We start from the raw sequence: 55,778 nt of genomic DNA on the forward strand, positions 1-55,778 counted from the left end.
CGCTACCTACGAATTACCAAAGCACTCTTGACTGACCCGGCTACTTTACCGGGCTGCTCAGGCATCGCGAAAACGGCCCGACTCGCGCTCGGCCTCAGCCGGCGTCGAAGTACGAGCTCTCCAGCATGTCGTGGACCGCCTTGGCGTGCACCCGGAAGGACCGGCCGACGCGCACGGCGGGCAGTTCGCCGTTGTGCACCAGCCGGTACACCGTCATCTTGGAAACCCTCATCAGGCTCGCCACCTCGGCGACGGTGAGAAATTGAGCTCGTGGCTGTTGACCATCAGATCCGGCGTCCCGTGCCGACTTGCCTGCCGAATCCCGCGAGGATGGCCCGTTCATAGACGTCATCGCAACCCAATCATTCAGGCACGGGCAGTCCCAGCGGCTTCCCCACCGCTGGCACCGACCCGTGCTTACACGAGGAGAATAGCGTGGCTGATGGTGTTACTGCGACGGGTGTGGGCAATTAATCGAATTACTCAGATGTAATTCCTAGCTGCTCAGAGCGCCTTTTTGCGGCGTCGACCGCCTCGGCGACCGCAGCCCGCAAACCGCCCCTCTCGAGTTCCCGCAGACCAGCCGCGGTGGTGCCGCCGGGCGAGGTAACTGCCGCGCGGAGCGCAGCGGCCGTGGTGTCCATCGTGACCTCCCCGGACGCACCGACCGCGTCCGCCACCGAAGCCGCCTTGTCGAGGCGGTCCAGCAACATCGCGGCCGAGCCCGCCATCGTTTGCGCGACGAGGTCGGTGGCCACCGACCGTGACAGCCCGGCCGCGACCGCCGCGTCGACGAGCGCCTCGGCCATCAGAAAGAAGTAGGCCGGACCGGACCCCGAGACCGCGGTGACGGCGTCGAGTTGCGCCTCGGGCACGGTGAGCACGCCGCCGACCGCGTCGAAGATCGACGACACCTCCTTCATCTGCTCCGCGGTCGCGAACCGGCCCGCGGCCAGCGCGCTGACCCCGCCGCCGACGACGATCGGCGTGTTCGGCATCACCCGGATCACCGGCGAGCCGGCGGGCAGCTTGTTCTCGTAGAACGATGTGGGCACCCCGGCCGCGACCGTGACGAAAACCTGTTCGGCGGTGTCACTTTCGGCCCGCGTGGCCGCGTCGACGATCTCACCGACCAGGCCCGACACGTCGCCGGGCTTGACCGCCACGATCACGTACGTCGCGTGCCCCACCGCCTCGGCGACCGACGTCACCAGCACCGAATACTTCTCGGCCAGGTACTTCGCCCGGTCCGGATGCTTCTCGGCGACCACCAGGTCCTTGACCTGCCGCCCGGCGCGCAACAGCCCCGAAAGGAGCGCCTCACCGATACTTCCGCCGCCGACGATCGCGATTCTGGCCATGCCGGAAAGCATTGCAGAACGCCGGGGCGGTTACGCGCTCGGCACCATCGCGAGTTGCCGGCTCTGCACCACGATGTGACCCGCGCTGTCGACGACGATGTGATCCTCGTCGAACCAGTCCTGGCCGATCTGCACCGTCGTGCACAGCACCCGCAGCCAGCCGTCGGCGGGCAGCGCGCGCAGGTAGGCGGTCAGCTGCACCGTCGGCGCCCAGCCGAACCGGTTCACCCCGAACGTCACCGGCGCCGACACGTCGCCGCACAGCAGCGCGAACAGCACATCGGGCGCAACGCCTTTCGGCCGCACCCAGTACTCGATGACCGGCGGTCCGCCGTCGGACCGCGGTTCCATCGTGGTCAGCGAGGGCCGGATGTCGCAGCCGTGCGCGAGGTGCACGATGTCGGCCATCGGGTGGCCCTCGCCGATCGGCTCCAACCCCGGCGGCGGATCGGGCTGCATCAGCGGGATGACCGGGTTGACCGACAGCAGCGGGGTCACGTGGTGCTCGGGCTCACCCAGCGTGATCGCCGCTCGCACCGCCGTGCGCTCCCCCTGACGCAACTCGACGTCGATCAGGCTGACGCGGCGGCCCCGCTTGCGCACCGCGGTGACGACCTGCATCGGCCCCGGATCCGGCGCCCACAGGAAATTGCCCGACACCGCGATCGGCTCGGCACCCGGTTGGCCGTGTTCGGTGCGGGCCGCGTTCGCGCACAGCGCCAGCATCGCGCCGCCGTGCACCTTCGGCCCGATCGTCCAATGTTCGTTCAGCTCACCGTGATACACGCCGTCCCCGGCGGCGGTGAGCGCCATCGCGTCAGTGAACAGGGTCGAGCCAGACATGTGTCGTCCTTCGAGAAAGTCAGCGCAGCAGGTGCTGCCGGGCGAATTGCAGCGACTCGACCAGCAACGCTTCGCGTTCTGCGGCCGTGCGCGCGCCCGAGGTGGTCACCTCAAGGATCACATGCCCGGTGAAGTTGCTCGCCGCCAGCATCTCGCACACCTCGACCGTCGGCTGCGTACCGCGCCCGGGCACCAGATGCTCGTCGGCCGACGCGCCGCTGCCGTCGCACAGATGCAGGTGCACCAGGCCCTCCCCCATGCGCCGGGCCATGTCGATCGCGTCGGTGCCTGCCGTCGCGGTGTGCGACAGGTCCAGCGTGTAGTGCGCATGGCCACCGTCGAGCGGATCGTAGGACGGTGCGAACGCCGAGATGCCCGGGCCCGGCCTGCCGCCGCGCTTGCGCATCCGTTCGATCGACGTCTGGCCCGCGCCGAAGAACCGGTCGGCTCGGAACGGGAACATGTTCTCCACCGCGACCAGCACGTCGCTGCCGGTCTCGAGTTCGGCGACCTGTTCGGAGAACCCCTCCGCGTAGCGGCGCTGCCACCGGAACGGCGGGTGCACGACGACGGTCTGGGCGCCCAGTTGTTCGGCGGCGCGCACGCTGCGCTCGAGTTTGGGGATCGGGTTGGCGCCCCACACCCGCTGCGAGATCAGCAGGCACGGCGCGTGCACCGACAGCACCGGCACGCCGTAACGCTCGGAGAGCTGGGCGATGGCGTCGACATCTTGGCTGACCGTCTCCGCCCACACCATGAGCTCGACGCCGTCGTAGCCGAGGCGTGCGGCGTACTCGAAAGCGGCCTCGGTTCTCAGCGGGTAGACGGAGGCCGTCGACAGACCGACCTTGATGGCGGGGCGCACGTCAGATTCGGCGCCTCAACCCGCCTGGATCAGCGCCAGTGGCCCGAAGGTGACCATCGCGCCGACCGCGACGGCGATCAGGGTGCTGCCGATGTCCTCGGTTCTGCGCACCACCCGGACGCCCACGACCAGGCCGAGGATCACCAGCACACCGAGCACCAGCGCGACGATGCTGTTCCACTTCCACAGCTGGTCGAAGGCGATGAACAGGCCGGCGCCGAACGCGACCGCGACCACGCACTGGCCGACCACCCACGCGCCGCGCAGGAACGCCGACATCGCGCCGGCGGGTTCGTCGTCCTCGCGGTCCTCGAGGTCGAGGTCGAAGTCCTCGAGGTCGCCGTCGTTGAGGCCGGAGCGGTCCTTGAGGCTGGAGCGATCCTTCTGGCCGGTGGGGCCGCCGAACAGCGAGCTGTCCGAGGGCCGCAGGTACGACGGCAGGTCGTCGCGGTCCTCGTCGGCCGTGTCGTCGGCGGTGTCTTCCTCGGACTCGATCAGGTCGACGGCCGCGTCGTCGTCGAGGTCGTCGAGCGGGTCGGGGCTCATCTGTTCCGCGCCGACGGCGGCGTCCTCGACGGAGTTCTTGGCCGCGCGGCGGGCCGCGAACGACGAGCGGCGCGGCGGCGCGAAGAAGTCGAGGTCCTCGTCCTCGTCGCGGGACTCGACGTGCGCCTGGTAGTCGGCGACGGCGTCCGCGTGCTCATCGTCTTCGGCGACGTCGGTTTCGTCGGTGTCGAAGTCGGTCTCGACGTCCTTGTCGGGCTCCTGGTCCTCGACCTCCTCGACGACGGCTTCGTCGGTCTGCTCAGCTGCGTCGGTCTGGTCGGCTGCCTCGGCGACCTCAGCGACCTCGGTATCGCCGTGGTCGGCGGATCCGTTGGTCGCGGGCTCGGTCCGGGGGGCCGGCTCCTCGTCGCGGATGACCGGGATCTCGCCGGTCAGTTCGGCGACGGTGATGGAGTCGGTGTCACCGCGGCGGCGGCGGCGCCGACCGCCGATCGGCGGGGCGCCGATGGTGCCGTTGCGCGCCAGCAACTCCGCCACCGAGATCGGTCGCGTGTTGCTGTGGTCGTCTTCTGGTCCTGTCATCGCCTTTGCTTTCGGGCCTCGTCACTCATCGTCCAGCATTGCGCACAAACGTCTGCACCGAGGTGGGATTGTCGGGACCGACCTTTGCTGGGTCGTCTCCACCAGCCCCGGTCGGACCGGCGACGCTCTCGACGAAGCCGCTGCCGTCGGCTTCGCTGTCGAGTCTCCGCAGAATCAGCCCTTCCCGCAACGCCCACGGGCAGATGTCCACGCTCTCGATCGCGAGGGCCTTCATGCTCGCCTCGGCGACCAACGCACCGGCCACGATCTGTGGCGCCCGATCAGCACTCACTCCTTCCAGTTCCGCACGGTCGGCCGCGGTCATCCTAGAGATGAAAGCTATGAGTTGCCTTAACCCGGTCGCGGTCAGCGTCCGTTTCACCCGCGGGCCCGCGCCGGACGGGGCGGCGCCGGTCAGCCGGGCCAGCGAGCGGAACGTCTTCGAGGTGGCGACCGTCAGGTCCGGAGCACCTGCCTTGAGCATCTCGGTGCCGGCGTCGGCCAGCTCGGTGGCCAGCCAGTCGCGCAGCATCGCGACGCGACGCCTGCCGGGCGGGTCGTCGGGCAGCCACTCGCGGGTGAGCCGGCCCGCGCCCAGCGGCAGCGACAGCGCCACCTCGGGTTCCTCGTCGACGCCGCTGGACAACTCCAGCGATCCGCCGCCGATGTCGATGTTGATGATGCGCCCGGCGCTCCAGCCGTACCAGCGGCGCACCGCCAGAAAGGTCAGCCGCGACTCGTCGACCCCGCTGAGGACCTTGAGCGCGACGCCGGTCTCGGCGAGCACCCGGGCGAGCAGCTCCTCGGAGTTCTTGGCGTCGCGCACGGCCGAGGTGGCGAACGCCATCAGTTCGGCGCAACCGGAACTGGTGGCGATCTTGGCGAACTCGTCGATGGTGCCGATCAGTTTGTCGGCACCCTTGCGGGTGATCTTGCCGTCGTTGTCGATCGCCTCGGCGAGCCGCAGCGAGGCCTTGGTCGAACTCATCGGCGTCGGGTGCCCACCGCGTCGCGCGTCCACCACCAGAAGGTGAACGGTATTGCTGCCCACGTCGAGCACGCCTAATCGCACCCATCCAACTTAAACGGTCTACCGTTGGGATTTGTGAGCGCGCCACACCCTGGAGAGGTTGATCTCGATTTCGCTCGTGAGTGGGTGGAGTTCTACGACCCGGACAATCCCGAGCACCTGATCGCCGCGGACATGACGTGGCTGCTGTCGCGGTGGACGTGCGTGTTCGGGACCCCGGCGTGCCAGGGCACGGTGGAAGGCCGCCCGGACGACGGCTGCTGCTCGCACGGGGCGTTCATGTCCGACGACGACGACATCGCCCACCTCGACGACGCGGTGAAGATGCTGACCGACGAGGACTGGCAGTTCCGCGAGAAGGGGCTCGGCAAGAAGGGCTACCTCGAGATGGACGAGTACGACGACAAGCCCAACCTGCGCACCCGAAAGTACAAGGGCGCGTGCATCTTCCTGAACCGCCCCGGTTTCCCCGGCGGGATCGGCTGCGCGCTGCACAGCAAGGCGCTCAAGCTCGGTGTCGAACCGCTGACCATGAAGCCGGAGGTGTGCTGGCAGCTGCCGATCCGGCGCACTCAGGAGTGGGTGGAGCGGCCCGACGGCACCGAGATCCTCAAGACGTGGATCACCGAGTACGACCGGCGCGGGTGGGGCGAGGGCGGCGCGGACCTGCACTGGTACTGCACCGGCGACCCGAACGCACACGTCGGCACCCGGCCGGTGTGGGAGTCCTACGGCCCCGAACTGACCGAACTGCTCGGCGAGAAGGCCTACGCGGAGCTGGCCGCAATGTGCAAGCGGCGCAGCGGCTTAGGGCTGATCGCGGTGCACCCGGCGACCCGACTGGCCGAATGAACCTGTACTTCTTCCGGCTCAACCCGCCGCGCGCGGACTTCGCCCAGACCATGACCCCGGACGAGCAGCAGGCGATGGCCGAGCACCAGGAGTACTGGCGGGCGCTGCTGGCCGAGGGCCGGGTGGTGGTCCACGGTCCCGTCGCCGACCCCGAGGGCATCTGGGGGTTCGGGGTGCTGCGGGCCAACGACCGCGCCGAGGTGCTCGCGATCGGCGAGCGCGACCCGTCGGTCACCGCCGGCGTCAACACCTTTGACGTCTTCGAGATGCCGGACGCGACCACCGGCTAGCCCTCGAGCTTGTATCCCAGGCCGCGCACCGTCACCAGGTGCACCGGATTGGCGGGGTCGGCCTCGATCTTGCTGCGCAGCCGTTTGACATGCACGTCAAGCGTTTTCGTGTCGCCGACGTAGTCCGCGCCCCAGACCCGGTCGATCAGCTGGCCGCGGGTCAGCACCCGTCCGCTGTTGCGCATCAGGTACTCGAGCAGGTCGAACTCCTTGAGCGGCAACGTGATCGGCTGACCGTTGACCGACACGACGTGCCGTTCGACGTCCATCCGCACGGGCCCGGCCTCCAGCACACCGTCGGCGATGCCGGGGTCGTCGGTGTCGGCGCCGCGACGCAGCACCGCACGGATGCGGGCGATCAGCTCGCGCGCCGAATACGGTTTGGTGACATAGTCGTCCGCGCCGAGTTCCAGCCCGACGACCTTGTCGATCTCGCTGTCGCGCGCGGTCACCATGATCACCGGAACGCTGGAGCGCAACCGCAACTGCTTGCACACATCGGTTCCGCTCATCCCCGGGAGCATCAGGTCCAGCAGCACGATGTCGGCCCCGGCCCGCTCGAATTCAGCCAGCGCCGAAGGCCCGTCGGTCACGACCGTGGCTTCGAAGCCCTCCTTGCGGAGGAGAAAGGCCAGGGGATCAGCCAAGGACTCCTCGTCCTCCACGATCAACACGCTGGTCATTGGTCTCGCTGTTCCTCTCGTTCAACGGGTCGTTCCATGTCGTCGTCGTCGATGTGCGGATAAGCCGGAATCGACAGTGTGAACGTCGATCCCGTTCCCGGCTGACTCCACAGCCGGATGGCTCCGTTGTGGTTGGCGGCGACGTGCTTGACGATGGCCAGCCCCAGGCCGGTGCCGCCGGTGGCCCGCGACCGGGCCTTGTCCACGCGGAAGAAGCGTTCGAAGACCCGCTCCTGATCCTCGCGCGCGATGCCGATGCCGCGGTCGGTGACCGCGATCTCGATGTTGTCGCCGCGGCGCCGCCTGCTGATGGACACCGACGAGCCATGCGGCGAGTAGGCGATCGCATTCGACACCAGGTTCGCGATCGCGGTCACCAGCAGCGTCTGGTCCCCGAGTACGCGGAAACCGGTCGGCGCGTCGGTGTGGATCGCGATGTCGGCGTTGTCGGCGGACACCTTGTGCCGCGACAGCGCTTCGGAGACGACGGTGTCGACGTCGACGGCGGTCAGGTCGGGCAGCCGCTCGGCGCCCTGCAGGCGGGACAGTTCGATCAGCTCGCCGACCATGTCGGCCAGCCGCTTGGATTCGGCGAGCATCTTCTCGGCGAACCGGCGCACGGTCTCGGGGTCGTCGGCGGAGGCCAGCAGCGCCTCGGCCAGCACCCCCATCGCGCCGACCGGCGTCTTGAGCTCGTGGCTGACGTTGGCCACGAAATCGCGGCGGGTCGCTTCCATGCGGGCGTGTTCGGACTGGTCGTGCACGTAGACCACGGCGAACCGGCGGTCCTGCTCGGTCAGCAGCTGCGCGTGGCCGCGCACCGAGAGCCCCGACCGGCCGGGGTGGGCCCGCTTGCCTGCTTCGAGGTCGACGTCGGTGGGCTCGCCGGTGTCCAGCGTGCGCTTGGCGGCCAGCCAGGCCCGCTCGTCGAGGAGCCGGTCGCGGACCAGTCCCAGCGAGCGGGCCTGGTCGTTGGCGTAGACGACGTCACGAAAGTGGTCGACCACCACGATCCCCGTTGGCGAACGCGACGCGATGTGCGACAGCATCTGCGAGATCGTGATGCCGGTCTGCGCGGTCACCCGACGCTGCTTGCGCTGCGTCAGCCGCGGCGCCAGACCCGCCCCGAGTGCCACACCGGCCCCCAGAGCGACCAGCGCGACCACCGCTGCGAGCAGCAGTGCCGAAACGACACTCACGCGAAAAGCGTACGCATTCGGTGAACGTCATCCCAGCAGCGTGCAGCCAAACCGGCACAAGTCACACGATCAAACGCAGGTATTCGACCGCTGTTCACCGAAAGTTTGCCCCGCGGCGGTGCCCGTCAGCCGCTTTGCGCCCTACTTTGCGCCCTGCGAGGCGACCGCCGCCGCGCCCGCGGCCGCGGCCTCCGGGTCGAGGTAGGTGCCGCCGATGACGGTCGGCTTGAGGTCGGAGTCCAGGTCGTAGCGCAGCGGGATGCCGGTCGGGATGTTGAGCCCGACGACGTCCTCGTCGGACATCCCGTCGAGGTGCTTGACCAGCGCGCGCAGCGAGTTGCCGTGCGCGGCGATCAGCACGGTCTTGCCGGCGCGCAGGTCCGGTTCGATCGTCGAGGTGTAGTACGGCACGAACCGCTCGACGACGTCCTTGAGGCATTCGGTGAGCGGCGGGCCGCCGGGCACGTCGGCGTAGCGGGGGTCGCCGTCCTGGCTGTAGGTGCTGCCCGACTCGATCGGCGGCGGCGGGGTGTCGTAGCTGCGGCGCCACGCCATGAACTGCTCCTCGCCGTACTTCTCCTTGGTCTCGGCCTTGTTCAGCCCCTGCAGCGCGCCGTAGTGCCGTTCGTTGAGGCGCCAGTCGCGGTGCACCGGGATCCAGTGCCGGTCCGCCTTGTCGAGCGCGAGGTTCGCGGTGGTGATCGCGCGGCGCAGCAGCGAGGTGTAGAGCACGTCGGGCTGGCGGTCCAGCTCCTTGATCAGCTCACCGGCGCGCATCGCTTCGGCGCGGCCCCTCTCGGTGAGGTCGACGTCGACCCACCCGGTGAACAGATTCTTCTCGTTCCATTCGCTCTCGCCGTGGCGGAGCAGGATCAGCGTGCAGTCACCCATGAGGGAATCCTCTCACGGCTGATGGATCGACCACGCTCCGTCCCGAGACCGACGAAATGGCGGAATTCCTACGGCAAAACCCGCCAAAGCGTCGGTCTCGGCGAAGCGGTCAGTCCTCGTCGTCGATCAGGTGGGCGAACGCCTGCAGGTTCTTCAGCGACTCCCCGCGCGACACCCGCCACTCCCACTCTTTCTGGATCGACGTCCGAAAACCCAACTCCAGCAACGTGTTGAAGTCGTTGTCGACGGCCTCGAGCACCTGGCCGAGCACGCGGTCGATCTCGTCGGGGGTGACCGAGCTCAGCGCCATCCGGCCGACGAGGTAGATGTCGCCGACGTTGTCGAGCGTGTAGGCGACACCGTAGAGCCTGCGGTTGCGCTTGAGCAGGAACCGGTACACGCCCTCATGGTTCTCGTCGGGCTTGCGGCACACGAACGCCTCGACGCGCACCGAGTGCTCGCCGACCGACAGGATCGTGTTGGTCTTGAGCCGCCGCTCGCCGGGCAGTTCGACGATGATGCCGGGCAGCCCGCCGTGAGCGCCCTCGTGTCGGGTGCAGGTCAGCCCGTTCTCCCGGCAGGCGTCCTCGATGACCTTGGTGACGTCGGAGGCCTGGGTCATGCGCGCACTCCCCTACGCCGGGAGAACCGCCGGCCGGTACGACGCGCGACAGGTTGATGGCGGGTCCGGTAGTCGGCGATCGCCCGCCCGTAGCTCGCCAGCAGCGCGTCGACCGTGTGCTCCCACGAGAACGTCGCGGCGTGGGCGGCGGCCGCGGTGCGCATGCCGTCGGCGCGCTGCAGCAGGTCGCCGATCGCGTGCGCCCAGTCGCCGTCGTCGTGGCCGTCGACCAGCAGCCCGGTCTCACCGTCGCGTACCGCGACCGGCAGCCCGCCGACCGCCGCGGCGGCCACCGGCGTCCCGCAGGCCTGGGCCTCGACGGCCACCAGCCCGAACGACTCCGAATAACTCGGCACCGCGACCAGGTCGGCGGCGCGGTACACATTCACCAACTGGTCGCGCGACTGCGGCGGCAGGAACGTCACCCGGTCCGAGATACCCAGGTCGGCGGCCAGCCGAACCAGCCCGTCGGGCGCCGCGAGCCCACTTCCCGACGGCCCGCCGGCGATCAGCACCCGCACGCCGGGCAGCTTGGCCGCCGCGCGCAGCGCCACGTCCGGCGCCTTGAGCGGCTGGATCCGCCCGACGAACGCGACGATCTGCTCGGTGGGATCGAGGCCCAGCGCGGCCCGCGCGGCGCCGCGGTCCCCCGGTGTGAACGTGTCCAGGTCGACACCGGGATGGACCACGTCGATGCGCGAGCGGTCGGCGTGGTGCAGCGAAACCAGTTGCTGCGCTTCGTGTTCGGTGTTGACGATGAGCCGGTCGGCTTCGTCGACGACCTGCTGCTCGCCGACGGAGCGCAGCGCCGGCTCCGGCGCGTCCCCTTCGGCGAGCGCGGCGTTCTTGACCGCGGCCAGCGTGTGCGCGGTATGCACCAGCGGCACCGCCCAGCGGTCCCGGGCCAGCCAGCCGACCTGACCGGACAGCCAGTAGTGCGAATGCACGATGTCGTAGTAGCCGGGCTCGTGCGTCGCCTCGGCCCGCAGCACCCCGGCGGTGAACGCGCACAGCTGGGTGGGCAGGTCGTATTTGTCGAGCCCCTCGAACGGCCCCGCCACGACGTTGCGCACCAGCACGCCGGGCGCGACCCGCACCAGCGGCTGGTCGGCCGAGGACGTCGCGCGGGTGAAGATCTCCACCTCGACGCCGCGCCGCGCCATCTTCAAAGCGCTCTGCAGCACGTAGACGTTCATTCCGCCGGCGTCGCCGGTGCCGGGCTGCGCCAGCGGCGACGTGTGCACCGACAGCACGGCCACGCGGCGGGGAACCGGCAGGCCGGCGGCATCCGAACGGGACAGATCCGTTGCTAGGCGCACACAGACATGTCTACACCCCGCGCGAACGCGACCGGTCAGGCCGTGGCTTCGGGGACGCGGGGCTGCGACCGCCGCATCGCGCCGATCGGGTCGGCGTAGAGCCCGCCCAGCGACACCACACCGGCACCGGCCTCCTGCACGCGGTTGCCGAACGCGGTCAGCCGGATCTCGCGCGCCGGCATCACCGAACGCCGCGCGAACGCCTCTTCGACGGCGGCCATGCCCTCCGGGTACTCGGTGAACGCCTGGCCGCCGACGACCAGGTCGTCGGGGTTGAGCATGTCGCGCAGCAGGGCCACGGCCTCGCCGAGCACGCGGGCGCGTTCGGCGAGCAGTTCGGCCGCCGGTGCGCTGCCCTGGCGGGCGACCTTCAGCAGCGCCTGCATCGTCGAACCCGGGCCCTCGGCGGGGATGATCCGCGACTTGCGGGCCGCGGTCAGCACGGCCTCGTCGCTGACGGTGGACTCCAATTGTCCTGTGCCACCGAGCAGTTCGGAGTAGGCGGGCAGCGCGGCGATGGTGCCGGGACCGCTGGTCGGCGAGTGCACGCGTCCGCCGATCGACAGCGCGTAGCCGACGGTCTCGCGGGCGTAGAAGTACAGGATCGTCGCGGCGGCTCCGGCCCGCTGTTGACGGCGACCGCCGAGCAGCAGTTCGGCGCCGGCCATCGCGTCGACGTGCGAGGCGATCGAGACGGGCAGGCCCAGCGCCTCGGCCAGCACCGGGCCGACGGGCGCGTCGGACCAGCCCAGGCGCGGGTGGTCGAGGTGGCCGGTGGCGCTGTCGACGACGCCGCCCGCCGCGATGCCCACCCACAGCGGGCGCCTGCGGTGCCAGCGGCTCAGGTATCGGCGGGCGCTGACGGCCAGCGATTCCAGTGCGGCCGCCTGGTTGCCGCGCGGCGTCGGCGTCTCGACCACATCGAGGGTGCGGCCGAACAGATCGGTGGCCACGATGCTGGTGGTGCGCGCACCGATGTGGATGCCCAGCGTCAGGAACGGCTCGTGGTTCACCTCGACCGGGACGCGGGGCCTGCCGATGGCGCCGGAGACCGCGAGGTCGGCGCGTTCGCGCAGCATCCCGGCCTCCAGCAGCGCGGTGACCTGCCGGTTGACGGTCGCGATGCTCAACCCGCTGACCTGCGCGATCACGTCGCGGGCGATGGGTCCGCGCAGCCGGGCGGCGCTGAACACCGAGGCCGCGGCCGCGTCGGGAACCTTCAGCGACGGCGCGACGATACGGGCGCGGGTGTGCGGGTGGCGGCCGGCGGGAACGGGCGCGGCGGACAGCACCCGCTTGGAGCGCGGACCGCTCGCACGGACGGCGGGCTTGGCGGGAAGGGTGGTGGCGGAAGTGCGCATCTGCTTGTCCTAGAGGTGAAGTCGGCCGGTGGGTTTTCGGGCCACACCTGGCGACTCAGCAGGACAGCGGGTTGTCCAGGATCAGTCAGGCGCGGCGATGTGCGCGACAACAACACGCACGCCGCGGACAGACCTGACTGGACAACATGAAGCGAACTTAGCACGGCATCTACAGTTGGGCAGATGATGACCTCTCAGAGCGACCGCCGCGTCGCAGTCGTCACCGGGGCCAGCGCGGGCATCGGCGAAGCAACCGCGAGAACCCTTGCCGGACAAGGCTTTCATGTGGTGTGCGTGGCCCGCCGGGAGGGGCCCATCACGGCGCTGGCCGACGAGATCGGCGGGACCGCGATTGTGGCGGACGTCACGTCCACCGAGGCCGTGTCGGCGCTGGCCGACCAGCTGGACCGCGTCGACGTGCTGGTCAACAACGCCGGCGGCGCGCGCGGACTGGACCCCGTCGCCGAGGCGGACATCGAGCACTGGCGCTGGATGTGGGAGGCCAACGTGCTGGGCACGCTGCTGGTGACGCGCGCGCTGCTGCCGAAGCTGATCGCCTCCGGCGACGGGTTGATCGTCACCGTCACCTCGATCGCCGCGGTGGAGATCTACGACAACGGCGGCGGCTACACGTCGGCCAAGCACGCCCAGGGGGTGCTGCATCGCACGCTGCGCAGCGAGCTGCTCGGAAAACCGGTGCGGCTCACCGAGGTTGCGCCCGGCATGGTGAAGACCGACTTCTCGCTCAACCGCTTCGAAGGCGACGAGGAACGCGCGGCGAAGGTGTACGAGGGCGTCACTCCGTTGGTGGCCGAGGACATCGCCGAGGTGATCGGTTTCGTGGCCAGCCGCCCGTCACACGTCGATCTGGATCTGATCGTGGTGCGCCCGCGCGATCAGGTCAGCGGCGCCGCCGGTTCACGGTTCCACCGCAAGTAGCCCGCTCGAGTGGCCACTTGACGCGCGGTTTTGGCCGTGGAGCGTCGGATAAGTGGCCATTCGGCGCAGCAGTCAAGAAGCAGCTAGCCGCCGGGGCGGCCGTTGACGGGTTGCGGGGCGCCCGACGGCGTCGCCGGCGCGGTGCTCGGCAGGTCCGGCGCGTTCTCGTCGGTCAGCGCCGACATCGCCTTCCACTCCTCCCACGGCACGGCCCAGTCCCAGATGTCGCCGTCGGCGTAGGACAGCTGGATGCGGGTGCCGGTGACCTCGACGGGGTCGCCGTACATCGCGGTGTTGAAGTACTGCTGGGCGTCGGACTCCGACAGGTTGATACAGCCGTTGGTGACGTTGCTGTTGCCCTGCGCGCCGGAGCTGGCCGGGTTGGCGTGGATGAACTCGCCGTTGTTGGAGATCCGCACCGCGAACCGCTCGCGGATGTTGGCGTAGCCGGCCGCGGGGTTCGTCATGTAGAAGTCCTCGTACTTCTCGGTGACGACGTGGATGCCGCTGCGGGTGACGTTGCGATCCAGGTCGCCTTCGCCGTAGCTGCACGGGAAGTCCATGATCACCGCACCCGCCCCGTCGAGGACCTGGATGCGGTGCGACGACGCCTCGGCCTTGACGACCTGGCGCCGCCCGATCTCGAAGGTCAGCGTCGCGTCCTGCGCGCCGTAGGCGCCGTCGCCGAACGGCACCCCGTAGAGCTTCGCCTCGACGTGCACCTTGGTGCCCGCCGGGTAGTAGTCGCGGGTCCGGTAGTGCACGCGCGAGCCGCCTGCCTCGTCGGGCAGCCAGGCCCAGCTGCCCTCGACGGGCGGCTCGGTGGTGACCTTGAGCGCCTTCTCGACCGCGGCCTTGTCGCTGATCGAGGCGTCGAACTGGATGATGACCGGCGCCGCGACGCCGACGACCTGCCCGTCGGCGAGCTGGAACCGGCCGCTGACCTGGCTGCTCGGGTCGATCGTGGTGAACGACCCCTCGACGGGCACCGCCTTGCCGTCCTGGCCGACGGCGGACCCGGTCCAGCTGTACTCGACGCCGTAGCCGAGCGGTTCGGTGACCGTGAACTCGGTGCGCTCGCGGTTGAGCGCGCCGGCGACGACCTTGCCGTCGGGGTTGGTCAGCGCGATCTTCTGGAACCAGCCGTCGGAGACCGCGACGCGCACCGGCGCCGTCGGCGAGATGTCAGTGGCCGCATCCGCGGGGGTGAACTTCAGCTCGGCGGCGGCGTCCTGCGCCTCCTCCGGTGCTGCCGCCGGCGAATCCGACTTCGTCATGCACGCGGCCAGCGCCCCGGGCGCGACGACTCCGACCGCCAGTGCGGTCAGGGCGCGCCGCCGGTTCATCGACGGCAAAGGGTCCGGGGTCCTCACGTGAACCCAGCGTACCTACAGCGAACACCCCACCAGGGCCGGCTCGGGTGTGAGTTCGATCCCGAATCTCGTTCGCACGCCATCGCGTACGGCCCTGGCCAGCGCGATCACGTCGGCGGTGGTGGCGCCGCCGCGGTTGGTCAACGCCAACGCGTGCTTGGTGGACAGCCGCGCCGCGACACCGTCACCGGGATATCCCCTGCCGAACCCGGCGTTCTCGACCAGCCAGCCCGCGGCGAGTTTGACGCCGTCGGGCGCGGGATAGTTCGGCACCGGCCCGTCCACCTCGGCCCGCAGCCGCTCGAAGGTCTCGGGTGTGACGACGGGATTGGTGAAGAACGAGCCGACGCTCCAGGTGTCGTGGTCGTCGGCGTCGAGTACCATGCCCTTGCCCGCACGCAGGTCGAGCACCGCCGCGCGAACCGCCAGCGGATCGACCCGGGTGCCCTGCTCGGCGCCCAGCCTGGTGGCCAGTTCCCGGTAGCGCAGCGGCGCACTGCGGCCGTCGGGGTCCAGCGCGAACTCCACCTCCAGCACGATCGCGTCCCGGGAGTGCTTGAGGACGCTGGTGCGGTAGCCGAACCGCAGCTCCTGCGGGTCCACCCAGCGGTCCTCGCCGGTGCGGCGGTCCAGCAGACGCACCCGCGCGATCGTGTCGGCGACCTCGGCGCCGTAAGCCCCGACGTTCTGCACCGGCGTCGCACCGGCCGATCCGGGGATGCCCGACAGGCACTCCAGCCCGCCGAGCCCGTGCGCCAGCGAGGCGACCACGACGTCGTCCCACACCGCGCCGGCCTCCGCGCGCACGACGGTGTCATCGACGGTGATCTCGGTGTTGGCGATGTGCACGACGGTCAGGTCGGTCAGCTGGTCGGACAGCACGACGTTCGACCCGCCGGCCAGGATCAGCGACTCGTCGTCGGGGCCGAGGGCGCGGATCACGTCGATCAGCTTCTGCGTGGTGTCACAGGTGATCAGGCGGGCCGCGACGGGCCCGACGCGCAGCGTGGTCAGCGGCGCCAGCGGCACCGCCTCCTCGACGGAGGCACCCCCTAGCTGCGAAGTGACCACGGCCGGTAACGGTAGCGTGACCAGCTATGCCGCGTTCATTCGACATGGCCGCCGACTATGGCGGAAGCGTCGAACAGGTGCACCGGGCTTTCGCCGACGAACGCTACTGGTTGGCGCGGCTGACCGATTCGGGCGCCGACGACTACTCGCTGGACTCGATGACCGTCGAAGCCGACGGCACCATCGACGTCGTCACCCGCCAGACGCTGCGCGCCGACCGGCTGCCCGGCGTTGTGACGCAGTTCCATCGCGGCGATCTGAGCTTCGTGCGCGAGGAGGCCTGGAGCGCGGTGCACGACGGCCAGGCGACGGCCATCGTCAAGGGCACGATCCCCGGCGCGCCGGCGAGCCTGACCGGAACCGCCCGGCTGACACCGGCGGGCGACGGGTCACGCCTGGAGCTCACCGTCGAGGTCGAGGTGCGGGTCCCGCTCGTCGGCGGCAAGATCGAGAACTTCATCGGCAGCCAGCTCGTCGACCTGCTGATCGCCGAGCAGCGCTTCACGACGGAGTGGATCACCGAGAACGGTTGATCCGCAAGTAAACTGGCGACGTGTCACGACGCATGGACTACACCCTCGCGTTCGACGCGCCGCCGGAGACGATCTACGGCCACTTCACCAGCGCGCAGTACTGGGACGCCCTGATGGGCGTGTACCGGCGGTTCACCCCCTCCGACGTCACCCGGTTCCATTCCGACGAGCACGGCACCGACATCGAGTTCGTCCAGGTGATCCCCCGGTCGGAGCTGCCGACGATCGCGCGCAAGGTGATCCCCGCCGACATGGTGATCACCCGGACCCAGCACTTCGACCCGTTCGACCGAACGCACCGCCGCGCCGAGGGCACGTATGCGGCGTCGATCCCGCGCGGGCCCGGCCGGTTCAGCGGCACCTACACGCTCACCGAGGCGGACACTGGCAGCCAGTTGCTGCTGGCCAGCGTGTGCAAGGTGTGGATCCCCCTGCTGGGCGGCCCGCTCGAGGACCTGATGCTGCACCACGTCAAGGGCCTGTTCGACGCCGAAGAGGAGTTCACCGCGCACTGGCTGGCCCGGGACCACTGAGCGGCGTGGGGCCCCGGCGGTAGGCGCACCGGAACTTAGACTCGGGCCATGAGCGGGCCCATCGGTCAGCTGACCCGGGGCACCACCGGATACAACCGGTTGCGCCGCAGCGATCGCTGGCTCGTGCATGCACCACGGGTCCGCTCCGCACTCGTCTCGGCCGCCGACCCGCTCGTCGTCGACCTCGGTTACGGCGCCCTACCGGTCACCACGCTGGAACTGGCCGCCCGGCTTCGCGTGGTGCGCAACGACATCCGGGTCGTCGGCCTGGAGATCGACCCGCACCGCGTGCAGTCCGCGCGCGCCGCCGCCCCCGCCGGCGTCGAATTCGGTTTGGGCGGTTTCGAATTGGCCGGCATGCGTCCGGTCCTGGTGCGGGCGTTCAACGTGCTGCGCCAGTATCCCGTCGAAGAGGTGGCCGGCGCGTGGTCGACGATGCAGCGGCAGCTGGCTCCCGGCGGGCTGATCGTCGACGGCACCTGCGACGAGGTCGGCAGGCGCTGCTGCTGGCTGCTGCTCGACGGCGACGGGCCCGTCAGCCTGACGCTGGCCTGCGACCCGTTCGCGATCGAGCGCCCCTCCGACCTCGCCGAGCGGTTACCGAAGGTGCTGATCCACCACAACGTCGACGGCCAACCGGTGCACGCACTGCTGGCCGCGGCCGACCGGGCGTGGGCCAGCGTCGCCGGTCACGGTGTGTTCGGCCCGCGGATCCGCTGGCGTGCGATGCTGGAGTTGTTGCGCGACAACGGTTTCCCTGTCGCTCCGGCGCGTCGCAGGATGCGCGACGGCGTTCTCACCGTGCCGTGGTCGGCTGTGGCTCCGGTGTGAGTGCGCGCTCTTCCACGGCGGTCTCGTCGAGCGCGTCGTCGAGATCCCGCGCCACCTGGATGTCGAGCCCGCGAAGCTGGGCGGGCCGCGTCAACAGCGACACCGTGACGTAGGTCGTGATGGCGGCGGCGAACGCGATGAACGTCGGCCACCCGTCGAAGCTCGCAGGCACGAAATCGTTGGCGATGTAGAGGATCGTGTTGTCGACGCCGTAGATCGTCGGGGTCAGCACGAACAACACCAGCCGCACCACCAGGCCCACCGAGATCGCCGCGAGCGCCGCCGCCGTGGTGCCGCGCCGCCACACCAGGCCGAGGATGAACGGCACCACCAGACACGCCAGCAGCAGGTCGAAGGCCAGGGTCAGCAGGATCCCGGTCTGCTTGACGTAGATCGCGAACGCGATCGAGAACACCGTCATCGGCACCATCGCGATGCGGGTGGCGCGCAGCAGCGGATCGCGCTGACCGGGCACGTGCACCCGGCGGATGCCGCCGAGGTTGCGCACGCAGACGTTGGAGATCGCCAGGATCGCGCCGTTGGCGGTGCTCATCGACGCGCCGACCAGACCGCACAGCACGATCACGGTCAGCACCGTCGGGGCGTACTCACCGAGCAGCACAAAAAGCACTGGGCCGTCCAGTTCTTCGGGCAGGAACGACTTGGCCGCCAGCACCACCAGGCCGAACGGCACACAGATCGCGACCGTGCCCGCGGCGGCCATGAAGCAGGCGCGCCGGGCGGTGGCAGGCGATTTCGCGGCGAACACGCGCTGCATGAAGTCGATGGCGACGATGTCGCCGATGCCCAACGCGATCAGCGTCGCCCAGTTGATCACCGCGCCCTGCGCCGGATCCGACAACTGGCCCATCGCGAACGGACCTGTCCCGTCGGCGATCTCGAACGTATGGGTGGAGGCCAGCCAGACGATCAGGCCGATCGCGCCGACCAGGATCAGCGACATCTGGATGATTGCGGTGTAGGCGTCGGCGATCAGCCCGCCGGTGCCGGTGTAGGCGACCGCGATCGCCGCGATCAGCACGACGCCCAGCCAGTACGGCATGCCGAGGAAGTAGTTGAACAGGAACCCGCCCGCCACCAGGTTGCCGGCCACCAGCATGCAGAACGCGACGGCCAGCAGCGCCGAGGCGCCGACCTCCACCGACCGGCCGAACCGCAGCCGGTAGTAGTCGGGGAACGAGGTCAGCCCCATCCGGTTCATCGGCCTGGCGAAGAACAGTCCGGTCAGCGTCAGGCACAGCGCCAGCCCCAGCGGCAGGCTCGCGCCCGCCCAGAAGCCGAATTCGTATGCCAGGTCGGTGTTTCCTAGGGTGGCGTTGGTGTCGACCGCCGACCCCATCAGGGCGCCGCCGACCAACCAGTACGGCAGCATGCGGCCACCGACGAGGAAGTTGGCGCTGTCGCCCTCGATCCGTTTGGACACGTAGAAGCCGACGAGCACGACAACCGCGATGCTGACGGCAACACCGAGAAGGATCATGTGGAGCTCCCTATGCGCGATGGAGTCTCCCGGGCTTTTCTCCCGCCGTGGAACGGACGCCGCAGTCCGCCTGCGCCTCTCGGACCAGACCCGCGTCGCAACGCGGCGGAACCCTAGGCGCGCCTCACAGCCTGAGCGTGAGTCGTCGACCAGACAAACCCCGCGGCGTTACGGCCGACCGCGCGCAGTGTTAACGAATTGTTTCGATTCGAGTAGCGCAGCGACCGATTCGGACAAACAATGACCGCAGGAGCCGGTAACGGCTTCCCGGACGAGGTGCGTCGTACCCGGTCAGCGACAAGACGGCGCGTAAGGAGCACCCGTGACCGACGAGAAACCCGACTATCAACTGCCCAACGCCGAGGGCGCCTGGGCCCAGCAGGCCGAGGCGCGGCTGTCCGACCGTCGCGAACGCGAGGAGATCGAACGCAGCCTGACCTACGGGCTCGAGGCCGCACCGACCATCAACGACCGCCGCATCTCGACGTTCGTGCGTGGCGAGCTCCCCCATTTCGCCGGGGAGCGCGGCACTTTCCTCAAGTGTCCGTTCGTCGAGGACGTCAACCAGGTCGACGACGCCGAGGTGGCGATCTTCGGCGTGCCGCTCGATGCCGGCGCGACCTACCGGCCGGGAACCCGGTTCGGGCCGCAGGGAATTCGGCGCTCCACCAACCTGTTCGGCACCTACAACTACGAGTCGGGCGTGGATCTGCGCGAGCAGCTCAACATGGTCGACATCGGTGACGTGTTCACCATCCCCGGCAACCTGGAGAAGTCGTTCGATCAGATCAGCCAGGCGATGGCGCACGTCGCGAGCAAGGGCGTCATGCCGATCGTGCTCGGCGGTGACCATTCGATCGGCTTCCCCACCATCCGCGGGCTGGCCCCGTACATGGACGGCAACGTCGGGATCATCCACTTCGACCGGCACGTCGACACCCAGGAGACCGACCTCGACGAGCGGATGCACACCACCCCGTGGTTCCACGCGACCAACATCAAGAACGCTCCCGCCACCAACCTCGTGCAGATCGGCATCGGCGGCTGGCAGGCGCCGCGCGCCGGGGTGAAGGTCGGTCGGGAGCGCAAGTCGACGGTGATCACGGTCGGCGACGTGGAGCGCGTCGGGGTGGAGAAGATCGCCGAGATGGCGCTGGAGATCGCGTGGAAGGACGCCAAGGCGGTGTACCTGTCCTTCGACATCGACGTGATCGACGCCGGCTTCGTGCCCGGCACCGGCTGGCCCGAGCCGGGCGGTCTGCTGCCCCGCGAGGCGCTCAACCTGGTCAAGATGATCTCCGAGCCGGGCCTGGCGGGTATCGAGGTCGTCGAGTGCTCGCCGCCCTACGACTGGGCCGAGCAGACCGCGCTGATGAGTTCGCGGGTGATCCTCGACAGCCTCGCCGCCCAGGTGCGCTCGGGCAAGCTCGGCAAGAAGGCGGCGGCGCTGCCCCGGCCCGCGTGGGGGCCGTAAACCGTCACCGGGTCGTAGGCTGGGCGGCATGCGGATTGCCATGGCGCAGATCCTGAGCGGAACCGATCCGAGGGCCAACCTCGGGCTGGTCGAGAACTACACCCGCCGCGCCGCCGACGCCGGCGCCCGGATGGTGCTGTTCCCGGAGGCCACGATGTGCCGGTTCGGGGTGCCGCTCGCCCCGGTGGCCGAGCCGGTCGACGGGCCGTGGGCCGACGGGGTGCGCGCGATCGCCGAGCGCGCGGGCGTGGTCGTCGTCGCGGGGATGTTCACGCCGTCGGACGACGGCCGCGTCCTCAACACCCTGATCGCGACCGGCGACGGCGTCGACGCGCACTACGACAAGATCCACCTCTACGACGCGTTCGGGTTCCAGGAGTCCAAGACCGTCGCGCCGGGCCGCGAACCGGTGCTGATCGACGTCGACGGGGTCCGCGTCGGGTTGACGTTGTGCTACGACGTGCGCTTTCCCGAGCTGTACGTCGAGCTGGCCGAGCGCGGGGCCGAGCTGATCACCGTGCACGCCTCGTGGGGCAGCGGGCCCGGCAAGCTCGACCAGTGGACGTTGCTGGCCCGGGCGCGCGCGATCGATACGACGGGCTACGTCGCGGCGGTCGACCAGGGCTGTCCGGCACCCGACATCGCGGCGCTGGGCCCGACCGGTGTGGGTGGCAGCCTCGTCGCGTCCCCGCTGGGTGAGGTGGTGTCCGCGGCGGGCGCCGACCCGCAGTTGGTGGTGGCCGATCTCGATCTGGAGGCCGGGCGCACCGCCCGCGAGACCGTCGCGGTGATGAACAACCGCGCGGACTTCACTCGTCGCCGTAAGGCAGAATCGCGGGCGTGACCGACCCCTGGGCCCGCCCGAACCAGCCACCGCCTCCGCCGGAGGGCCAGCTCCCGCCGCCTCAGGGACCGCCTCCGCAGGGTCCCCCGCCGCAAGGTCCGCCGCCGCAGGGACCGCCCGCCTCGACCGGGTCGCGGCTCAAGAAGGTCTTCAGCGACCCGCTGTCGATCGTGCTGGTGTTCGTGATCGTGGTGGCGCTGGTGCTGGCCGGCCTGCTCGGCGGTGAGCTGTACGCCCGCAGCCGCGCCGACACGGTCGTCGGGCAGGCCGTGTCGTGTGTGGTGCAGGACGAGGCCAGCGCCTCGTTCGGCGTGATGCCGCCGTTCCTGATCCAGCACATGAGCGGCCACTACACCAACATCCGCGTCGAGACCGCGGGCAACCAGATCCGCGACGCCAAGGGCATGAAGGTCAACCTCGAGATCAACGACGTCCGACTCGAGGACACCGCCAACTCGAGCGGATCGGTCGGCTCGCTCGTCGCGAACATCACCTGGTCCTCGGCGGGCATCCAGCAGACCATCGCCGATTCGATCCCGCTCATCGGCGCGTTCGTCAACGGCGTGAGCACCAACCCGTCCGACGGCACGATCGAACTCAAGGGTGCGCTCGGCTCTATCAGGGCCAAGCCCGCCGTCGTCGACAACGGGATCTCGCTGCAGGTGGTCGAGTTGACCGGGCTGGGGTTCACGCTGCCGCGCGAAACCGTCCAGCCGGCGCTGGACGCGTTCCTCGGCCAGCTGACCAAGAATTACCCGATGGGAATCAAGGCGGATTCGGTGAAGGTCACCGATTCCGGTGTGGAGAGCCAGTTCTCGACGACCAACGCCGACATCCCGAAGGGTCAGCAGGACCCGTGCTTCGCGGGGCTGTGACCGTCACACGCTGACGCCGCCCCAGCGAAAACTGTTGACGTACTTGCCCATGTCCATGGCGAGCTGCAGGTTGGCGCCCGACGGGTGGCCGGTGCCGAAGTCCTGGGTGAACTCGCGGTACGGCCCGGCCGCGGCGGCCACCAACGCGTAATCGTCGCGGACCGCGACCATCACGATCAGCCGCAGCCGGGTGAAGCTGCCGTTGGCGTCCTGCGGGTAGTCGTCGGCGACGACGCCGTAGCCGGGCTGATAGCCGACCATCGCGTTGGGGATCTCGTATTCGGTTGTCGCGTCGGGGTAATACGCGTCGATCAGCTCGTCGGCGATCTGCTTCGGGCTGCGGTTCTCGGCCGGCATCCCGAACAACTCCAGCGTGCCGGTGTCGCCGCCGGTGAACTCCACCTCGACACCGTCGGGATGCAGCGTGGCCTCGTAAGCGCTGCCGGGGCCGGGGTACTGCACCGAGAACGCCCCGTCCTCGGCGTAGAAGCGGGGGTTCGATTCGATCGGCTCGCCGATCGGCGGGCGGCCGCAGTCCGGCGGGCACACGATCCTGCCGAGGTCCGGCGTCGTCACCAGCGAGACCGCCGAACCCGCGGCGGCCACCACCGCGACCGCGACGGTGAACGTCGCCAACACCCGCACCGAACTGACCTCTGTCGACACGGGCTCGGGCACCACTGCGCGTTGCGCCACACCGAGCGCCCACAGCGCGACCACCGCGAGCAGCACGTGCACGACCAGGTGCAGGCCGTGCAGCATCGGCAGGAACTCGGTCACTCCCATGACCGCGAACAGCGCCAGTGCGACAAGGACACTCGCGACCGCGGGTCCTCGCTTCCGCGAGGCTACCGTGATACCGACCAGCCCGCCGAGCGCCGCCGCGGTCAGTGGCAGCGCGACACCCTGGATCGCCGCCTGCACCAGGAGCGCTGCAGCGGGGCGCTCGTCGGCGACGACCCCGGTCGTGAACTGGGGCGCCAGCCGCACCAAGGTCGCGGCGGCGGTGAACACCACCGCACCCCAGGCGCCGATCGCGTATCCCTGCACCGGCCGTAACGCACGAAAGACCAGCGCGGGCATCAGCATGAGAAGCGCGCTGCCGAGCGGTATCCCGATGCTGACGAGCAACCGCTCGTCGTCGGTTTCGGTGACACTGAGCCCGACGTCGTGCGACTGCGCGACCAGCGCGCCGCTGAGCAGTCCCCAGCCGGCGCCGAGACCGGCGGCCAGCACCGCACACCAGACCAGGACCCGCGCCGGTGCCGCCGCGACCGCCCGCAGGTACAGCACGAACAACAGCGTCAACCCGAGTGACCCCGCGGAGATCATCGCCGCCTGCCACCGCAGCAGCCCCGAAACCGCCAACAGCGCTACCAGGACCCCGAGGGCGACGACGAACGGCACCCGGGCGCGCCGGGGTAGGTCAGGAAACAGGCTGCCCAGCAACGAGTTCCGCAGTCTCAACGCACGCCCGCCCGTTGCAGGTCGAGCAGGTTCTGCGCCAGGTTGTAGGTGTTCGGGGTGCCCAGGCCGGTCGCGAGGTCGTAACCGGAGTCGGCGAGGTCGACGGCGTTGCCGCCGCGGCGCACGTCACGGAACCCCGGCAGCCTGGACCCGGCCGCGACACGGTACAGCAGCGGGTTGAGGTTGCCCAACTGCCGGCCGCCGTTGGCCACCAGGTACTGGTTCATCAGCACAGTCAGCGCCGCCCAGATCGGCGCCGATTGTGATGTCCCGCCGCCCATCACGTCGCGCTGCCCGAAGACGAACCGCACACCGGTGAACGGATCGGCCACCGCGGACACGTCGGGCGCCAACCGCCTGCCTGCCGTGTCGCGCTCTACCGTCAAGCGCTTCTGCCACGCCGGTCGCTCGAACAGTGTGGACACCCCGCCGCTGGTCCCCTGCGACAGCGGCGAATCCACCCAGGCGTGCTCGGCCAGCCACTGCCCGTTCTTGCCGGTCGACAAGGTGGTGCCGCCCACCGAGGTGATCGCGGGCAGCGAGGCCACCGCGTCGAGCCCAATGTCGTCAGGCCCGGGCGGCGCCGACCACTGGTCTCCGCCTTTGCATTCCAGCCCCGCGGTGTCTCCGCTGGCGTCGAAGGCCGACGTGCCGCGGCGCTGCGCGGCGGCCAGCGCGGCCTCCACCGGCGCCAGATCGGCGGCGGTGACGAACGCCTCGCAACCCCAGCCGATCGACAGACTCCACACCGCGCCGGGATAGTCGCGGTTCACCGACTCGAACAGCCGGCCGAGTTTCTCGTAGGCGCCGTCGCCGTCGACCGTGGGCCGGGCGTTGACGACCACCAGCCGCGCGTCGGGCGCAATGGCATGGGCCACTTGCAGATCCATCGCCGTCTCACCGTGCCGCTCCTCCGGCATGTCGCCGACCACGTCCGGCGTGAAGCGGGGCAGACCCGACGTGTCGGCGAACAGGTCGAGGTCGTCCTGATCGACGCCGTCGAACGCGAAGAACACGATCGTCGCACCCTTGCCGGTGAACCCGGCGTCGGCGAGCGGCGTCGCGTTGTACGCGTCGAGCAGTCCCTGCGGGGTCAGTCCGCCCTTCGGCACGTCGAGCGGAAGAAAGCCCGGCGATTTCGTGCGGTGCGGGGTGTAGCTCATGATCCGGCCCAGCCCGGTGACCGCGCCGCGCAGCTCTGGCGGCGTGACCGGTTGCTCCGGTGAGGCGTAGAAGACGCGGCCCTTGGGCGCGCGGTAGTCGTGCACCGGGACGCCGAACGCGCGGGCGACGTCGGCGGCCGCGCCCTCCACGACCGCCCAGCCGTCACCGGGCCGGGCGCGCACCCACAGCCCGCGCGCGCCGGCCCATGCCGTCAGAGCATCGGCGGCGGACGCGTCGGCCAGGGTCACCGTCAGCTGCACGTCTCCCGCCGCGGACGGACCGAGGTCGGCCGAGTCCGCGAGCAGCGCGGCCACCGGTCCGGTGATCGCGGCCCGGTGCTGTGGGGCGCAGGCGGCGCTGACGACGGAACAGACGAGCAGCGCTACGGCGCCCAGCGCCGTGAGACGACGATCAGTGATGGCCGGGGGTGGCCGTCGCCGGAGGCGGAGCAAGATGCGTCGGCGTGAACGGGTTCGGCTCGTTCGGGTTGATCCGCGGGGCTTTCTCGGTCGGGGTGGCGGCCGGGCCGGTCGTCGTGGTGGTCGTCGTGGTGGTCGACGTCTCGGGGGCCTGCTCCTCTTCGCTGGAGCAGGCGGCGGCGCCCAGCGCCAGAACCGCGGCCACACCGGCCACGACCGGAACACGTCGAAGCAAACCCGTCTTGGTCATCATGATCGGATCCTATCTGTGGTTTCAACGGCGGCGGAAGCCCCGGCCGCGACCTCTCGAAAAGTCGCTCACTACCCTACAGCAAATTTTCACGCTGTAGTCAATTACCGGCGCTGTGCGGTCAGGGCAGAGCGTCGAGGACCGCACGAGTCCCGGACAGGCCGAGCCGGCCGGCGCCCGCGGCCAGCATCGCGGTCGCGTCGGCGGCGGTCCGGATGCCGCCGCTGGCCTTGACCTGCGGCCCGACGGTCGCCATCAGTTCGACGGCCCGCACCGACGCGCCGCCCGCGGGATGGAAGCCGGTCGAGGTCTTGACGAAGTCGGCCCCGGCGTCGGCGGCCGCCCGGCACACGTCCAGCAACGTCTGCTCGGTGCCGAGCAGCAACAGCGCCGCGGATTCGACGATGACCTTCAAGACGGTGTGCTCCCCGACCGCCGAGCGGACCGCGGCCACGTCGGCGCCGACCGCGGCGATGTCGCCCTGCAGCGCGGCCCCGACGTCGATCACCATGTCGATCTCGTCGGCGCCGTCGGCGACCGCGATCCGCGCCTCCTCGGCCTTGATCGCCGACAGGTGCTTGCCCGACGGGAATCCCGCTACGGCGCAGAGCTTTTGGGCTGGCGAACCCGCGTGCTTGGCGGCCGCGACCATCGACGGCGACACGCAGATCGCGTACACCCCGAGCGCGGCGGCCTCCTGCGCGAGCGCCGCCACGTCGGCGGCGGTGGCTTCGGGTTTGAGCAGCGTGTGGTCGACCAGCGCGGCGACCTGGTCGCGGCGATACCCGTCGGGCACTAGAACGGCTCTTCGGTGCCGCCGGGATTACAGCCGGCCTCCAGCATCTCCTGATAGGAGACCTCGGGCCGCCACGGCTCGAGATTCCAGCTGGTCTTGCCGGGATAGCCGAGCTCGGCGTACTCCCAGTGGCACAGGAACTGCGGCTTCATTCCCGGGATGTCGGCGTCCGGCGACTGGGCCAGCACTTCGGCCCACGCCTGCTCGGCCGGCCCGTAGACCGCGGGCCCGGAGGCCGACCGGCCCGCGGCGGTGGGATAGACGCGCAGGCTGGACAGGTCGCCCCACTTGGCCCACTCGACGTGGTCGACGTAGGGCGGGGCGGGGGTCGCGTTGGCGACCGGGGCGGCGCAGAGCGCGGACGTCAGCGCGCCCGCCGCCGCCAACGCGGCGGCCACGGATCGGCGCACTAGCGCGACTTCCCTTGGATCTCAAGCAGTTTCGGACGCACGTCGACCAGATAGACACCGGTGGCGACGGCGGCGATCGCGGTACCGGTGACGCCGAGCACCAACGCGAGCAGCCCGCCGACCCCGATGATCACCAGCCATACCGGCTTGGTCAGCTTGTCGGCGGCCGGGTAGGCGTCCGGCCGCTGCATCGCCGCGTGCACGAACGCGTACACCGTCGCCGCGAGCACGATGATCTGCAAAATGAAGAGGACGTAACCCACGAGGCCTTGGAGCTGCACGCATCAAGACTAGGCGGGTTACGTCCCCTCGGTCGACTTTGGGCCTGCGACCCGCTGCCGGGAACTACTTCTGGGTGACCTTCTTGGCGGCCGCCTTCTTGGCCGGCGCCTTCTTCGCGGGGGCCTTCTTGGCCGGCGCCTTGGCCGGGGCCTTCTTGGCGGCGGTCTTCACCGGCTCGGCGCCCTTGTCGGCCTTCTTGGGCAGCTCGACGCCGACCAGCTTGGCGGCGCGCTCACCGACCGCACGGGTCTGGGCGGCGACGTTGCCCAGCGCCTCCTGGGTCAGCTCGACGGCCTGGTCGGTGTAGCCCTCGACCCGGCCGGCGGCCTCGGTGAAGCCCGGCTGGGTGCGCAGGCGCTCCAGCGCGACCTCGCCGCGCTCGATGAGCTTGTTGTAGGTGGTCTGCGCGGCGTCGGCGTAGGTCTCGGCGAACTTGCGCAGTTCCTCGGCGCTCAGCCGCTCGCGCAGCTCGCCGAACTGCGACGGCAGGTCCTCCTGCAGCCGGTCGATGCGGGCGCGGGTGTCCTCGACGCGGGTACGGGAGTCGGTACGTGCCTCGCCGGCGCGCTCACGCAGGGTGGCGACGATCTCGTTGACCCGCTCGAGGGCCAGGTCGGCGGCGCCCACGGCGGCGAGCAGCGGAGCCTTCAGGTCGTCAACGGTGGGCTGGTTCTTGGCGGGGGTGTTCTTGGCCATGGTTTTCCTTTCTCAGGAGTTCGTTTGCATCGGGTGAAAGAAGTCGAGGTCTCTACTCAGTCGCCGGCTCCTCACCTGTCGGAGCCGCTTCGGCCTCGTTCTGCTGGCAGAACGAGGTGTAGATCTCGAGCAACACCTGCTTCTGCCGCTCGGTGATCGCGGTGTCGTTGACGATCGCGTCGCGGACCTCGCTCGGCTCGCTGGGCTCGAGAATCCCGGCCCGGACGTAGAGCACTTCTGCCGACACCCGCAGCGCCTTGGCGATCTGGTTGAGGACATCGGCAGACGGTTTGCGCAGTCCCCGCTCGATCTGGCTGAGGTAGGGATTGCTTACGCCGGCCTTTTCGGCCAGCTGTCGCACGGACACCTGAGCGGCCTCCCGCTGGGTGCGGATGAACGTCCCGATGTCCTGCGCCGCGGTCTGGGCGGCGTTGGATACGACGACGGCAAGCTTCTCGTCCTGCGACATTCGTAGCCCCCTCGCGCAACGGGTATCCAACAAGCGACACCACTACCGTACGACGGGGTGCTAACTTTTGCAAGCACTAGTTAGCGCAGGTCAGAAGAGTAGCTGGGCTATCGAATAGATGACCAGCCCGGCCAGCGACCCCACCACGGTGCCATTGATCCGGATGAACTGCAGGTCGCGGCCGACGTGGAGTTCGATGCGGCGACTGGCCTCGTCGGCGTCCCAGCGCTCGATGGTCTCGGTGATGATCGCGGTGATCTCCACGCCGTACTCGGCGACCAGATGCTGCGCGGCGCGCACGATCCAGTTGTCCACCTTGTCGCGCAGGTCGACGTCGTCGCGCAGCGACTCCCCGATCCGCATCACCGAGTCGGCGATGCGGGTGCGCAGCGCCGAGGACGGGTCGTCGACGGACTCGAGGATGATCCGCTTGGCCGCCGTCCACGCGGTCTCGGCGGCGCGGGCCACCTCGTCGCGGCCCATGATCTGTTCCTTGACGTTCTCGGCGCGCTGGATCGTGGCCTCGTCGTGCTGCAGATCGTCGGCGAACTCGAACAAAAAGCGGGTCGCCGACCGGCGCAGTTCGTGGTCGGGGTTGCGGCGCACCTTGTCGGTGAAGTCCATCAGTTCGCGGTGGATGCGGTCGCCGACGAGATGGTCCACCCAGCGCGGCGACCAGGTCGGCGAATCGCGCTCGATCACCCGCTCGATGACCGGCCCGGCGTTGAGCGACCACTGGAACGCGCGGTCGGCGAGCAGTTGCAGCAGCGCCTCCTGGCGGCGTTCCTCCAGCAGCGTCGCGAGCACCCGGCCGACGGGCGGGCCCCACTGCGGTTCGGCGATGCGTTTGACGATCATCCGGTCGAACACCTGCTGGACGTCCTCGTCACGCAGCATCTCCACCAATACCCGCAGCACCGTAGCGGTTTCGGCCGCGACGCGTTCGGCGTGCGCCCGCTCGGACAGCCACTTGCCCATCCGGCCGGCCACCTCGGCGTCGCGCAGTTTTGTCGACACCACTTCCGGTGACAGGAAGTTCTCCCGCACGAAGGTGCCCAGCCCCTCGCCCAGCTGATCCTTCTTGCGCTTGATGATCGCGGTGTGCGGGATCGGGATGCCCAGCGGATGCTTGAACAGCGCGGTGACGGCAAACCAGTCGGCCAGCGCGCCGACCATGCCGGCCTCGGCGGCGGCGCGCACGTAGCCGACCCAGCCGGGCGCTCCGGCCGACTGCGCCCAGGTGCACACCAGGAAGATCACGGTGGCGCCGACGAGGAAGCTCAGCGCGACGACCTTCATGCGCCGCAGGCTGCGCCGACGCTCGGCATCGGCGGCCGAGTCGGCGCCGGCTAGGGACTCGGCGAAGCTCGGACGCGGGCCGGGCAGAGCCGTCTGCGCGGGTCCGCCGGGGCTCGGTCTGTGTGCCACTCCTCCATCATCCGCTACGGCGCGAGCGGCCCCCGGTCCGACAACCCGCGCGGTCAAGATCAGCCGTACTATCGAGGGGAACTAGGGAACGGATCACGGGGATAGTGGCACAGCAGACCCAGGCAGTTGCAGTCAAGACCGATGGCCGCAAACGGCGATGGCACCAGCACAAAGTCGAACGCCGCAACGAGCTGGTAGACGGCACGCTGGAAGCCATCCGGCGGCGCGGCAGCAACGTCAGCATGGATGAGATCGCCGCCGAGATCGGCGTCTCGAAGACAGTGCTGTACCGCTACTTCGTCGACAAGAACGACCTGACGACCGCGGTGATGATGCGGTTCGCGCAGACCACGCTGATCCCCAACATGGCCGCGGCGCTGTCGTCGAACCTCGACGGGTTCGAGCTGACCCGCGAGATCATCCGCGTCTACGTCGAGACGGTGGCCGCCGAGCCCGAGCCCTACCAGTTCGTGATGGCCAACAACTCGGCGAGCAAGAGCCGCGCGATCGCGACGTCGGAGCAGATCATCGCGCGCATGCTGGCGGTGATGCTGCGGCGACGGATGGTGGCTGCGGGCATGGACACCGGCGGCGTGGAGCCGTGGGCCTACCACACCGTCGGCGGGGTGCAGCTGGCCACGCACTCGTGGATGTCGAACCCGCGGATGACCGCCGAGGAGCTGATCGACTACCTGACGATGCTGTCGTGGAACGCGCTGTGCGGCATCGTCGAGGTCGGCGGCTCGCTGGAGAAGTTCCGCAGGCAGCCGCATCCGTCGCCGATGTTGCCGCCACGGCCGGACACCGCGTGACGTCGACGATCGCCGAGGCGCTGCGGTTCCGACCCGGCGCGACGGTGGCCGGGCTCGACACTTCGGCGACACCGGGATTCGACGGGGCAAAGGCCGACGCGGCGCCGGTGCAGGCGGCGCGCAGTGAGCGGCTCGCGGAGCTGCAGGAGATGCTGTACGCCAGCTCGAAGGGCGCCGACGACCACCGCTCGGTGCTGCTCGTGCTGCAGGGCATGGACGCCGCGGGCAAGGGCGGCATCGTCAAACATGTTGTCGGCGCCGTTAATCCGATGGGCGTGCGGTACACCGCGTTCGGCAAGCCGACTCCCGAGGAGCTCGAACACGACTTCTTGTGGCGGATCCGGCGGGCGCTGCCGCCGCCGGGGCACATCGGCGTCTTCGACCGGTCGCACTACGAGGACGTGCTGATCGTGCGGGTGCGCAACCTGGTGCCGCCGGAGGTGTGGGGTGCGCGCTACGACGAGATCAACGCGTTCGAACGCGAACTCGTCGACAGCGGAACGACTTTGGTGAAGGTCGCGATGTTCATCTCGCTCGAGGAGCAGAAGGAGCAGCTGCTCGAGCGGCTCGACGACCCGACGAAATACTGGAAGTACAACCCCGGCGACGTCGACGAACGCCTGCTGTGGCCGCAGTACCAGGAGGCCTATCAGGCGGTGCTCGATCGCACGTCGACCGATTACGCGCCGTGGCACGTCGTACCCGCGGACCGCCGCTGGTACAGCCGGCTGGCGATCACCGAACTGCTGATCGACGCGCTCGAGGGCCTCGATTTGTCGTACCCGGCAGCCGATTTCGACGTCGCCACGGAGCGCCGGCGCCTGCTGGACTCCTAACTTCTTGGGCGCCGAGCGCACGCTTGTTAGCGCTCCCACTCGCAGCTTGTGTACATAAGCGTGCTCTCGGCGAAGGGTTATCCACAGGAAAAGCAATTGCCGCTGCTGCCTCACCATCAGGCACCCGACGATTGATGCATGCGAACTCGCCTGATCGTCGCTTCTGAAGAACTTGCGACCGGCCACCTGACCCGCCGCGACCTGATGCGGAGCTACGCCCGGATCCATCGCAACGTCTACTGCCGAGCCGGCGAGGTACTCACTGCCGCCGATCGCGCGCACGCGGCGTGGCTCTGGTCAGGACGCACCGCAACGCTGTCCGGTCATTCCGCGGCCGCCATGCTGGGCGCCAGATATGTCCCGGCCGACGCCCCGGTCGAGCTCGCCCGGACCCGTCGGCCCGGAGCGCCCGGAATCCAGATTCACAGCGGAAAGATCGCAGACGACGAGTTGTGCGAGGTCGACAGCATCAGTTGTACGACCGTTGCCCGCACCGCATACGACCTGGGCAGAAGACTGCGCCTCGAATCCGGGGTGATCCGTATCGACGATCTGTTGCACTCGACGAAAGGCGATCTCGCCGAGGTCTATTCGATCGCGGCGCGATATCCGGGCGCTCGCGGGATCCGACAGCTCCGCGAGACCCTGAGCTACGTCGACGCGGGCGCCGAATCCCCGCAGGAGACCCGCCTCCGACTCCTGCTCGTCCAGTCAGGTCTCGATCGTCCCGGCACGCAGATTCCCGTCACCGACGATTGGGGACGGGTGGTACGGCGCATCGACATGGGGTGGCTCGAATGGAAGGTCGGCGTCGAGTACGACGGCGAACAACACTGGACCGATCCGGACATCCATGCCGGCGACATCGAACGGCTCGAGTTCCTCGCCGCGAGAGGATGGTTGATCGTCCGCGTCAGCGCCCGCCAGTTGCGCTATCAACGACCCGAGATAGTACGACGCGTCCGCCAGGCGCTGGCCAGTCGCGGTTACCCTGCCTGATCGACTCGCGAGCGCACGGTTGTTCGCGCCCGTACTCGGCGTTCACGTTCACAACCGTGCGCTCGGCGCAAGAAAGGGGTCAGTACGTGTAGAAGCCCTGGCCGGACTTCTTGCCCAGCTGGCCGGCCTCGACCATGCGCAGCAGCAGCGGCGGCGGCGCGTAGTGCGCGTCCTTGAGCTCCTCGAACATCGAGTCGGCGATCAGCTTCATGGTGTCCAGCCCGATCAGGTCCGAAAGCCGCAGCGGCCCCATCGGATGCGACAGCCCGGCCACGATCGCGGTGTCGACGTCCTCGACCGTCGCGACACCGGCCTCGACCATCCTGATCGCCGACAGCAGGTACGGCACCAGCAGCGCGTTGACCACGAAACCCGAACGGTCAGAACACCGCACCACCTGCTTGCCCAGCACCTCGCTCGCGAACTGCTCGGTCCGCGCGAGCGCACCCTCCGACGTCACCAACGTGTTGACCAGCTCGACGAGCGGCAGCACCGGCACCGGGTTGAAGAAGTGCAACCCCAGCACACGGCTCGGATTCTTCGTCGCCGCAGCGATTTTCATGATCGGGATGCTCGACGTGTTCGACGCCAGCACCGCATCGGGATCGGTGATGATCTCGTCGAGCTGGGCGAAGATCTTGCCCTTGACGGTCTCGTCCTCGACGACGGCCTCGATCACCAGCTGCCGGTCGGCGAGGTCGGCGAGCGACGTGGTGTACGACAGCCGCGCCAGGGTCGCGTCGCGGTCGGCCTCGGACAGCTTGCCCTTGCTCGCCGCCCGCTCCAGCGATCCGGTGATCCGCTTGCGTCCGGCGTCGAGAAGTTCCTCGGAAGGCTCGTAGACGACGACGTTCGCGCCGGCCTTCGCGGAGACCTCGATGATCCCCGAGCCCATCTGCCCGGCGCCCACGACGCCCACTCGTTGAATGCTCACGGGTTCTTCCTAGCAGACGCCGAGCGCACGGTTGTTGACGCGTCTACTCGACGTTTGCGTACAACAACCGTGCGCTCGGCGGACTTGCTTAGTGGAACTGACCCTCTTCGGTCGAACCCTTCAGCGCGGTGGTCGAGCTGGTCGGGTCGACGGTGGTGGCGATCCGGTCGAAGTAGCCGGCGCCGACCTCGCGCTGGTGCTTCGTGGCGGTGTAGCCACGCTCCTCGGCAGCGAACTCGCGCTCCTGCAGCTCGACGTAGGCGCTCATCTGGTTGCGGGCGTAGCCGTAGGCCAGATCGAACATCGAGTAGTTCAGGGCGTGGAAGCCGGCCAGCGTGATGAACTGGAACTTGAAGCCCATCGCGCCGAGCTCCTTCTGGAACTTCGCGATCGTCGCGTCGTCGAGGTGCTTCTTCCAGTTGAACGACGGCGAGCAGTTGTAGGCCAGCATCTGGTCCGGGAACTCGGCCTGCACGCCCTCGGCGAACTTCTTGGCCAGTTCCAGGTCCGGGGTGCCGGTCTCCATCCAGATCAGGTCGGCGTACGGCGCATAGGCCTTGGCGCGGGCGATGCACGGCTCGATGCCGTTCTTGACCCGGTAGAAGCCTTCCTTGGTCCGCTCACCGGAGATGAACGGCTGGTCGCGCTCGTCCACATCGGAGGTGATCAGGGTGGCCGCCTCGGCGTCGGTGCGCGCGATGACGACGGTCGGCACGTCGGCGACGTCGGCCGCCAGGCGCGCCGAGGTCAGGGTGCGGATGTGCTGCTGGGTCGGGATCAGCACCTTGCCACCGAGGTGGCCGCACTTCTTCTCCGAGGCCAGCTGGTCCTCCCAGTGCGAGCCCGCCACACCGGCAGCGATCATCGCCTTCTGCAGCTCGTAGACGTTGAGCGCACCACCGAAGCCGGCCTCGCCGTCGGCGACGATCGGCACCAGCCAGTTCTCGACCGAGGTGTCGCCCTCGACCTTGGCGATCTCGTCGGCACGCAGCAGCGCGTTGTTGATGCGGCGGACCACCTGCGGCACCGAGTTGGCCGGGTACAGGCTCTGGTCGGGGTAGGTGTGGCCGGACAGGTTGGCGTCGCCGGCGACCTGCCACCCGGACAGGTAGATGGCCTTCAGGCCGGCGCGGACCTGCTGGACCGCCATGTTGCCGGTCAGCGCACCGAGCGCGTTGACGAACTCCATGTCGTGCAGCTGGTTCCACAGGATCTCGGCGCCGCGGCGGGCCAGGGTCGACTCTTCGACGACGGTGCCCTGCAGTGCGACGACGTCCTCGGCGGAGTAGTCACGCGTGACGTTCTTCCAGCGGGGGTTGGTGTCCCAGTCGCGCTGGATTTCTTCTGCGCTCTTCGGCTGGCCGACGGTTGACATGGTGTTCCTCCGGATCTGTTCACTTCGCTGCGGCGTTGCCGGGATACCCGGCTTGTTAACACCTAAACGGCTTTGCCGTTCTGCTAATCCGAGCATGCCTCATGACATCACCGCAGGTCCAGCCGTTTCCATTGCCAACTTAAGCCAAGCACTCCGCCGATTTTGCAAATGTTGCGAAGAACACTTAGCACTTAACCGGTTCAGAAGTTACTTGTCGGTAACGCATTTCCGCTGGTCAGTACGCCCGTACTGTTAACCGGGCGGCAATCAGAGCGAGAAGATCGCGGCGACCGCTTTGGCCTCGTCGCCGACGGCGTATGTGAGCGTTGTAACAGTGCGGTCGGCGAGCTCGGGACCGAACTGGTCGGTGGACCCGGCCGGGTGCACATGGCTGAGGATCTCCATCTTGTCCCCCAGCGCGACCGCGGCGTCGTGTTCGATCGTCGCCCGCAGCGGATAGCGCGCCAGCTCCGGGTGATGGTGCAGGTAGTCCTCGATCACCGACCAGTACACGGAGTTGTTCATGTGGTCGAAGATGTCGATGTCGCTGACCCGGATCGGGTAATCGCGGATCTCGTCGGCGTCCTCGCGGCTGCCCGCCGACAGGTACGCCTTCCAGCGCAGCCGGTCCACGTCGGTGGTGCGGCGCAGCCCCTCGAGGAAGTCGTCGGAGATGCGCGCCGGGCCCTGCGTTTCGCGGTTGATGTTGATCCAGAACGCCTCGGACTCGATGAGCCCGCCCTTGCGCCCGTCGATGCGCACCCGCATCTCGCACCACCGGTTCGATGTGCCCGAACACCAGCGCCGCAGCCGCAGCATGTCCTGGAACTCGATGGGCCGGATCATGTCGATCATCGTGCGGCGCACGATCCACAGCGGGTGGGTCTCCTGGAAGCCCATCTCCCGCAGCTGATCGGAGCCGATGTCCTGGATGTGCCGGGTGGCGGCGTCGAACTTGAGCCGGCCCTCGCGGTCGACGTCGGCGACCCGCAGCGGCCACTCGATGTCGAACACGTCGGGATGCGGGTCGGGGACGGGCGTCATCGCCTTCGCGAGTCCGGGGCCCCGCTTGGTACTCACGGGCCGATCCTGCCACAGGGCCGGTTCTGCCAACAATGCGAAGCACCCCTTCGCAGTGTTGTTACGCTGGTTGACGTGGCGAAAACGTTTGTCGGTTCGCGCATTCGACAACTCCGCGGCGAACGCGGGTTCAGCCAGGCGGCGCTGGCCCAGATGCTGGACATCTCGCCGAGTTACCTCAACCAGATCGAGCACGACGTGCGACCGCTGACGGTCGCGGTGCTGCTGCGGATCACCGAGGTGTTCGGCGTCGACGCGACGTTCTTCGCCTCCCAGGACGACACCCGGCTGGTCGCCGAACTGCGGGAGCTGACGCTGGATCGGGACCTCGACATCGACGTCGACGTCGCCGAGATCGCCGACCTGGTCGCCTCGCATCCGGCGATGGCCCGCGCGATGGTCAACCTGCACCGCCGCTATCAGATCGCCAACACCCGCCTGGCGGCCGCGACCGAGGACCGGTTCGCACTGGGCGGCGGCAGTTCGGGGTCCGGTGCGATCACGATGCCGCACGAGGAGGTTCGCGACTACTTCTACGAGCGGCAGAACTACCTGCACGAGCTCGACACCGCCGCCGAGGACCTCACGATCCGGATGGGCATGCACCGCGCCGAGCTGGCCCGCCAGCTGTCGGACCGGCTGAGCATGGTGCACGGGGTGCGCATCGTGCGTCGCCGCGATCTGGGCGGCTCCGTGCTGCACCGCTACGACGCGTCGACCAAGACGTTGGAGATCAGCGACCACCTGTCGTCCGGCCAGACGGTGTTCAAGATGGCCGCCGAGCTGGCGTACCTGGAGTTCGGCGAGCTGATCGACCGGCTCGTCGAGGAGGGCAAGTTCACCGGCGAGGAGTCCACCCGGCTGGCGCGCCTCGGGCTGGCCAACTACTTCGCGGCCGCAACGGTGTTGCCGTACGGGCAGTTCCACGACGTCGCCGAGGAGTTCCGCTACGACGTCGAGCGGCTGTCGGCGTTCTATTCGGTCAGCTACGAGACCATCGCGCACCGGCTGTCCACGCTGCAGCGGCCGTCGATGCGCGGTGTGCCGTTGTCGTTCGTCCGGGTCGACCGCGCCGGAAACATGTCGAAACGCCAGTCCGCCACCGGTTTTCACTTTTCCTCCAGCGGCGGCACCTGCCCGCTGTGGAACGTCTACGAGACGTTCGCCAACCCCGGCAAGATCGGAGTGCAGATCGCCCAGATGCCCGACGGGCGAAACTACATGTGGGTGGCCCGCACCGTCGAGCGCCGCGCGCAGCGCTACGGCCAGCCCGGCAAGACGTTCGCGATCGGCCTCGGCTGCGAACTGCGCCACGCGCACCGGCTGGTCTACTCCGAGGGACTCGACCTGTCCGGCGAGGTGTCCACGCCGATCGGCGCAGGTTGTCGCGTCTGCGAACGCGACAACTGCCCGCAGCGGGCGTTCCCGGCGCTGGGCCGCGCGCTCGACATCGACGAGCACCGCAGCACCGTGTCCCCGTACCTTGTCAAACAGCAGCTATAGACTCGCTCCGGTGAGCGAACTCGAGTCGGCACGCATCCCGCCCGGTGGCTTCAAGGAACTCGGCCCGGTCAACTGGGCCATCGCCAAGATCGGTGCGCGCGCCATCCGCGCACCCCGGTTCAGCTTGGTGAATGTCCTTGGCCAGCATCGACTTCTGTTCCTGGCGTGGCTGCCCTACAGCGGCGTGCTGCTCGGGCTGATGAGCAAGCTCCCGGTGCGCGACGCCGAGACCGTGATCCTGCGCGTCGGGCATCTGCGCGACTGCGAGTACGAACTGCAGCAGCACCGCCGGCTGGCGCGCACCCGCGGCATCGGCCCCGACGTGCAGAAAAAGATCTTCGAGGGCCCGGACGCCGAGGGGTTGACCGACCGTCAGCGCGCGCTGATCACCGCCACCGACGAGTTCGTCGTCACCCGCGGCGTGTCCGCCGAGACCTGGGCGCGGCTGGCCGAACACCTGACCAAACCGCAGCTGATCGAGTTCTGCATGCTCGCCTCCCAGTACGACGGCCTGGCGGCCACCATCACCACACTCAAAGTGCCGCTTGACTTTCCGGACTAGAGATAGGTGATGCCGAGGACCACCACCGACAGCAGCACCGGTGAGATCGGCAGCCCGAACAGAAACGCCGCCCACACTTCGGCCTTGCGCTCATAAGCCCGCCAGCCGAGCCAGCCGGCGATCCCGCCGACGACGAAGGACACCGCGGCCACCACCAGAACCCAGGTGCTGACGGTCGACGTGGCCGTGGCGAGCGAGATCCCGCCCAGCCACAGGATGTGGCCGACCACCAGCCCGCCGATACCGGCGACCCAGATCGCTCGCGCTGGGGTGGACGTCTGACCCACGGTCAGAAGTTGATCATGTGGCCCACCAGGCCGTGGAAGCACTCCTGCAGGGCCTCCGACAGCGTCGGGTGGGTGTGCACGTTGCGCGCCAGCTCGTTGGCGGTGAGGTCCCACTTCTGCGCCAGCGTCAGCTCGGGCAGCAGTTCGGAGACGTCATGGCCGATCAGGTGCCCGCCGATCAGTTCGCCGTACTTGCCGTCGGCGATCAGCTTGACGAAGCCGGCGGGCGCGCCCATGCCGTGCGCCTTGCCGTTCGCGGTGAACGGGAACTTGGCGACCTTGACGTCGTAGCCCTCCTCGCGGGCCTGCTCCTCGGTGAGCCCGAAGCTGGCGACCTGCGGCTGGCAGAACGTCGCCCGCGGCATCATCCGGTAGTCGCCCAGCGGCAGGGTTTCCGCGCCGGCGATGGTCTCGGCGGCGACGACGCCCATCGCCTCGGCGACGTGCGCGAGTTGCAGCTTGCCGGTCACATCGCCGATGGCGTAGATGTGCGGCACGTTGGTGCGCATGTAGTCGTCGATGCCGATGCCCTTGCGGTCGGTCAGCTGCACGCGGGCCTTGTCGAGCCCGTAGCCGTCGACGTTGGGCGCGAAACCGATGGCCTGCAGGACGGTTTCGGGGTTGAGGTCCTCGCTCTTGCCGTCCTTGCTGACGGTGACGGTGACCTTGTCGCCGTCGTCTTTGATCGATTCGACCTTGGTGCCGGTGAGGATCTTGACGCCCAGTTTCTTGAACTGCTTCTCGATCTCCTTGGAGACCTCGGCATCCTCGTTGGGCAGCGCCCGCGGCAGGAACTCGACGATGGTGACGTCGACGCCGTAGTTCTTCATCACGTAGCCGAACTCCATGCCGATCGCGCCCGCGCCTGCGATCACAACCGACTTGGGCAGCTCCCGCCGCATGATCAGCTCTTCGTAGGTGACAACGTTCTCCGACAGCGAGGTGCCCGGCACCAAGCGTGTGCTGGCGCCGGTGGAGATGATCGCGTTGTCGAAGGTGACCGACTCGGTGCCGCCCTCGTTGAGGTCGACCTCGATGGTGTGGTCGTCGGTGAACTTGCCGTAGCCGTGGATCTCGGTGATCTTGTTCTTCTTCATCAGGAAGTGCACACCGGCCACGCGGCCCTCGGCGACCTTGCGGCTGCGGTCGAACGCGGCGCCGTAGTCCATCGACACCTCGCCGTTGATGCCGAACTGCTTGGCCTCCTTGGTCAGGATGTGCGCGAGTTCGGCGTTGCGCAGCAGCGCCTTTGACGGGATACACCCCACGTTGAGGCACACGCCGCCCCAGTACTTGGGTTCGACGATGGCGGTGTTCAGTCCGAGCTGGGCGGCGCGGATGGCCGCGACGTACCCGCCGGGGCCTGCTCCGAGAACGACGACGTCATAGTGGGTCACGCTCCCACCCTAGTAAGGAATGAGCCCCACGAAACAGCGGCTGGCCCATTCGCAGAAGTAGAGGCCGTGCAGAACGGCCGCGCCACCCACCGCGGCCAGCGGCGCAGACGTCACCGCGACGGCCACCGCGGAGGCCAGCGGCCGCGGCGCCATGGCGACCAGCAGGCCGCCGACCGTCGAGCAGATCACGAACACCAGCACGACGAACACCGACGCCGTCTTGTCCAGCGAGTGGTACCACCAGTGGTACAGACCCCATCCGGCCGCCGCCGCCAGCGCCCAGACAACCGCGACGACGAGCACGAACGTCCAGCGTTTGAGGTACTGGTAGTTGCCGGGCACCACGACGGGATGCGCCGGGATCGGCATCGGCTCCGAGCGCTCCTCGACCGCCACCTGGCCCGACTGCGGGGCCTCGAACGGGCCGGTGTCGAACGTCGGCGTGTACGGCTCGGTGGGCTCGCCGGCGATGGTGTCGGTCTCAGGCACCGTGCACCGCCTGGATCGCGACCAGCACGCCGAACCAGCCCGGCGCGACGGCGAGCAGGAACGCGCCGACCGTCGTCACCCAGCGCCGGCCCGACAACAGGATGGTCAACATCCCCAGCGCACCGGGCACGCCGACGACGAGCGCGATCACGACGTCGGGCCGCACCGGGGTGTCCACCAGCAGCGTCGAGGCGATCCCGAGGATCAGTCCCACGGCGGTACCGACGAGCAGCGCGCTCGTCAACAGCCATGCACGAGGCAGCGGTATCACGGTTTTCAGGTTAGGAGCGGCACGCCCGCTTTCGGGGTCAGGGGCCCGGCACGTCCGGTATCGGACAGGCATCAATTGCATCACCGACGATATGCGAGCCCGCCGCAGGCGGCCGCGCGCCAGACGCGTAGTCGGCACCGGTCACCGGCGGGTCCGCGGCCAGCGCGCGGTTCTCGTCGTCGGTGAACGCCCGGCCGCGGGTGAGGAACCGCATGCCCTCGGGCGCCTCGACGCTGAAGCCGCCGCCGCGGCCCGGCACCACGTCGATCACCACCTGGGTGTGTTTCCACGCGTCGAACTGCGGCCCGGAGATCCACACCGGCACGCCCGGTTCGCCGACGTCGAGAACGGCGAGCAGCACGTCGCGGTCGCCGACGATGAAGTCGCCGTCGGGGTAGCACATCGGCGAGGACCCGTCGCAGCAGCCGCCGGACTGGTGGAACATCAGCGGGCCGTGTCGGGCCTGCAACTTCTGCAACAGGTCGGCGGCTGCCGCGGTGATCAGCGCCCGCGGCGGCGTCGCCTCGTGTGCCGGCACGGTCAGAAGAATCCCTGCGCCTTGTTGCTGTAGGACACCAGCAGGTTCTTGGTCTGCTGGTAGTGGTCGAGCATCATCTTGTGCGTCTCGCGGCCGATGCCCGACTGCTTGTAGCCGCCGAACGCGGCGTGCGCCGGGTAGGCGTGGTAGCAGTTCGTCCATACCCGGCCGGCCTTGATGTCGCGCCCGGCGCGGTAGGCGGTATTGCCGTCGCGGCTCCACACGCCGGCGCCCAGGCCGTAGAGGGTGTCGTTGGCGATGCCGATCGCGTCGTCGTAATCCTTGAACGACGTCACCGCGACGACCGGGCCGAAGATCTCCTCCTGGAAGATGCGCATCTTGTTGTGGCCCTCGAAGATCGTCGGCTGCACGTAGTAGCCGCCGTTGAGGTCACCGCCGAGTTCGGCGCGTTCGCCGCCGGTGACGACGCGCGCGCCCTCGTCCTTGCCGATCTCGATGTAGGACAACACCTTTTCGAGCTGATCGTTGGACGCCTGTGACCCGATCATCGTCTCGGTGTCCAGCGGGTCGCCCTGGCGCACCGCCTTGGTGCGGATCGCGGCCAGTTCGAGGAACTCGTCGTAGATGTCGGCCTGGATCAGGCTGCGCGACGGGCACGTGCACACCTCGCCCTGGTTGAGCGCGAACATCGTGAACCCTTCGAGCGCCTTGTCCTGGTAGTCGTCGGCGGCGGCGAGCACGTCGGAGAAGAAGATGTTCGGGCTCTTGCCGCCGAGTTCCAGCGTCACCGGGATCAGGTTCTGCGACGCGTACTGCATGATCAGCCGGCCGGTGGTGGTTTCGCCGGTGAACGCGATCTTGGCGATCCGGTTGCTCGAGGCCAGCGGCTTGCCCGCCTCGAACCCGAATCCGTTGACCACGTTGAGGACTCCGGCCGGCAGCAGGTCGCCGATCAGCGACATCAGGTACAGGATCGAAGCGGGCGTCTGCTCGGCGGGTTTGAGGACGACGGCGTTGCCCGCCGCCAGCGCGGGAGCCAGCTTCCAGGTGGCCATCAGGATCGGGAAGTTCCACGGGATGATCTGGCCGACGACGCCGAGCGGTTCGTGGAAGTGGTAGGCCACGGTGTCGTCGTCGATCTGGCTCAGCGAGCCCTCCTGCGCGCGGATCGCCCCGGCGAAGTAGCGGAAGTGGTCGACGGCCAGCGGCAGGTCGGCGTTGAGGGTCTCGCGGATCGGCTTGCCGTTGTCCCAGGACTCCGCCAGCGCCAGCGACTCGAGGTTGGCCTCGATGCGGTCGGCGATCTTGTTGAGGATGTTGGCGCGTTCGCCGGCGGCGGTTTTGCCCCATGCCGTGGCGGCGCCGTGGGCGGCGTCGAGCGCCTTGTCGATGTCGGCTTCCGTCGACCGGGCCACCTCGCAGAACGGCTGGCCGGTCACCGGCGTCGGGTTCTCGAAGTACTCCCCCGAAGCCGGCGGCACCCATTCGCCGCCGATGAAGTTGCCGTACCGAGACTCATACGACATCAGCGCATCTGACGAACCGGGGCGGGCGTAAACAGTCATCGGTGACTCCTACTCGACGGGTGTAACGGGGCTCACACTACGCCGGAAGCCCACAATGGGTCTGTGGAAGAAGACCCGTATCTGTGGCTCGAGGACATCACCGGCGACGACGCGCTGGACTGGGTGCGCCGGCACAACGAACCGACCCTCGAACGATTCGGGGGCAGCAGGTTCGAGCAGATGCGGACCGAGGCGCTGGAGGTGCTCGACACCGACGCCCGCATCCCGTACGTGCGCAGGCGCGGCGAGTACCTGTACAACTTCTGGCGCGACGCGGAGCACCCGCGCGGTGTCTGGCGGCGCACCACGCTGGACAGTTACCGCACCGAGCAACCTTCGTGGGATGTGCTGATCGACGTCGACGCGATCGCCGCCGCCGAGGACGAGAACTGGGTGTGGGCCGGCGCCGAGGTGCTCGAACCGGACTACTCGCTGGCCCTGGTCGAACTGTCCCGCGGCGGGGCCGACGCCACCGTGGTGCGCGAATTCGACATGACGACACGGGAATTCGTCGACGACGGCTTCGCGCTGCCCGAGGCGAAATCGGCGGTGACGTGGCAGGACCGCGACACGGTGCTGGTGGGCACGGATTTCGGGCCCGGATCGCTGACCGACTCCGGCTATCCGCGAACCGTCAAGCGGTGGCGGCGCGGGCAGCCCGCCGAGGAGGCCCAGACGTTGTTCGAGGGCGAGACCACCGATGTCAGCGTGGGTTGCGGATACGACGCGACGCCGGGCTTCGAGCGGTTGCTGATCACCCGGTCGTTCGACTTCTTCAACCGGCACCGCTACGAACTGCGCGGCGACGACCTGATCGCGATCGACGTGCCCACCGACGCGGGCATCTCGGTGCACCGCGAATGGCTGCTGATCCGGCCGCGCACCGACTGGACCGTCGGGTCGACGACGTATCCGGCCGGGTCGCTGCTGGCCGCGAACTACGAGGAATACCTCGCGGGCACAGCGCAATTGCAGGTGGTGTTCGAGCCGGATGCGCATTCGAGCCTGGAAAACTACGCGTGGACGCGGGACCGCCTGGTGCTGGTCACGCTGGTCGACGTGATCAGCCGGGTGACGGTCGTGACGCCGGGCAGCTGGCAGCGGGCGGACATCCCCGGGTTGCCGTCGAACACCAACACCGTGCTGGTCGATGTGGACGAGTACGGCGACGAGATGTTCCTCGACGTCAGCGGTTTCGACACCCCGTCGCGGCTGCTGTGGGGCCGCGCGGGCGGCGAGGTGACCGAGGTCAAGCGGGCGCCGTCGTTCTTCGACGCCGCCGACCTCGAGGTCAGCCAGCATTTTGTGGCGTCGGCCGACGGCACCATGATCCCGTATTTCGTTGTCGGGCACCGGCACAAGAGCGCGCCGGGCCCGACCCTGCTGAGCGGGTACGGCGGCTTCGAGGTGGCCAACACCCCGAGTTACGCCGGGGTGCTGGGCCGGCTGTGGCTGAGCCGCGGCGGCACCTATGTGCTGGCCAACATCCGCGGCGGCGGCGAGTACGGCCCGACGTGGCACACCCAGGCGATGCGCGAGAACCGGTACCTGGTGTACGAGGACTTCGCCGCGGTGGCACGGGATCTGGTGGAACGCGGTGTCACGACCGTCGAGCAGCTCGGCGCGCAGGGTGGCAGCAACGGCGGCTTGCTGATGGGTGTGATGCTGACGCAGTACCCGGAGCTGTTCGGTGCTCTGGTATGCAGCGTGCCGCTGCTCGACATGCGCCGGTTCCATCTGCTGCTCGCCGGCGCGTCGTGGATGGCCGAGTACGGCGACCCCGACAATCCCGAGGACTGGGCGTTCATCTCGAAATACTCGCCGTATCAGAACATTTTGACCGACCGACGCTACCCTCCGGTGCTGGTCACGACATCCACGCGCGATGACCGGGTGCATCCCGGCCATGCCCGCAAGATGACCGCAGCGCTGGAGAAGGCCGGGCATCCTGTGCACTACTACGAGAACATCGAGGGCGGGCACGCCGGCGCTGCGGACAACGCGCAGACGGCGTTCCGGTCCGCGCTGATCTACGAGTTCCTGTGGTCGGTGCTCAGCTGAGCAACTGGTCGCCGAGGTAGCGGTCGGCGCCGGTGACGCCGGGCAGCGTGAAGAAGAACCCGCCGCCCACCGGGAGGATGTACTCCTCGAGCGGTTCGCCTTTCAGGCGGCGCTGCACAGTCAGGAAGCCCTTCTCGAGGCTGCGCTGGTAGGCGATGAACGCCAGGCCTTGATCGAGGCGGCCGGCGCCGTCGAACCCGCGGGAGTAGTTGAATCCCCGCCGCAGGATGAGGTTTTCGTCGGTCTGCGGGGTGCGTGGGTTCGCGAGCCGGATGTGCGCGTTGAGCGGGATCCGCTTGCCGTCGGGATCTTCGGGGTAGTCGGGATCGTCGAACTCGCCGCTGAGCCCGAGCGGTGCGCCGCTGACCTTGTTGCGCCCGATGAGGGCTTCCTGCTCGACGAGCTGGGTGCGGTCCCAGAACTCGACGAACATCCGGATGATGCGGATCGCCTGGTACGAACCGCCGACCGCCCACTCCGGTTCCCCGTCGTCGGGCCCCACCCACACGTGGCGGTCCATCAGCGCGTTGTCATCGACGTCGAGGTTGGCCGTTCCGTCTTTGAAGCCCAACAAGTTTCGCGGTGTGGCCGCCTCGGAGACCTGACCGGCGCCGATGCCGCGGGCGTAGCCGTCGACCATCCAGCGCAGCACCAGGTGTCGCCGGGTGCGGCGCATCAGCTGCCGCAGCGCGAACACCACGGTGTCGCTGTGGCCGGCCTCGATGATGATCGACACGTCGCCGTGCGAGAGTTTGGGGTCGAGCCGGTCGTTGGCCAGAAACGGCATGGTGGCCAGTTCCCGGGGTTTGCGGTCGGCCAATCCGAAGCGGTCGTCGAACAGCGAGGCGCCGACACCGACGACGACCGACAGATTGTCGGCGGGGGGCTGTTCACCCAGGATGCCGGAGTCCACCGGCGGATACGCGGGGTCGCGGACCTCGGGCGGCTTACCGGCCATCAACCCGCGGATCTCGTCGGTGAGTTCCTGCATCGCGTGCTTGAGCGCCTCGCGGTCGGGCGAGAGCACGTTGAACGACGCGACCAGGCCCTGCTCGGGGATGGGCAGCGCGGTGACGCCGGTCTGGTGGGCACCCTCGAACGGCACGAACGCCGCGGGCGGCGGTCCGGCCGGTGCGGGCGCGGGCGACGAGCACCCGGCCAGCGCCGCGCCTGCGCCGACGGCGGCGCCGGTGCCCAGCGCGCCGGTGAGAAAGCCGCGGCGCGAAAGCCCGAAGCGCCGCCTGGTCACTGCAGCTTCAGCACTCCCGAGACCTGCGACAGGTTCTCCGACAGCCCGGCCAGCTCGGCCTTGAGCTTGTCGATGACGTCGGGGGTCACGGTGACCTCCGGGCAGCGCGGCGACGGGTACGGGTCGTTCTCGGTGCAGAACAGCACCCAGCCGTCACCGCGGCGCAGCGGCCGAATGGTCTCGAAGACCGAGTCCAGCCCGGCGGTGATCTTGCCGAGCAGGGCCGGATCGGCCTTGACCAGCGCGGGGTCGAGCTTGGAGACCGCGTCGCGGGCGCCCTGCAGGTTGGCGTCGAAGTCCCACAGGTCGGTCTTGGAGTAGCGGTCCTCTTCGCCGGTGATCTTGCCTTCGGAGACCTCTTCGATCAGTTCGGCGGCACCGTTGGACACGTCGACCGGCTTGACGTCGACCGCGGGGAACTGCGCCTTGAGGTCGGCGACGTCCTTGTCGAGCTGATCGGCGAACGGGGCGCCGCCCTCGGTGGTGTTCTTCTCGAACAGCAGGTACTCGAGGCGGTGCCAACCGGTGAAGGCCGGGTCGTCGACGCCGGCGAAGTCGTCGACGCGGGCGTCGATCTTGCCGTCGATCTCCTCGACCAGCCCGGCGATCGGCTCGATGCGCTCCCACGGCGCGCGCGACGGGGCGAACGCGTCCTGGGCGGCCTTGAGATCGCCCGCGCGCACGGCGTCGGTGAAGACCTTGACGACGCGCTGCAGCTCGTCGATGTTGCTCTGCGCGTACGCCTTGTAATCCGCGGCGGCCTTGTCGAGCACCGCGGGTTCCACAGCCGGTGCGGCGCTGGTGGTCTCGGCGGCCGATCCGGTCGCGGACGTCGACGTCTCGCTGCTCGAGGAGTTGTCGCCGGAGCATCCGGACAGGATCAGAGTCGCGGCGGTGATGGGCGCAGCCCAGGCAAGATAGCGGTTCATTCGCACCTCGAAAGTTAGGAGAGGCTGAACATAACACTCAGCGAATCTGCACAGGGTAGCCACACCTAAACCTGGACAACTGCGGCGGTAGGCCTACCTCACCGACTGAGTCGCCCGTTGCACCTCGAACTCCAGCGTCAGCTGGTTCAGCGTCATCGGCAGCGGCCGGTCCGGCGACGGTTTCGGGTCCGAGGTCAGTTCGAAGTCCAGCGTGCCGACCAGATGCGCCAACAGCGTGCTCGTCACCAGCAGCACCAGGTTGCGGCCCGGACATTCGGCGGGGCCTGCCGAGAACGGCACCAGCTGCGGGTGGCGCTGCGCCGTCCCGTCCAGCCAGATCTGCGGCGCGAACGAATGCGCAAACGGCAGCAGCTCGTCATCGCGGTGGAACGCCGGCGTGACGATCATCAGCCCGGCACCTTTCGCGACGGTCGATCCGTCCGACCAGGTGGTGTCCTCGGTCGTGTCGCGCAGGATCGTCGGCGTCGTCGGCCACAACCGCACCGACTCCAGCACACAGGCCCGCAGATACGGCCGCGTCGCCACCCGGTCCGGCTCGCCGGCATCCTCCAACGCCCGCGCCCGTTCGCCCGGATGGGTGGCCAGCAGCGCCATCGCCCGCAGCGAGGCCATCCCCGCCGCGTCGAACGCGAAGATCCACTGCGGCATCTGCCCCACCGGGTCGACCGCGCCGCTCGACGGGGTCTGCGCGACCACGCTCGCCAGGCTGCCCGGTTCGGGATCCTCGACGTAGCGGTAAAGCCCCTCAAGGAATTTCGCGCGTGCGCGGTAGTGCGGCAGCGACAGAAACGACCAGTTGCCCGCCTTGCGTAACCGCATCAACGCGTCGGTGACGAGGTCGTCGTCGCGCGCACGGTCCCCGAGCACGACGCGACGCACGATGCGCCACCACGTCGTCATGAACCGGGCCGAATCGAGGTGTCCGCGCGCCGCCGCGTCGGCGGTCAACTCCCGCGCCTCCTCGGCCACGACCGTGACGAACGCATCCGCGAGCCGGTGCACCTCGGCGCCGCTGTCGAGCACCGCGTCGTTGAGTTCGCGGCGCTGCTGGCGGATCGGCCCGCGCGAGATCAGCACACCGTGCGGCTGAAACCATTCGAGCGCCTTGCGCTTCTCGGTGTTCGCCGGGTGAAACGGCGTCGGCGCCTCGGCCAGCACGCGGCCCACGTCCTCGGGGTCGAGGATCACCAGCATGCGGCGACCCGGCACCGCCAATTCGACAGGGCCACGACCGAATTCGCGCCGCAGCTTCTGCATGCGCGTCACCGCCCGGGAATCGGCCTGCATCGCCTCCAGCGCCCGGATGACGGGGCGACGCCGCGAGATCACGCCGGCGGCGATCGACGACGCGCCGAGATCCACCAACGTTGCCGCTGCACGTGCGCCACCAAGTCGTTTTGTCACCGAACCCGGTTACCCGAGGGGTCCTCTGCCAAACTCCAGGTATGTCGACAACCCCGCAGTTCGAGACCCTGCTCTACGCCGCCGAGTCACCGATCGCGACCATCACGTTGAACCGGCCCGAGCAGCTCAACACGATCGTGCCGCCGATGCCCGACGAGATCGAGCGCGCGATCGGACTGGCCGAGCGTGATCCGTCGATCAAGGTGATCGTGCTGCGCGGCGCCGGGCGCGCGTTCTCCGGCGGCTACGACTTCGGCGGCGGGTTCACCCACTGGGGCGAGGCGATGAACACCGACGGCCGCTGGGATCCGGGCAAGGATTTCGCGATGGTCAGCGCCCGCGAGACCGGGCCGACGCAGAAGTTCATGGCGATCTGGCGGGCCTCCAAACCGGTGATCGCGCAGGTGCACGGCTGGTGCGTCGGTGGCGCCAGCGACTACGCATTGTGCGCGGACCTGGTGATCGCCAGCGACGACGCGGTCATCGGGACTCCCTACGCCCGCATGTGGGGCGCCTATCTGACCGGGATGTGGCTGTACCGGCTGAGCCTGGCGAAGGTGAAGTGGCACTCGTTGACCGGTGAGCCGCTGACCGGAAAGGAAGCCGCCGCAGTCGAACTCATCAACGAGTCGGTGCCGTTCGAGAACCTCGAGGCGCGCGTCAAGGAGATCGCGCTCAAGCTAGCGCAGATCCCGCTCTCGCAGCTGCAGGCGCAGAAGCTGATCGTCAACCAGGCCTACGAGAACATGGGGCTGGCGTCGACGCAGACGCTGGGCGGCATCCTCGACGGCTTGATGCGCAACACCCCCGATGCGTTGTCGTTCATCGAAACCGCTGCGGCACAGGGTGTTCGCAGCGCCATCGAACAGCGCGACGGCCCGTGGGGCGACTACAGCCAGGCGCCGCCGGACAAGCGGCCCGATCCGTCACACGTCATCGAGCCCTGAGCGCAGGTCGAACAGCGCGCCGAGGTCCCCGATCGCGCGCAGCGTGTCGTTGAGGTGGGTGCACGTGCTGGTGCCGACGAACTCGCCGCGGACCCGGTCGCGGATCTCGGCCAGCGTCATCCCCACCGCTCGTTGCGCACTGGGCACCGCACCCGGGCACTCCTGCCACGGCAGCACGTGCACGTCAGCCCGGATCGTGGTGACCGTGCGCGTCGCGACGTCGACCGCGCCGGTGAGCGCGTACTCGTGCACGATCGTCTCGACGCCGTCACCGTCGACGTGGGAGTCGCGGAAGTGGGCAGTGAAACCCGACGAGTCCGCGTCGGCGGGATGCAGATCCAGCCGTCGCAGCCGGCGCATGCCGTGCGGGCGTAACGGCTCGACGTCGTGCATGCCGTCGCGGTCCAGCGGCGGTGCGAGCGGTCCGTGCACCGACGGGATCGTGCCGAGCCGTCGCGTCGCGCTCACCAGCGAGGCGTCCGGCGCGAACCCGGCGCAGATCCCCGCCATCCGGTCGGCGGTGCCCGGCGGCAGCCGGTCCTCGACGCCCGCCACGATCGCCCGGTGCTGCAGCGCATAACCGGAGACCAGCGCGGCCCCGACCCAGTCGTCGAGCAGCAGGTTCAGCAGGCTTGAGCGGCGGACGTCGTCGGCGAACAGCTCCCCGACCGCCGAGCGAAAGCCCGGCCCCACCCGCTTGCCCAGCAGCCGCTCGAGGCGGCTATCGCCAGAGATCTCGTCGATGGTCCGTTCGGCGAGGTGGGCCTGCACCCGCAGTTCGTCGCGGACATCGACCGCTCCGTCGCGCCGCCCCACGGCGTCACGGGCGCGCAGGTCGACGGCCGAACCCGATCCGTCCGGATGGGTGTCGATGGTGCTGGTCCGTCGCAGCACACCGGCGGCCAGCGGCGGCCACACCTGCACCGGCCGCTGGGGTCCCACGATGTCCGAGACGAACGGCATGCACTGACGGTAGCAATAGCGAGGTCAGCTAAACGTCGCGGCGACGCAACCCGGCCAGCACCGACACCAGCACACCGAACACCACCAGCACCCCGCCGGCGGCCAGCGTCAGGTTCAGCCAGTGGTGCAGGCTGTCCTCGGCGGTCGCCACCATGACGTCGGCGACCTCACGCAGGTCACCGGAGAGCCGGTTCAGCGCATCGTCGACCCAGCGGCGCGCGACCTCCATCCCCGCCCAACCGGCCGCCCCGACGATCAGCGCCGAAACCCCGAGCGCAGCAAGGGTTTTCCCGCGTGAGCGGGCGGCGGCCAGCGTCAGCAGCGCGAACACGGCGGTCAGGATCGTCGAACCGATGCTGATCCACGGTCCCCAGGTGGCCGCCGCCTTGAGCTGGCCGGGTCGCCAGGTGTCGTTGATCGTCACCGGCACCGGCAGCGACTCCGGTGTCTCGACGCCGAAGTTGCCCAGGGTGCGGCGGAACGACTCGTCGGCCAGCATCGGGCCCAGGTCCAGGATCCACTGGTCGGTGCCCTCGATCTGATGTGCCGCGTCGGTGAACATCCACCGGTGCCCGATGACGTTGGCCAGTGCGAACTGCCTGGGAAACGTCGGGTTCGCGGTGTACGCCGAAGCGACGCCGTTGATCAGTGTGGGGTCGACGTCGTAGCCGTTGTCGGACATGTACGACGACACCTCAGTGCCGAGAATCCCCGCCATCGCCTTCTGCAGTTGCGGGTCCTTGGCCGCGGTTTCCGCCAGCGCGGCATACCCGTTGGCGTCGACCACGGTGCGCTGCGCCCACATCGAGGGCACGGCGACCGCCAGCAGGACGGTGGTGATGAGCCACAAGAACACGGTCGTCACCAACCGCACGCGCATCCTCCTTCGCCGACAGTACGGTTTCGGACATGAAACGCGAGTAACGGCGTCAGAAACCGTACTCTCGGCGACCCACGTTACTTGGCCGTGCGCCTCGGGGTGATCAGCGCGAGTTTGGTCATCAGCTTGTTCATCCGCTTGAGCGCCTTGGGCGAGTTGTTGTAGTAGTTGCCACCGGCGCCGACTGCGGTGCGCGGCGCGACGACGGTCTCCTGCCGGCAGTACTTCCGCAGTCCCTCGGCGGCACCGAACCGCGCGCCCAGACCCGACGTCTTCCAGCCGCCCATCGGCGCGGTGGTGCACATCAGGTTCGAGATCACGTCGTTGATGTTGACCGCGCCGCAGTCCAGTTGCACGGCAACCCGTTTGGCCCGCTCAACATCCTTGGAGAACACCGCCGCACTCAGCCCGTACTGGCTGTCGTTGGCCAGCCGGATCGCCTCGTCGACGCTGGCGACCTTCATGATCGGCAGGGTGGGACCGAACGTCTCCTCGCTCATGCACAGCATCGAGTGGTCGACGTCGACCAGCACCGTCGGCTCGTAGAAGCTGCCTGCACCGTCGGCGCGTTTGCCGCCGGTCAGCGCCCGCGCACCCTTGGCAAGCGCGTCGTCGACGTGGCGGGCGGTGACGGCCACCTGCGAATCGTCGATCAGCGAGCCGAAGTCGTGGCCGTCGCCGGCGCCCATCTTGAGCTTCTCGACGTCACGCACGACTGCGGCGACGAACTCGTCGTAAACCGAGTCGAGCACATACACCCGCTCCACCGACACACACGTCTGCCCGGCGTTGAAGAACGCGCCCCACACCGCCGCGTGCGCGGCCAGGTCGACGTCGGCGTCGTCGAGCACGATCATCGGATCCTTGCCGCCGAGTTCGAGGCTGACCGGCGTGAGCCGCCGGGCGGCGCGCTCCATCACCTTGGACCCGGTCGCGCACGACCCGGTGAACTGGACGAAGTCGGCGTTGTCGATGACCGCCTCGGACACCTCACGCGCGCCCTGCGCCAGCGCCAGCACCTCCGGCGCACCCGAATCCAGCCAGCCGCGCAGCAGCAACTCGGCGGTCAGCGGCGTGCGCTCCGACGGCTTGAGCAGCACCGCGCACCCGGCGGCCAGCGCGCCGATCGCGTCCATCAGCGCGTTGGCGACCGGATAGTTCCACGGCGCGATGATGCCGACGACCGGGCGCGGCCGGTAGTGCACCTCGATCTTCTTGACCGACAGGAACGGCAGTGGCGCGGGCCGCTTCTCGGGTGCGAGCGCCTTCTCCATGGTCTTGATGTAGTACGACGCGATGATGATCAGCAGCGGCACCTCCTGGGCCGCGTCGACGGCGGACTTGCCGGTTTCCTTGATCAGCAACGCCTCGATCTCGTCGCGATGGTCGCCCAGCCACAGCGCATAGCGCGCGAGTACCTTGGCCCGACCCGCCGCGCCGCGCGCCTCCCACTGGCGCTGGGCCTCGCGCAGCCCGGTGGCGATGCGGGGCACGTCGGCGGGATCGGTCCAGCGCACGGTGCCCGCGACAGCTCCCGTCGCGGGATTGCGGATGGTGGTGGTCTCCGGCAGCTCAACGTCAGACGTCGCAGTCATAGCCCCATGCTAACCACCCGGTGTGACGCAGATCGCACCGGGGTTGACACCTGTCAAGAAACGGCGGCTACCTCAGCATCTGGTCGAGCACGCGCAGGCTGGTCGAGATCGGGTCACCGGGTAGCGGCGTGCCGTGCGAGGCGCCGATCAGCACGCCGGCGAGCACGCGGCGCTCGACGGGGTCGGTCGGCGCGACCGGACGCTGGGTCAGCGCGTCGGCGATCAGATCGATCAGCCGCACGTACTCGGCGTAGAGCAGGCCGGCCGCCTCGGGCACGGAGTACATCAGCCGCTGCCCGATGATCGCCTCTTCGCGTTCCTCGTCGCTGAGCGCGGCGAAGGTCGTCTCGACGGCGTGCCGGTACGCGTCGAGCACCGACAGGTCAGCGGGGGCCGCGACGAACGCCGCGATGATCGGCGCGATGTGGTCGTCGGAGAGCAGCACCGCTTCCTTGGTCGAGAAGTAGCGGGAAAAGGTGCGCGGCGAGATGTCCGCGGCGGCGGAGATCTGTTCGACCGTCGTGGCCTGATAGCCCTGTTCCTGGATGAGCCGGAACGCTTCCCGCCGGATGCGCGCGCGGGTCTGCAGCTTCTTTCGCTCGCGCAGGCCGGGTGAACTGTCGGGCGCGGCCATCACTCGATTCTGGCAGACAGCCGAGTTCGCTAGCGCAGGCTGCGGGTCAGGTCGCGCCGGGCGACGACGGCAGCGGCGCAGACGATGGCCGAGCCGAGCAGCAGCCCACCGATCGTGTCGGTGAAGTAGTGGAAGCTCACGCCGACCCCGAGAATCGCCAGCGCGACGGCGACGGCCGCAACCGTCACCGCCCACCACGCCGCACCGGTCAGCAGGATCAGCAGCCCCAGCACGATCGTCGTCGTGGTGATGTGCCCGCTCGGATAGGCCAGCCCGCCGCCCTTGTCTCGGCCGAAGATCGGTTTGAGCACGCGCACGAACGCCAACCCGATCAGCGGCGCGAGTGCGACCATCGCTGCCAGCCGCCAGCGCCGCTGCCACCCCGCCACGAGCAGCACGATCACCAGCACCGTGATCAGCACCCGCGGGTCGGCTATCTCGTTGAGCCGCCGCAGCGGGGTGTGCCGGAAGCGCTGGAACCAGTCATCGAGCGGGGTGGAGGATTTGCCGACCGCCCAACCCAGCAGCAGCACCGCTGCGAGCGCGATCGACGGGCACCACCGGATCACGCAATTCCGCGGATGTAGGCCGCCTGCCCCAGGTGTTGAGCGGCGTCGTCGACGATGCTGACCAGCCGCGCGCTCGCGGTGACCGGCGGATCCCAGTTGGTGTCGACAACCCGGCTCAACTCCTCGGGTGTCACCGACGCGATGTACTCCAGCGTCATCTTGTGCACCGCGTGGTAGTAGCCGGCCAGCAGGTCCGCCGAGGCCCGCACCTTGTCGACCTCCTCGGGCCCGTCGCCGTAGCCCATCGCCTCGCGGGGCAGGTCGAGGCCGAACCGGTCGACCCAGCCGTCACGCAGCCAGACCTGCTCGGTGCCGGCGAGATGGCAGATCTGCAGGTCCTGCTGGCGTGCGCTGTGCCAGATCAGCCAGGCGATGCTGTTGGCCGTCGGGGTGGGCCGGAAGAACGCGGTCTCGTCGGTCAGCCCGTCAGTCAGGTCCTCGACGTGTTCGATCTGCCGGGTGAACGCGTCGCGCAGAACTTCGCGGGCCGCCGCCGCATCTGAGTCAGCCATGCCTCGACCGTACCGAGGTCAGCCCGGCGGTGCCCCAGCCGGAGACCCGTGAAAGACGGCCTCGATGTTGTTGCCGTCTGGGTCGCGCACGAACGCGCCGAAGTAGCCGGGGTGGTATTCGGGCCACATCCGCGGCGCGTGCAGGGCTTCGGCGCCGGCGTCCAGCGCCGCGTCGTAGAACGCCTGCACGGCGTCGCTGTCGGCGGCCTGGAACGCGAAGTGCACCTCACGGTTCGGCCCCGCGGCCTCCCCCGCGGTCATGTCGGCGATCCAGAAATCGGGCTTGCCGTCGCGGCCGTAGCCGATGGCGACCTGGTAATCCAGTTGGCGGGTGTAGCCGAGGACGCCGAGCACTCTGTCGTAGAACGCCTTCGACTTCTCCCAGTCCGCACAGTTGATTCCGAAGTGGTCGATCATCGGCTCATCGTATGTTCGACCTATGACATATGAACTCGTCATCCGCGGCGGAACCATCGTCGACGGCCTGGGCGGCGAACCGTACGTCGGCGATGTCGCGATCTCCGGCGGGGTGATCGCGGCGGTCGGCACCGTGGCCGACCGCGGCGCCCGAGAGATCGACGCGACCGGTCTGCTCGTCACGCCCGGGTTCGTCGATCTGCACACCCACTACGACGGGCAGGCGATCTGGTCGGACCGGATGATCCCGTCGTCGGCGCACGGGGTGACCACAGCGGTGATGGGCAACTGCGGCGTCGGGTTCGCACCGTGCCGCGCCGAGGACCACGACGTGCTCGTCGACGTGATGGCCGGGGTCGAGGACATCCCCGGGGTGGTGATGGTCGACGGGTTGCCGTGGACGTGGGAGACCTTCCCCGAGTTCCTCGACGCCCTGGAGTCCCGGCACCGCGACATCGACGTCGCGGCGTTCCTGCCCCACTCGCCGCTGCGGGTGTACGTGATGGGCCAGCGCGGCGTCGACCGCGAGCCGCCGACCACCGAGGACCTCGCGTTGATGCGCAAGCTCGCGGAGGAGGCGGTCCGGGCCGGTGCGCTCGGGTTCGCCTCGTCGCGGCTGACGCTGCACAAAACCGCCGGCGGACAACCGATTCCGAGCTACGAGGCGGAATACGCCGAGATCGAGGCGATCGCCCGCGGCGTCGACGACGCCGGCGGCGGACTGCTGCAGTTCGTGCCGGACCTGATGGCCGGCGACTACGAGGGCGCGCTGAAAGCCGTCTTCGACGTCGCCTCCGAGGTCGGGCTGCCGGTGACGTTCACACTCGCGATCGGCAACGCCGGCCCGCCGATCCATCTCGACGCGCTGCGAATGGTGGAGAAGGCCAACGAAAACGGCGGTGACGTCACCGGGCAGATCTTCCCGCGCCCGATCGGCCTGGTGCTGGGCCTGGACCTGTCGGGCAACCCGTTCGTGATGTACCCGTCGTACCGGGAGATCGCGGATCTTCCCCTGGCCGAACGGGTCGCCGAGATGCGCCGACCCGAGGTGCGCGAACGCATCCTGACCGACAGCCCCGCCGCCGACGGACATCCGCTGATGTTCGCCGCCCAGGCCTGGGACTGCATGTACCCGCTCGGCAGCCCGCCGAATTACGAACCCGCGCCGGAGGATTCGATCGGCGCCAGGGCCCGTGCCCGCGGCGTCAGCCCCCTCGAGGAGGCCTAC

The 55,778-nt window shown here is 68.9% G+C and carries 59 protein-coding genes, 1 pseudogene and 2 riboswitches (1 of these 62 cut by a window edge); of the genes and pseudogenes, 17 read left to right on the forward strand and 43 right to left on the reverse strand.

The genetic code is table 11. The features are described 5' to 3' along the window. Positions 1-94: 94 nt before the first annotated feature. From BLW81_RS02490 to BLW81_RS02515, 6 genes are all read right to left on the reverse strand, one after another. Entirely contained in the window at positions 95-352 is a 258-nt protein-coding gene (locus BLW81_RS02490; protein ID WP_069415042.1) for a helix-turn-helix domain-containing protein, read from the reverse strand. A 127-nt stretch (positions 353-479) separates the two neighbouring features. Beyond that, positions 480-1,361 (reverse strand): pyrroline-5-carboxylate reductase, encoded by an 882-nt coding sequence (gene proC / locus BLW81_RS02495; protein ID WP_157897551.1) that lies wholly within the window; start codon positions 1,359-1,361, stop codon positions 480-482. A gap of 30 nt (positions 1,362-1,391) precedes the next feature. Further along, entirely contained in the window at positions 1,392-2,204 is an 813-nt protein-coding gene (locus BLW81_RS02500) for a thioesterase family protein (RefSeq protein ID WP_083405829.1), read from the reverse strand. Between the two features lie 19 nt (positions 2,205-2,223). After that, positions 2,224-3,069 carry a sugar phosphate isomerase/epimerase family protein gene (locus BLW81_RS02505; protein ID WP_083405830.1) on the reverse strand — a complete coding sequence of 282 codons (846 nt, stop codon included), beginning with the start codon at positions 3,067-3,069 and terminating at the stop codon, positions 2,224-2,226. 15 nt (positions 3,070-3,084) lie between these two features. Further along, complete coding sequence (locus BLW81_RS02510; RefSeq protein ID WP_083405831.1) at positions 3,085-4,158, reverse strand: Rv0497 family membrane protein; 1,074 nt, start codon at positions 4,156-4,158, stop codon at positions 3,085-3,087. 25 nt (positions 4,159-4,183) lie between these two features. After that, the gene (locus BLW81_RS02515; RefSeq protein ID WP_083405832.1) at positions 4,184-5,230 is read right to left on the reverse strand and encodes a Ppx/GppA family phosphatase; all 1,047 of its coding nucleotides are present in this window, start codon (positions 5,228-5,230) and stop codon (positions 4,184-4,186) included. Positions 5,231-5,263: 33 nt separating this feature from the next. On the opposite strand from BLW81_RS02515, the gene BLW81_RS02520 reads away from it, so the two are divergent. Beyond that, positions 5,264-6,040 carry a DUF3109 family protein gene (locus BLW81_RS02520; protein WP_083405833.1) on the forward strand — a complete coding sequence of 259 codons (777 nt, stop codon included), beginning with the start codon at positions 5,264-5,266 and terminating at the stop codon, positions 6,038-6,040. After that, complete coding sequence (locus BLW81_RS02525) at positions 6,037-6,330, forward strand: YciI family protein (RefSeq protein WP_173839570.1); 294 nt, start codon at positions 6,037-6,039, stop codon at positions 6,328-6,330. Before BLW81_RS02520 ends, BLW81_RS02525 begins: the two co-directional genes overlap by 4 nt. Here the strand turns inward: BLW81_RS02525 and regX are convergent. The 6 genes from regX to BLW81_RS02555 form a co-directional block, all read right to left on the reverse strand. Next, entirely contained in the window at positions 6,327-7,013 is a 687-nt protein-coding gene (gene regX / locus BLW81_RS02530) for a two-component sensory transduction protein RegX (RefSeq protein WP_083405834.1), read from the reverse strand. The genes BLW81_RS02525 and regX overlap by 4 nt on opposite strands. Beyond that, positions 7,010-8,212, reverse strand: coding sequence for a sensor histidine kinase (locus BLW81_RS02535; RefSeq protein ID WP_083405835.1), 1,203 nt, complete (start codon positions 8,210-8,212; stop codon positions 7,010-7,012). The genes regX and BLW81_RS02535 overlap by 4 nt, the downstream gene beginning before the upstream one ends. A 141-nt stretch (positions 8,213-8,353) precedes the next feature. After that, the gene (locus BLW81_RS02540) at positions 8,354-9,103 is read right to left on the reverse strand and encodes a phosphoglyceromutase (protein WP_083405836.1); all 750 of its coding nucleotides are present in this window, start codon (positions 9,101-9,103) and stop codon (positions 8,354-8,356) included. Positions 9,104-9,212: 109 nt separating this feature from the next. Beyond that, positions 9,213-9,725, reverse strand: coding sequence for a type III secretion system chaperone family protein (locus BLW81_RS02545; RefSeq protein ID WP_083405837.1), 513 nt, complete (start codon positions 9,723-9,725; stop codon positions 9,213-9,215). Next, complete coding sequence (mshA, locus tag BLW81_RS02550; protein WP_083405838.1) at positions 9,722-11,044, reverse strand: D-inositol-3-phosphate glycosyltransferase; 1,323 nt, start codon at positions 11,042-11,044, stop codon at positions 9,722-9,724. Before mshA ends, BLW81_RS02545 begins: the two co-directional genes overlap by 4 nt. A gap of 35 nt (positions 11,045-11,079) precedes the next feature. Further along, positions 11,080-12,405: an ROK family protein gene (locus BLW81_RS02555; RefSeq protein ID WP_083405839.1), complete on the reverse strand. Its 1,326-nt coding sequence runs from the start codon at positions 12,403-12,405 to the stop codon at positions 11,080-11,082. 183 nt (positions 12,406-12,588) lie between these two features. Here BLW81_RS02555 and BLW81_RS02560 point away from each other — a divergent pair, with 183 nt between their 5' ends. After that, on the forward strand, positions 12,589-13,344 hold the full coding sequence (locus tag BLW81_RS02560; protein WP_083405840.1) for an SDR family oxidoreductase: 756 nt from the start codon (positions 12,589-12,591) through the stop codon (positions 13,342-13,344). Positions 13,345-13,427: 83 nt separating this feature from the next. Here the strand turns inward: BLW81_RS02560 and BLW81_RS02565 are convergent, their stop codons facing one another. Then, on the reverse strand, positions 13,428-14,690 hold the full coding sequence (locus BLW81_RS02565) for a L,D-transpeptidase (protein WP_083405841.1): 1,263 nt from the start codon (positions 14,688-14,690) through the stop codon (positions 13,428-13,430). Positions 14,691-14,732: 42 nt separating this feature from the next. Next, complete coding sequence (locus tag BLW81_RS02570; protein ID WP_083405842.1) at positions 14,733-15,788, reverse strand: UDP-N-acetylmuramate dehydrogenase; 1,056 nt, start codon at positions 15,786-15,788, stop codon at positions 14,733-14,735. A gap of 26 nt (positions 15,789-15,814) precedes the next feature. Between BLW81_RS02570 and BLW81_RS02575 the strand changes: the two genes are divergently transcribed. Genes BLW81_RS02575 through BLW81_RS02585 form a run of 3 tightly spaced genes read left to right on the forward strand, consistent with a single transcriptional unit; the run spans position 15,815 to position 17,685 of the window. Then, positions 15,815-16,321 (forward strand): DUF2505 domain-containing protein, encoded by a 507-nt coding sequence (locus tag BLW81_RS02575; protein ID WP_083405843.1) that lies wholly within the window; start codon positions 15,815-15,817, stop codon positions 16,319-16,321. Between the two features lie 20 nt (positions 16,322-16,341). Next, positions 16,342-16,854 carry a DUF2505 domain-containing protein gene (locus BLW81_RS02580; protein WP_235632151.1) on the forward strand — a complete coding sequence of 171 codons (513 nt, stop codon included), beginning with the start codon at positions 16,342-16,344 and terminating at the stop codon, positions 16,852-16,854. Between the two features lie 48 nt (positions 16,855-16,902). Further along, positions 16,903-17,685 (forward strand): class I SAM-dependent methyltransferase, encoded by a 783-nt coding sequence (locus tag BLW81_RS02585; protein WP_083405845.1) that lies wholly within the window; start codon positions 16,903-16,905, stop codon positions 17,683-17,685. Here BLW81_RS02585 and BLW81_RS02590 read toward each other — a convergent pair. Further along, a complete protein-coding gene (locus BLW81_RS02590) occupies positions 17,651-19,186 on the reverse strand; it encodes a high affinity choline transporter 1 (protein ID WP_083405846.1) in 1,536 nt (511 codons plus the stop codon). The two genes, BLW81_RS02585 and BLW81_RS02590, sit on opposite strands and share 35 nt — an antisense overlap. 24 nt (positions 19,187-19,210) lie before the next feature. Next, positions 19,211-19,314: riboswitch (guanidine-I (ykkC/yxkD leader) on the reverse strand. A gap of 118 nt (positions 19,315-19,432) precedes the next feature. Next, positions 19,433-19,498: riboswitch (guanidine-III (ykkC-III) riboswitch) on the forward strand. 10 nt (positions 19,499-19,508) lie between these two features. Here BLW81_RS02590 and BLW81_RS02595 point away from each other — a divergent pair. Genes BLW81_RS02595 through BLW81_RS02605 form a run of 3 tightly spaced genes read left to right on the forward strand, consistent with a single transcriptional unit; the run spans position 19,509 to position 22,379 of the window. After that, positions 19,509-20,660 carry an agmatinase family protein gene (locus BLW81_RS02595; protein WP_083405847.1) on the forward strand — a complete coding sequence of 384 codons (1,152 nt, stop codon included), beginning with the start codon at positions 19,509-19,511 and terminating at the stop codon, positions 20,658-20,660. Positions 20,661-20,688: 28 nt separating this feature from the next. Beyond that, a complete protein-coding gene (locus tag BLW81_RS02600; protein ID WP_083405848.1) occupies positions 20,689-21,504 on the forward strand; it encodes a carbon-nitrogen hydrolase family protein in 816 nt (271 codons plus the stop codon). Beyond that, positions 21,501-22,379 (forward strand): LmeA family phospholipid-binding protein, encoded by an 879-nt coding sequence (locus BLW81_RS02605; protein WP_083405849.1) that lies wholly within the window; start codon positions 21,501-21,503, stop codon positions 22,377-22,379. The genes BLW81_RS02600 and BLW81_RS02605 overlap by 4 nt, the downstream gene beginning before the upstream one ends. 3 nt (positions 22,380-22,382) lie before the next feature. Here BLW81_RS02605 and BLW81_RS02610 read toward each other — a convergent pair whose 3' ends face one another. From BLW81_RS02610 to BLW81_RS02650, 9 genes are all read right to left on the reverse strand, one after another. Continuing rightward, entirely contained in the window at positions 22,383-23,846 is a 1,464-nt protein-coding gene (locus tag BLW81_RS02610; protein ID WP_235632152.1) for a zinc ribbon domain-containing protein, read from the reverse strand. Continuing rightward, complete coding sequence (locus tag BLW81_RS02615) at positions 23,843-25,429, reverse strand: S53 family peptidase (protein WP_083410278.1); 1,587 nt, start codon at positions 25,427-25,429, stop codon at positions 23,843-23,845. Before BLW81_RS02615 ends, BLW81_RS02610 begins: the two co-directional genes overlap by 4 nt. Continuing rightward, a complete protein-coding gene (locus tag BLW81_RS02620) occupies positions 25,422-25,682 on the reverse strand; it encodes a hypothetical protein (RefSeq protein ID WP_083405850.1) in 261 nt (86 codons plus the stop codon). The genes BLW81_RS02615 and BLW81_RS02620 overlap by 8 nt, the downstream gene beginning before the upstream one ends. Before the next feature lie 118 nt (positions 25,683-25,800). Further along, positions 25,801-26,475, reverse strand: coding sequence for a deoxyribose-phosphate aldolase (deoC, locus tag BLW81_RS02625; protein WP_083405851.1), 675 nt, complete (start codon positions 26,473-26,475; stop codon positions 25,801-25,803). Further along, positions 26,475-26,885, reverse strand: coding sequence for a DUF2599 domain-containing protein (locus BLW81_RS02630; protein ID WP_083405852.1), 411 nt, complete (start codon positions 26,883-26,885; stop codon positions 26,475-26,477). Before BLW81_RS02630 ends, deoC begins: the two co-directional genes overlap by 1 nt. Beyond that, positions 26,885-27,166, reverse strand: a complete 282-nt coding sequence (locus BLW81_RS02635; RefSeq protein WP_083405853.1) for a DUF2516 family protein — start codon at positions 27,164-27,166, stop codon at positions 26,885-26,887. The genes BLW81_RS02630 and BLW81_RS02635 overlap by 1 nt, the downstream gene beginning before the upstream one ends. A 64-nt stretch (positions 27,167-27,230) precedes the next feature. After that, on the reverse strand, positions 27,231-27,863 hold the full coding sequence (locus tag BLW81_RS02640; RefSeq protein WP_083405854.1) for a heparin-binding hemagglutinin: 633 nt from the start codon (positions 27,861-27,863) through the stop codon (positions 27,231-27,233). A 52-nt stretch (positions 27,864-27,915) separates the two neighbouring features. Beyond that, positions 27,916-28,332 carry a helix-turn-helix domain-containing protein gene (locus BLW81_RS02645; RefSeq protein WP_083405855.1) on the reverse strand — a complete coding sequence of 139 codons (417 nt, stop codon included), beginning with the start codon at positions 28,330-28,332 and terminating at the stop codon, positions 27,916-27,918. A 90-nt stretch (positions 28,333-28,422) separates the two neighbouring features. Beyond that, positions 28,423-29,760 carry a DUF445 domain-containing protein gene (locus BLW81_RS02650; RefSeq protein WP_157897553.1) on the reverse strand — a complete coding sequence of 446 codons (1,338 nt, stop codon included), beginning with the start codon at positions 29,758-29,760 and terminating at the stop codon, positions 28,423-28,425. 104 nt (positions 29,761-29,864) lie between these two features. Between BLW81_RS02650 and BLW81_RS02655 the strand changes: the two genes are divergently transcribed. The 3 genes from BLW81_RS02655 to BLW81_RS02665 all read left to right on the forward strand — a co-directional run bounded on the left by BLW81_RS02655 (position 29,865) and on the right by BLW81_RS02665 (position 32,407). Continuing rightward, complete coding sequence (locus tag BLW81_RS02655; RefSeq protein WP_083405856.1) at positions 29,865-30,572, forward strand: TetR/AcrR family transcriptional regulator; 708 nt, start codon at positions 29,865-29,867, stop codon at positions 30,570-30,572. Next, a complete protein-coding gene (locus tag BLW81_RS02660; protein ID WP_083405857.1) occupies positions 30,569-31,408 on the forward strand; it encodes a polyphosphate kinase 2 family protein in 840 nt (279 codons plus the stop codon). Before BLW81_RS02655 ends, BLW81_RS02660 begins: the two co-directional genes overlap by 4 nt. Positions 31,409-31,546: 138 nt before the next feature. Then, positions 31,547-32,407, forward strand: a complete 861-nt coding sequence (locus BLW81_RS02665) for a hypothetical protein (protein WP_083405858.1) — start codon at positions 31,547-31,549, stop codon at positions 32,405-32,407. 79 nt (positions 32,408-32,486) lie between these two features. Here BLW81_RS02665 and BLW81_RS02670 read toward each other — a convergent pair whose 3' ends face one another. The 3 genes from BLW81_RS02670 to BLW81_RS02680 all read right to left on the reverse strand — a co-directional run bounded on the left by BLW81_RS02670 (position 32,487) and on the right by BLW81_RS02680 (position 35,760). Next, on the reverse strand, positions 32,487-33,341 hold the full coding sequence (locus tag BLW81_RS02670) for a 3-hydroxybutyryl-CoA dehydrogenase (RefSeq protein ID WP_083405859.1): 855 nt from the start codon (positions 33,339-33,341) through the stop codon (positions 32,487-32,489). Between the two features lie 88 nt (positions 33,342-33,429). Then, positions 33,430-34,716 carry an isocitrate lyase gene (gene aceA, locus BLW81_RS02675; RefSeq protein WP_083405860.1) on the reverse strand — a complete coding sequence of 429 codons (1,287 nt, stop codon included), beginning with the start codon at positions 34,714-34,716 and terminating at the stop codon, positions 33,430-33,432. Positions 34,717-34,983: 267 nt separating this feature from the next. Continuing rightward, positions 34,984-35,760 carry an acyl-[acyl-carrier-protein] thioesterase gene (locus tag BLW81_RS02680; protein ID WP_083410280.1) on the reverse strand — a complete coding sequence of 259 codons (777 nt, stop codon included), beginning with the start codon at positions 35,758-35,760 and terminating at the stop codon, positions 34,984-34,986. A 111-nt stretch (positions 35,761-35,871) separates the two neighbouring features. On the opposite strand from BLW81_RS02680, the gene ramB reads away from it, so the two are divergent. Together ramB and BLW81_RS02690 are read left to right on the forward strand one after the other, a co-directional pair. Then, positions 35,872-37,299, forward strand: coding sequence for an acetate metabolism transcriptional regulator RamB (gene ramB, locus BLW81_RS02685; RefSeq protein ID WP_083405861.1), 1,428 nt, complete (start codon positions 35,872-35,874; stop codon positions 37,297-37,299). Between the two features lie 10 nt (positions 37,300-37,309). Beyond that, the gene (locus BLW81_RS02690) at positions 37,310-37,861 is read left to right on the forward strand and encodes a carboxymuconolactone decarboxylase family protein (RefSeq protein WP_083405862.1); all 552 of its coding nucleotides are present in this window, start codon (positions 37,310-37,312) and stop codon (positions 37,859-37,861) included. Here BLW81_RS02690 and BLW81_RS02695 read toward each other — a convergent pair. The 6 genes from BLW81_RS02695 to adh are packed head-to-tail and all read right to left on the reverse strand — an operon-like array spanning position 37,858 to position 42,369. Continuing rightward, a complete protein-coding gene (locus tag BLW81_RS02695) occupies positions 37,858-38,148 on the reverse strand; it encodes a hypothetical protein (RefSeq protein ID WP_083405863.1) in 291 nt (96 codons plus the stop codon). The genes BLW81_RS02690 and BLW81_RS02695 overlap by 4 nt on opposite strands. A 2-nt stretch (positions 38,149-38,150) precedes the next feature. Further along, on the reverse strand, positions 38,151-39,545 hold the full coding sequence (lpdA, locus tag BLW81_RS02700) for a dihydrolipoyl dehydrogenase (protein WP_083405864.1): 1,395 nt from the start codon (positions 39,543-39,545) through the stop codon (positions 38,151-38,153). 9 nt (positions 39,546-39,554) lie between these two features. Beyond that, complete coding sequence (locus tag BLW81_RS02705) at positions 39,555-40,034, reverse strand: hypothetical protein (RefSeq protein WP_083405865.1); 480 nt, start codon at positions 40,032-40,034, stop codon at positions 39,555-39,557. Beyond that, entirely contained in the window at positions 40,027-40,305 is a 279-nt protein-coding gene (locus tag BLW81_RS02710) for a putative holin (protein ID WP_083405866.1), read from the reverse strand. Before BLW81_RS02710 ends, BLW81_RS02705 begins: the two co-directional genes overlap by 8 nt. 37 nt (positions 40,306-40,342) lie before the next feature. Beyond that, positions 40,343-40,843: a DUF779 domain-containing protein gene (locus BLW81_RS02715; protein ID WP_083405867.1), complete on the reverse strand. Its 501-nt coding sequence runs from the start codon at positions 40,841-40,843 to the stop codon at positions 40,343-40,345. Positions 40,844-40,845: 2 nt separating this feature from the next. Further along, positions 40,846-42,369: an aldehyde dehydrogenase gene (gene adh / locus BLW81_RS02720; protein ID WP_083405868.1), complete on the reverse strand. Its 1,524-nt coding sequence runs from the start codon at positions 42,367-42,369 to the stop codon at positions 40,846-40,848. Positions 42,370-42,396: 27 nt separating this feature from the next. On the opposite strand from adh, the pseudogene BLW81_RS02725 reads away from it, so the two are divergent. Beyond that, positions 42,397-44,430 (forward strand): annotated as a pseudogene (locus BLW81_RS02725) (prolyl oligopeptidase family serine peptidase); the annotation flags it as partial. Here BLW81_RS02725 and BLW81_RS02730 read toward each other — a convergent pair. The 3 genes from BLW81_RS02730 to BLW81_RS02740 all read right to left on the reverse strand — a co-directional run bounded on the left by BLW81_RS02730 (position 44,423) and on the right by BLW81_RS02740 (position 47,991). Then, positions 44,423-45,679 (reverse strand): Dyp-type peroxidase, encoded by a 1,257-nt coding sequence (locus tag BLW81_RS02730; protein WP_083405870.1) that lies wholly within the window; start codon positions 45,677-45,679, stop codon positions 44,423-44,425. The pseudogene BLW81_RS02725 and the gene BLW81_RS02730 overlap by 8 nt on opposite strands. Beyond that, a complete protein-coding gene (locus BLW81_RS02735) occupies positions 45,676-46,608 on the reverse strand; it encodes an EfeM/EfeO family lipoprotein (protein WP_083405871.1) in 933 nt (310 codons plus the stop codon). Before BLW81_RS02735 ends, BLW81_RS02730 begins: the two co-directional genes overlap by 4 nt. A 93-nt stretch (positions 46,609-46,701) precedes the next feature. Next, positions 46,702-47,991, reverse strand: a complete 1,290-nt coding sequence (locus BLW81_RS02740) for a cytochrome P450 (RefSeq protein WP_235632153.1) — start codon at positions 47,989-47,991, stop codon at positions 46,702-46,704. 83 nt (positions 47,992-48,074) lie between these two features. Here BLW81_RS02740 and BLW81_RS02745 point away from each other — a divergent pair, with 83 nt between their 5' ends. Beyond that, a complete protein-coding gene (locus tag BLW81_RS02745) occupies positions 48,075-48,980 on the forward strand; it encodes a crotonase/enoyl-CoA hydratase family protein (protein WP_083405873.1) in 906 nt (301 codons plus the stop codon). On the opposite strand, the gene BLW81_RS02750 is transcribed toward BLW81_RS02745, so the two are convergent. The 7 genes from BLW81_RS02750 to BLW81_RS02780 form a co-directional block, all read right to left on the reverse strand. Further along, positions 48,960-49,943: a DUF2889 domain-containing protein gene (locus BLW81_RS02750; protein WP_083405874.1), complete on the reverse strand. Its 984-nt coding sequence runs from the start codon at positions 49,941-49,943 to the stop codon at positions 48,960-48,962. The genes BLW81_RS02745 and BLW81_RS02750 overlap by 21 nt on opposite strands. A 28-nt stretch (positions 49,944-49,971) precedes the next feature. After that, on the reverse strand, positions 49,972-50,817 hold the full coding sequence (locus BLW81_RS02755) for a hypothetical protein (protein WP_083410281.1): 846 nt from the start codon (positions 50,815-50,817) through the stop codon (positions 49,972-49,974). A gap of 83 nt (positions 50,818-50,900) precedes the next feature. Further along, positions 50,901-52,418, reverse strand: a complete 1,518-nt coding sequence (locus BLW81_RS02760; RefSeq protein ID WP_083405875.1) for an aldehyde dehydrogenase family protein — start codon at positions 52,416-52,418, stop codon at positions 50,901-50,903. Positions 52,419-52,485: 67 nt separating this feature from the next. Next, positions 52,486-53,052 (reverse strand): TetR family transcriptional regulator, encoded by a 567-nt coding sequence (locus BLW81_RS02765; RefSeq protein WP_083405876.1) that lies wholly within the window; start codon positions 53,050-53,052, stop codon positions 52,486-52,488. 29 nt (positions 53,053-53,081) lie between these two features. Then, positions 53,082-53,621 (reverse strand): phosphatase PAP2 family protein, encoded by a 540-nt coding sequence (locus tag BLW81_RS02770; RefSeq protein WP_083405877.1) that lies wholly within the window; start codon positions 53,619-53,621, stop codon positions 53,082-53,084. After that, positions 53,618-54,133, reverse strand: coding sequence for a mycothiol transferase (locus BLW81_RS02775; RefSeq protein ID WP_083405878.1), 516 nt, complete (start codon positions 54,131-54,133; stop codon positions 53,618-53,620). Before BLW81_RS02775 ends, BLW81_RS02770 begins: the two co-directional genes overlap by 4 nt. A gap of 18 nt (positions 54,134-54,151) precedes the next feature. Further along, entirely contained in the window at positions 54,152-54,550 is a 399-nt protein-coding gene (locus BLW81_RS02780) for a VOC family protein (RefSeq protein ID WP_083405879.1), read from the reverse strand. A gap of 22 nt (positions 54,551-54,572) precedes the next feature. Here BLW81_RS02780 and BLW81_RS02785 point away from each other — a divergent pair, with 22 nt between their 5' ends. Then, positions 54,573-55,778, forward strand: partial view of an N-acyl-D-amino-acid deacylase family protein gene (locus tag BLW81_RS02785; protein ID WP_083405880.1) — the 5' portion only. 519 nt of this gene lie beyond the right edge of the window; the window shows 1,206 of its 1,725 coding nt (coding positions 1-1,206); the start codon lies at positions 54,573-54,575; its stop codon lies beyond the right edge, outside the window.

The organism is Mycolicibacterium rutilum (assembly GCF_900108565.1).
Classification (GTDB): Bacteria; Actinomycetota; Actinomycetes; order Mycobacteriales; family Mycobacteriaceae; genus Mycobacterium; species Mycobacterium rutilum.

What these genes read in the sequence shown, in the direction of transcription:
- BLW81_RS02665 (WP_083405858.1), top strand. Translation starts at nt 31,547, where the DNA reads ATGCGAACTCGCCTGATCGTCGCTTCTGAAGAACTTGCGACCGGCCAC.
- BLW81_RS02545 (WP_083405837.1), bottom strand. Translation starts at nt 9,725, where the DNA reads ATGACCCAGGCCTCCGACGTCACCAAGGTCATCGAGGACGCCTGCCGG.
- BLW81_RS02735 (WP_083405871.1), bottom strand. Translation starts at nt 46,608, where the DNA reads ATGAACCGCTATCTTGCCTGGGCTGCGCCCATCACCGCCGCGACTCTG.
- BLW81_RS02780 (WP_083405879.1), bottom strand. Translation starts at nt 54,550, where the DNA reads ATGATCGACCACTTCGGAATCAACTGTGCGGACTGGGAGAAGTCGAAG.
- BLW81_RS02490 (WP_069415042.1), bottom strand. Translation starts at nt 352, where the DNA reads ATGACGTCTATGAACGGGCCATCCTCGCGGGATTCGGCAGGCAAGTCG.
- BLW81_RS02600 (WP_083405848.1), top strand. Translation starts at nt 20,689, where the DNA reads ATGCGGATTGCCATGGCGCAGATCCTGAGCGGAACCGATCCGAGGGCC.
- BLW81_RS02745 (WP_083405873.1), top strand. Translation starts at nt 48,075, where the DNA reads ATGTCGACAACCCCGCAGTTCGAGACCCTGCTCTACGCCGCCGAGTCA.
- BLW81_RS02575 (WP_083405843.1), top strand. Translation starts at nt 15,815, where the DNA reads ATGCCGCGTTCATTCGACATGGCCGCCGACTATGGCGGAAGCGTCGAA.
- BLW81_RS02565 (WP_083405841.1), bottom strand. Translation starts at nt 14,690, where the DNA reads ATGAACCGGCGGCGCGCCCTGACCGCACTGGCGGTCGGAGTCGTCGCG.
- proC (WP_157897551.1), bottom strand. Translation starts at nt 1,361, where the DNA reads ATGGCCAGAATCGCGATCGTCGGCGGCGGAAGTATCGGTGAGGCGCTC.
- BLW81_RS02640 (WP_083405854.1), bottom strand. Translation starts at nt 27,863, where the DNA reads ATGGCCAAGAACACCCCCGCCAAGAACCAGCCCACCGTTGACGACCTG.
- BLW81_RS02750 (WP_083405874.1), bottom strand. Translation starts at nt 49,943, where the DNA reads ATGCCGTTCGTCTCGGACATCGTGGGACCCCAGCGGCCGGTGCAGGTG.
- aceA (WP_083405860.1), bottom strand. Translation starts at nt 34,716, where the DNA reads ATGTCAACCGTCGGCCAGCCGAAGAGCGCAGAAGAAATCCAGCGCGAC.
- BLW81_RS02525 (WP_173839570.1), top strand. Translation starts at nt 6,037, where the DNA reads ATGAACCTGTACTTCTTCCGGCTCAACCCGCCGCGCGCGGACTTCGCC.
- BLW81_RS02680 (WP_083410280.1), bottom strand. Translation starts at nt 35,760, where the DNA reads ATGACGCCCGTCCCCGACCCGCATCCCGACGTGTTCGACATCGAGTGG.
- adh (WP_083405868.1), bottom strand. Translation starts at nt 42,369, where the DNA reads ATGACTGTTTACGCCCGCCCCGGTTCGTCAGATGCGCTGATGTCGTAT.
- BLW81_RS02585 (WP_083405845.1), top strand. Translation starts at nt 16,903, where the DNA reads ATGAGCGGGCCCATCGGTCAGCTGACCCGGGGCACCACCGGATACAAC.
- BLW81_RS02765 (WP_083405876.1), bottom strand. Translation starts at nt 53,052, where the DNA reads ATGGCCGCGCCCGACAGTTCACCCGGCCTGCGCGAGCGAAAGAAGCTG.
- BLW81_RS02500 (WP_083405829.1), bottom strand. Translation starts at nt 2,204, where the DNA reads ATGTCTGGCTCGACCCTGTTCACTGACGCGATGGCGCTCACCGCCGCC.
- BLW81_RS02775 (WP_083405878.1), bottom strand. Translation starts at nt 54,133, where the DNA reads ATGGCTGACTCAGATGCGGCGGCGGCCCGCGAAGTTCTGCGCGACGCG.
- BLW81_RS02590 (WP_083405846.1), bottom strand. Translation starts at nt 19,186, where the DNA reads ATGATCCTTCTCGGTGTTGCCGTCAGCATCGCGGTTGTCGTGCTCGTC.
- BLW81_RS02510 (WP_083405831.1), bottom strand. Translation starts at nt 4,158, where the DNA reads ATGACAGGACCAGAAGACGACCACAGCAACACGCGACCGATCTCGGTG.
- BLW81_RS02560 (WP_083405840.1), top strand. Translation starts at nt 12,589, where the DNA reads ATGATGACCTCTCAGAGCGACCGCCGCGTCGCAGTCGTCACCGGGGCC.
- BLW81_RS02760 (WP_083405875.1), bottom strand. Translation starts at nt 52,418, where the DNA reads ATGACTGCGACGTCTGACGTTGAGCTGCCGGAGACCACCACCATCCGC.
- BLW81_RS02645 (WP_083405855.1), bottom strand. Translation starts at nt 28,332, where the DNA reads ATGTCGCAGGACGAGAAGCTTGCCGTCGTCGTATCCAACGCCGCCCAG.
- BLW81_RS02540 (WP_083405836.1), bottom strand. Translation starts at nt 9,103, where the DNA reads ATGGGTGACTGCACGCTGATCCTGCTCCGCCACGGCGAGAGCGAATGG.
- BLW81_RS02555 (WP_083405839.1), bottom strand. Translation starts at nt 12,405, where the DNA reads ATGCGCACTTCCGCCACCACCCTTCCCGCCAAGCCCGCCGTCCGTGCG.
- BLW81_RS02620 (WP_083405850.1), bottom strand. Translation starts at nt 25,682, where the DNA reads ATGATGACCAAGACGGGTTTGCTTCGACGTGTTCCGGTCGTGGCCGGT.
- regX (WP_083405834.1), bottom strand. Translation starts at nt 7,013, where the DNA reads ATGACCAGCGTGTTGATCGTGGAGGACGAGGAGTCCTTGGCTGATCCC.